Annotated in this window: 45 protein-coding genes (1 of these 45 running past the window's edge); 15 read left to right on the top strand and 30 right to left on the bottom strand. The window is 52.7% G+C overall.

Annotated elements, in window-relative coordinates; genetic code table 11:
* The 3 genes from OGV80_RS02140 to OGV80_RS02130 all read right to left on the bottom strand — a co-directional run.
* On the bottom strand, positions 1–554 hold a 554-nt coding region (locus OGV80_RS02140), incomplete at its 3' end, for a T6SS immunity protein Tli3 family protein (RefSeq protein ID WP_286513467.1).
* Positions 555–563: 9 nt separating this feature from the next.
* Positions 564–2,660 (bottom strand): T6SS effector phospholipase Tle3 domain-containing protein, encoded by a 2,097-nt coding sequence (locus OGV80_RS02135; RefSeq protein WP_087052806.1) that lies wholly within the window; start codon positions 2,658–2,660, stop codon positions 564–566.
* Positions 2,653–5,193, bottom strand: coding sequence for a type VI secretion system Vgr family protein (locus OGV80_RS02130; RefSeq protein WP_193145846.1), 2,541 nt, complete (start codon positions 5,191–5,193; stop codon positions 2,653–2,655). The genes OGV80_RS02135 and OGV80_RS02130 overlap by 8 nt, the downstream gene beginning before the upstream one ends.
* 550 nt (positions 5,194–5,743) lie before the next feature.
* On the opposite strand from OGV80_RS02130, the gene OGV80_RS02125 reads away from it, so the two are divergent.
* The 3 genes from OGV80_RS02125 to OGV80_RS02115 are packed head-to-tail and all read left to right on the top strand — an operon-like array spanning position 5,744 to position 8,303.
* Complete coding sequence (locus tag OGV80_RS02125) at positions 5,744–6,427, top strand: D-lyxose/D-mannose isomerase (protein WP_087052808.1); 684 nt, start codon at positions 5,744–5,746, stop codon at positions 6,425–6,427.
* Between the two features lie 14 nt (positions 6,428–6,441).
* On the top strand, positions 6,442–7,302 hold the full coding sequence (locus tag OGV80_RS02120) for a ketose 1,6-bisphosphate aldolase (RefSeq protein WP_075145344.1): 861 nt from the start codon (positions 6,442–6,444) through the stop codon (positions 7,300–7,302).
* On the top strand, positions 7,299–8,303 hold the full coding sequence (locus OGV80_RS02115) for a carbohydrate kinase family protein (RefSeq protein WP_087051810.1): 1,005 nt from the start codon (positions 7,299–7,301) through the stop codon (positions 8,301–8,303). The genes OGV80_RS02120 and OGV80_RS02115 overlap by 4 nt, the downstream gene beginning before the upstream one ends.
* 59 nt (positions 8,304–8,362) lie before the next feature.
* Here OGV80_RS02115 and OGV80_RS02110 read toward each other — a convergent pair whose 3' ends face one another.
* The gene (locus tag OGV80_RS02110) at positions 8,363–9,094 is read right to left on the bottom strand and encodes a response regulator (RefSeq protein WP_043018102.1); all 732 of its coding nucleotides are present in this window, start codon (positions 9,092–9,094) and stop codon (positions 8,363–8,365) included.
* Positions 9,095–9,382: 288 nt separating this feature from the next.
* On the opposite strand from OGV80_RS02110, the gene fdhF reads away from it, so the two are divergent.
* Positions 9,383–11,530, top strand: a complete 2,148-nt coding sequence (gene fdhF / locus OGV80_RS02105; protein ID WP_080625853.1) for a formate dehydrogenase subunit alpha — start codon at positions 9,383–9,385, stop codon at positions 11,528–11,530.
* A gap of 103 nt (positions 11,531–11,633) precedes the next feature.
* Entirely contained in the window at positions 11,634–12,323 is a 690-nt protein-coding gene (gene yjcO / locus OGV80_RS02100) for a Sel1 family TPR-like repeat protein YjcO (RefSeq protein WP_043018100.1), read from the top strand.
* Positions 12,324–12,427: 104 nt separating this feature from the next.
* On the opposite strand, the gene gltP is transcribed toward yjcO, so the two are convergent.
* From gltP to nrfA, 7 genes are all read right to left on the bottom strand, one after another.
* On the bottom strand, positions 12,428–13,738 hold the full coding sequence (gltP, locus tag OGV80_RS02095) for a glutamate/aspartate:proton symporter GltP (RefSeq protein ID WP_043018099.1): 1,311 nt from the start codon (positions 13,736–13,738) through the stop codon (positions 12,428–12,430).
* Between the two features lie 344 nt (positions 13,739–14,082).
* Positions 14,083–14,703: a heme lyase NrfEFG subunit NrfG gene (gene nrfG / locus OGV80_RS02090; RefSeq protein WP_087052809.1), complete on the bottom strand. Its 621-nt coding sequence runs from the start codon at positions 14,701–14,703 to the stop codon at positions 14,083–14,085.
* Complete coding sequence (gene nrfF / locus OGV80_RS02085; RefSeq protein ID WP_087052810.1) at positions 14,700–16,913, bottom strand: heme lyase NrfEFG subunit NrfF; 2,214 nt, start codon at positions 16,911–16,913, stop codon at positions 14,700–14,702. The genes nrfG and nrfF overlap by 4 nt, the downstream gene beginning before the upstream one ends.
* Positions 16,914–16,921: 8 nt before the next feature.
* Positions 16,922–17,878, bottom strand: coding sequence for a cytochrome c nitrite reductase subunit NrfD (gene nrfD / locus OGV80_RS02080; protein WP_047406963.1), 957 nt, complete (start codon positions 17,876–17,878; stop codon positions 16,922–16,924).
* Positions 17,875–18,546, bottom strand: coding sequence for a cytochrome c nitrite reductase Fe-S protein (gene nrfC, locus OGV80_RS02075; RefSeq protein WP_043018096.1), 672 nt, complete (start codon positions 18,544–18,546; stop codon positions 17,875–17,877). Before nrfC ends, nrfD begins: the two co-directional genes overlap by 4 nt.
* Complete coding sequence (gene nrfB / locus OGV80_RS02070; protein WP_043018095.1) at positions 18,543–19,109, bottom strand: cytochrome c nitrite reductase pentaheme subunit; 567 nt, start codon at positions 19,107–19,109, stop codon at positions 18,543–18,545. Before nrfB ends, nrfC begins: the two co-directional genes overlap by 4 nt.
* A gap of 44 nt (positions 19,110–19,153) precedes the next feature.
* Entirely contained in the window at positions 19,154–20,590 is a 1,437-nt protein-coding gene (gene nrfA, locus OGV80_RS02065) for an ammonia-forming nitrite reductase cytochrome c552 subunit (RefSeq protein ID WP_043018094.1), read from the bottom strand.
* 433 nt (positions 20,591–21,023) lie between these two features.
* Here nrfA and acs point away from each other — a divergent pair, with 433 nt between their 5' ends.
* From acs to actP, 3 genes are all read left to right on the top strand, one after another.
* Complete coding sequence (gene acs, locus OGV80_RS02060) at positions 21,024–22,982, top strand: acetate--CoA ligase (RefSeq protein WP_043018093.1); 1,959 nt, start codon at positions 21,024–21,026, stop codon at positions 22,980–22,982.
* A gap of 186 nt (positions 22,983–23,168) precedes the next feature.
* Positions 23,169–23,483 carry a DUF485 domain-containing protein gene (locus OGV80_RS02055; RefSeq protein WP_006688274.1) on the top strand — a complete coding sequence of 105 codons (315 nt, stop codon included), beginning with the start codon at positions 23,169–23,171 and terminating at the stop codon, positions 23,481–23,483.
* Positions 23,480–25,129, top strand: a complete 1,650-nt coding sequence (actP, locus tag OGV80_RS02050; protein WP_043018092.1) for a cation/acetate symporter ActP — start codon at positions 23,480–23,482, stop codon at positions 25,127–25,129. Before OGV80_RS02055 ends, actP begins: the two co-directional genes overlap by 4 nt.
* A gap of 212 nt (positions 25,130–25,341) precedes the next feature.
* Here actP and OGV80_RS02045 read toward each other — a convergent pair whose 3' ends face one another.
* Positions 25,342–26,289, bottom strand: a complete 948-nt coding sequence (locus tag OGV80_RS02045) for a DUF4431 domain-containing protein (RefSeq protein WP_051642778.1) — start codon at positions 26,287–26,289, stop codon at positions 25,342–25,344.
* Between the two features lie 242 nt (positions 26,290–26,531).
* Here OGV80_RS02045 and OGV80_RS02040 point away from each other — a divergent pair, with 242 nt between their 5' ends.
* Complete coding sequence (locus tag OGV80_RS02040; RefSeq protein WP_087052811.1) at positions 26,532–27,821, top strand: Gfo/Idh/MocA family protein; 1,290 nt, start codon at positions 26,532–26,534, stop codon at positions 27,819–27,821.
* A gap of 14 nt (positions 27,822–27,835) precedes the next feature.
* Here the strand turns inward: OGV80_RS02040 and OGV80_RS02035 are convergent, their stop codons facing one another.
* Both OGV80_RS02035 and OGV80_RS02030 read right to left on the bottom strand, forming a co-directional pair.
* A complete protein-coding gene (locus OGV80_RS02035) occupies positions 27,836–28,525 on the bottom strand; it encodes an LrgB family protein (RefSeq protein ID WP_003031745.1) in 690 nt (229 codons plus the stop codon).
* Positions 28,518–28,928, bottom strand: coding sequence for a CidA/LrgA family protein (locus OGV80_RS02030; protein WP_075145347.1), 411 nt, complete (start codon positions 28,926–28,928; stop codon positions 28,518–28,520). The genes OGV80_RS02035 and OGV80_RS02030 overlap by 8 nt, the downstream gene beginning before the upstream one ends.
* A 101-nt stretch (positions 28,929–29,029) precedes the next feature.
* Here OGV80_RS02030 and OGV80_RS02025 point away from each other — a divergent pair, with 101 nt between their 5' ends.
* Positions 29,030–29,920, top strand: coding sequence for a LysR family transcriptional regulator (locus OGV80_RS02025; protein WP_043018089.1), 891 nt, complete (start codon positions 29,030–29,032; stop codon positions 29,918–29,920).
* A gap of 76 nt (positions 29,921–29,996) precedes the next feature.
* Here OGV80_RS02025 and OGV80_RS02020 read toward each other — a convergent pair whose 3' ends face one another.
* The 4 genes from OGV80_RS02020 to soxR form a co-directional block, all read right to left on the bottom strand.
* Complete coding sequence (locus OGV80_RS02020) at positions 29,997–30,488, bottom strand: REP-associated tyrosine transposase (protein ID WP_043018088.1); 492 nt, start codon at positions 30,486–30,488, stop codon at positions 29,997–29,999.
* A gap of 222 nt (positions 30,489–30,710) precedes the next feature.
* Positions 30,711–32,357, bottom strand: a complete 1,647-nt coding sequence (locus OGV80_RS02015; RefSeq protein WP_043018087.1) for a Na+/H+ antiporter — start codon at positions 32,355–32,357, stop codon at positions 30,711–30,713.
* 156 nt (positions 32,358–32,513) lie between these two features.
* Positions 32,514–33,863: a guanine/hypoxanthine transporter GhxP gene (gene ghxP / locus OGV80_RS02010; RefSeq protein ID WP_043018086.1), complete on the bottom strand. Its 1,350-nt coding sequence runs from the start codon at positions 33,861–33,863 to the stop codon at positions 32,514–32,516.
* 599 nt (positions 33,864–34,462) lie between these two features.
* Positions 34,463–34,921, bottom strand: a complete 459-nt coding sequence (gene soxR, locus OGV80_RS02005; protein WP_043018085.1) for a redox-sensitive transcriptional activator SoxR — start codon at positions 34,919–34,921, stop codon at positions 34,463–34,465.
* A gap of 86 nt (positions 34,922–35,007) precedes the next feature.
* On the opposite strand from soxR, the gene soxS reads away from it, so the two are divergent.
* Positions 35,008–35,331, top strand: a complete 324-nt coding sequence (soxS, locus tag OGV80_RS02000) for a superoxide response transcriptional regulator SoxS (RefSeq protein ID WP_016155362.1) — start codon at positions 35,008–35,010, stop codon at positions 35,329–35,331.
* A 2-nt stretch (positions 35,332–35,333) separates the two neighbouring features.
* On the opposite strand, the gene pdeC is transcribed toward soxS, so the two are convergent.
* Positions 35,334–36,920 carry a cyclic di-3',5'-guanosine monophosphate phosphodiesterase PdeC gene (gene pdeC / locus OGV80_RS01995; RefSeq protein ID WP_087051805.1) on the bottom strand — a complete coding sequence of 529 codons (1,587 nt, stop codon included), beginning with the start codon at positions 36,918–36,920 and terminating at the stop codon, positions 35,334–35,336.
* 551 nt (positions 36,921–37,471) lie between these two features.
* Between pdeC and OGV80_RS01990 the strand changes: the two genes are divergently transcribed.
* The gene (locus OGV80_RS01990) at positions 37,472–37,753 is read left to right on the top strand and encodes a YjcB family protein (RefSeq protein ID WP_016155360.1); all 282 of its coding nucleotides are present in this window, start codon (positions 37,472–37,474) and stop codon (positions 37,751–37,753) included.
* A 66-nt stretch (positions 37,754–37,819) separates the two neighbouring features.
* Here the strand turns inward: OGV80_RS01990 and ssb1 are convergent, their stop codons facing one another.
* Positions 37,820–38,344, bottom strand: coding sequence for a single-stranded DNA-binding protein SSB1 (ssb1, locus tag OGV80_RS01985; RefSeq protein ID WP_003826621.1), 525 nt, complete (start codon positions 38,342–38,344; stop codon positions 37,820–37,822).
* Between the two features lie 251 nt (positions 38,345–38,595).
* Between ssb1 and uvrA the strand changes: the two genes are divergently transcribed.
* Positions 38,596–41,418, top strand: coding sequence for an excinuclease ABC subunit UvrA (gene uvrA, locus OGV80_RS01980; protein WP_016155358.1), 2,823 nt, complete (start codon positions 38,596–38,598; stop codon positions 41,416–41,418).
* Between the two features lie 85 nt (positions 41,419–41,503).
* Here the strand turns inward: uvrA and OGV80_RS01975 are convergent, their stop codons facing one another.
* From OGV80_RS01975 to dnaB, 5 genes are all read right to left on the bottom strand, one after another.
* Positions 41,504–41,860 carry an MmcQ/YjbR family DNA-binding protein gene (locus OGV80_RS01975; protein ID WP_006688292.1) on the bottom strand — a complete coding sequence of 119 codons (357 nt, stop codon included), beginning with the start codon at positions 41,858–41,860 and terminating at the stop codon, positions 41,504–41,506.
* A 120-nt stretch (positions 41,861–41,980) separates the two neighbouring features.
* Positions 41,981–42,694 carry an acid phosphatase AphA gene (gene aphA, locus OGV80_RS01970; protein WP_043018082.1) on the bottom strand — a complete coding sequence of 238 codons (714 nt, stop codon included), beginning with the start codon at positions 42,692–42,694 and terminating at the stop codon, positions 41,981–41,983.
* 247 nt (positions 42,695–42,941) lie between these two features.
* Positions 42,942–44,135 carry an aromatic amino acid transaminase gene (gene tyrB / locus OGV80_RS01965; RefSeq protein WP_075145349.1) on the bottom strand — a complete coding sequence of 398 codons (1,194 nt, stop codon included), beginning with the start codon at positions 44,133–44,135 and terminating at the stop codon, positions 42,942–42,944.
* A gap of 128 nt (positions 44,136–44,263) precedes the next feature.
* The gene (gene alr, locus OGV80_RS01960; protein WP_286513453.1) at positions 44,264–45,343 is read right to left on the bottom strand and encodes an alanine racemase; all 1,080 of its coding nucleotides are present in this window, start codon (positions 45,341–45,343) and stop codon (positions 44,264–44,266) included.
* Between the two features lie 145 nt (positions 45,344–45,488).
* Positions 45,489–46,904 carry a replicative DNA helicase gene (gene dnaB / locus OGV80_RS01955; RefSeq protein WP_003826610.1) on the bottom strand — a complete coding sequence of 472 codons (1,416 nt, stop codon included), beginning with the start codon at positions 46,902–46,904 and terminating at the stop codon, positions 45,489–45,491.
* 64 nt (positions 46,905–46,968) lie between these two features.
* Here dnaB and OGV80_RS01950 point away from each other — a divergent pair, with 64 nt between their 5' ends.
* Complete coding sequence (locus tag OGV80_RS01950; RefSeq protein ID WP_043018510.1) at positions 46,969–47,952, top strand: quinone oxidoreductase; 984 nt, start codon at positions 46,969–46,971, stop codon at positions 47,950–47,952.
* A gap of 302 nt (positions 47,953–48,254) precedes the next feature.
* Here OGV80_RS01950 and pspG read toward each other — a convergent pair whose 3' ends face one another.
* From pspG to OGV80_RS01935, 3 genes are all read right to left on the bottom strand, one after another.
* Entirely contained in the window at positions 48,255–48,497 is a 243-nt protein-coding gene (gene pspG / locus OGV80_RS01945; RefSeq protein WP_003031713.1) for an envelope stress response protein PspG, read from the bottom strand.
* Positions 48,498–48,630: 133 nt separating this feature from the next.
* The gene (dusA, locus tag OGV80_RS01940; RefSeq protein ID WP_286513450.1) at positions 48,631–49,629 is read right to left on the bottom strand and encodes a tRNA dihydrouridine(20/20a) synthase DusA; all 999 of its coding nucleotides are present in this window, start codon (positions 49,627–49,629) and stop codon (positions 48,631–48,633) included.
* 106 nt (positions 49,630–49,735) lie between these two features.
* Positions 49,736–50,224: a cupin domain-containing protein gene (locus OGV80_RS01935; RefSeq protein WP_043018078.1), complete on the bottom strand. Its 489-nt coding sequence runs from the start codon at positions 50,222–50,224 to the stop codon at positions 49,736–49,738.
* 115 nt (positions 50,225–50,339) lie between these two features.
* Here OGV80_RS01935 and zur point away from each other — a divergent pair, with 115 nt between their 5' ends.
* Entirely contained in the window at positions 50,340–50,858 is a 519-nt protein-coding gene (gene zur, locus OGV80_RS01930) for a zinc uptake transcriptional repressor Zur (protein ID WP_003031709.1), read from the top strand.
* 48 nt (positions 50,859–50,906) lie between these two features.
* On the opposite strand, the gene OGV80_RS01925 is transcribed toward zur, so the two are convergent.
* Positions 50,907–51,116: a CsbD family protein gene (locus OGV80_RS01925; protein ID WP_003031706.1), complete on the bottom strand. Its 210-nt coding sequence runs from the start codon at positions 51,114–51,116 to the stop codon at positions 50,907–50,909.
* 136 nt (positions 51,117–51,252) lie between these two features.
* Positions 51,253–52,294: the 3' portion of an MATE family efflux transporter DinF gene (gene dinF, locus OGV80_RS01920; RefSeq protein WP_087051802.1), read on the bottom strand. The gene runs 278 nt beyond the window's last position; only the last 1,042 of its 1,320 coding nucleotides appear in the window; its start codon lies beyond the right edge, outside the window — the gene reads right to left on this strand; its stop codon occupies positions 51,253–51,255.

Raw genomic sequence — 52,294 nt, 5'->3', positions numbered from 1 at the left:
AGATAATACGTGTCATCAAAGTATTGATAATCTATACCCGGTCCACCCGGCGCCAGACGCGGGTCGTCAAAAGGGTATGAACTCAGATATAAATGCCCCTTCGCCGTGGTAATAAATGCCTGATTATTAACCACCACCACTCTTTTTATTTCTTTTCCTTCAGGTCTGTCGACCATATTCCCATCAGAATTTTTCTCTTGCCCCTGAGATGGGGACATATACGTTGCGACCTGCCACGTTTGTCCATAGTCTTTAGATATTGTATATGCACCGGGTTCCCATTCAGGAATAAAGATGTATTTATCCGATGGATGGATATATATCCCAGAGAATATCCTGAAGGAAGCAAATACTCCATCATATATCTCTTTATGAATATCTTTTCTAATGTCATGATACCAAAGCGCTCCCTCACAATAATAGCCTTTTAACTCCAGATAACGATTATCGTCATAACGATAAATAACCTGTGAGGGTGTTTTTTTTGTACAGCCAGAGATAACACATAGTGAAATTGCTACGACGATTACGCTTACCACATTTCCCATTATCATAACTCATCCTTAAACGTTAAGTATTTTGGGCATATCCCATTGCAGATTGGGTGTCTCGGTATTATATATTTCATTATGTCTGGCAGGTTTAACCGTTGTTGAATGGCAATATTCGTTAACCACGCCAAACGTTCCTGTCGGTAAAATATCATCTGGTTTATTCATATATATTTTTGTTTTCCTGTCGTTTAGCTCTCCTGATTTATAATATTCAACTGCTTCCTGAAGACCATTACGCTTCATACGCCAGTCCCCGCGCAGGAGTAGCTCGGTCCAGAATTCTCCGCAGCGGTGATCAAATGCTCTGCATATTCCCACCGCCAGATCGAAAGGCATCGCTTTCGCGGGGGCATCTTTCGACATAACAATAGAGGAATGCTGGCTGTAACCAACCTGCTCTGATTGCATCCATTCTTTTTGCAGCTCATCCGGCGTTTTTTCATAAATCAACTGAACGGTCTTATTGTATCCCCCGCCCAGAACAACGCCTTTGGTATAAGGCTTGCCATATTTTTTGGAGAATATCGCAAGTTCAGTGGGCGTTAATTCCTGGCCCGGCTGTAAATAATCGAAACCTGCGCTGCTGAGATTTTTGAAATCTGTCTCAGTGCGCGCAATAACCGTGGCTTTTGCAGAAAATGAGATGTCCTGATCGGGTGAACCTGGCGCTATCGAATATTTATACTGACTTCCCGCACCCTGTAACTGGTGTCTGAAGGTGACGGGGAGCTGCTCACCATTCACAACAACATCCGCAAACGTATATTGTCTGGTCGCGCCCGTATCCTGATTAAAGCTATTCTTTTCTAACGCCGGCATTTCAAAAGGCACGCTCAGCGGGCTGCCGCCTATTTCCGGACCATTTTCACAGAAAACCCGCTGGCGCAGATTTTCTATGCCGCTGGCAATGTTATGGGGGACTCCCCGCCAGCCCAAACCCTGGACGTTAAGTAATGAAACCACGCTGTCATTGGGGCAAAAATAGTTATATACCTTGCCAAAGTTATTACGCGTATAAAGTTTATTCTTGCGCCACTGTGAATTGGTTTTACTCAGGCACAGCGCGCCTTCTAATTCATCAATCTCGGCCTGCGTGTGATATTGCCCCTTACCGTATCTGGCGTTGGTCGCCATCAAATGACAGAAATTGCGGAACGTCTGCTGCCGGGCGCGATCCGTTTGATGATGTCCGGGCGTCATGCTTTCAGCAGCCGTTTTTTCCAGTGCGTAGGGAGAATGGTTAAGTATCACGCAGTCAGCGGGTTTCTCATTAGCCTGCATGACCAGCATATTGGCGAGCATAGTGATAATAGTCCCCTGTGAATGTGCAACAATATTAATTGGGTCCAGTTTTGTTGCTGGTTCTCTTCGAATCATCAGCATTAAATCAGCCAGCCGCTGCGCGGCAAAAAACTGATAAATACGGTGCGGATTATCATAAATAGGGTGCGTAAAATCCCCGGCATTCATATACAGTGATGCAAATCCTGCCGCACCGTTCGCCAGGCCGCCGGAGCCCGGCCCTAACATATCCGGAATAGTGGTTGTCGCATTGGCAAAGGTACCCCCGCCTTTGGCGTACACATCATCGAGAACATTACCGAAATTATCATTCTGATATTTCAAGGTGGTTTGGGGAATATGGCCCAGTTTTTCCAGCTTTGTGTTGTCATCTTCCTGATAGGCGTTGTAAGGCAGTTTTGCGGCGTCTCCTGATTTAGCCCGTTCTTCGCGATAACGCCGCTGGTCTTCTATATACGTCGCATGATCGACGGGTTTATACCCCCAATAAAATGGAATGACCGGGCTGCGTCCGGGCATTTTTATATTCTGCTGCTCGCCATCGCCCATATCCATTTTGTACTGCTGCCATTCATGCGGATACATATCCGTGCGACCCATACGTTCATTCAGGCCAGCGATAATACCCTCCTCCTGATTCTGATAGGCCTCGCCCACATCGTTGACGCCGTGCACAAGGATCACAATGCAGGGCATGGAATACTTAACGGGCACGTCGCAGACCGCCATTTTTCCGCCCGTAGATTTAGGCACGCCCTGTACACCTGTCGCCACCACCTGCGGATTAAAGGGATTGTTACTCATTTGGCAAAATCTCCATTTTCATTTCGTCCATTTCAGTCATATCCAATAACGGCGTCATTCCTTCATCGTCTGTGACGCCTTCAATGGTTTCGCCTGATGCCTTAGTCAGTCTGAATTTTGTATTTTTCAGAACATCGTCTGGGTTGCCAGAGCCATGTAATTTAATGCGGCGATGAAACTGTTCTTCCTGAAAGACAGGGGTTTTGTCTTTTGCCGACTCCGGTCCGCTCCAGTCAAGAGTGGTGCCTTTCAACTGCACTTTTGCGGGAGAGAATATTTTTACTGAGCCGTCTTCATTTATTCTGATACCGCCACCACCGCACAAAAGCTGGATATTCTTCCTGGCGCTGATGGTCACGTTGCCGTTCATACTCTGAATATGAAAATGCTTATCAGAAAGCAGGCCCATTTCCCCGCGCTGCGCCTGGACGGAAATATCATCTTTTGCGGCGATGATTTTGATTCCGATAGCTCTGCTGAAAAGTGACAGGCCCTGCCCAACGGCCATTGAGAGTTTTTTAAAGACGTTAAAACTGCCGTTGCTGGCGGCGTTTAGCGACAAATCTTTGTCTGCTGATAATGCCATCGTTTGCGGTGTCAGCAGGGCCATACCGTGATCGGCGTAGGCCACCAGCCCCGAGCGGGTAAGCTGTTCAAGCGCGGCGTTAAGCTGCTGCTGCGGTCCCAGTTCGACATTTAACGCCTGTGCCGTCAGCGCGCTCTGCTGAAGCGACGTTGCCAGCGTAAGCGCGGCCTGAAGCTGCTGAACCACTGCGCTCATATCGAGCTGCTTACCCTGGGCTTTTGGCTGCGCCTCAGTCGTGAGTAGTATCCCCTTTGCCGCCCTCAGGACCGCGCGGTCATCGGTGCGCAGTTCTGCGCCTTCGCCGCGAGGTTTACCGCCAGCATCTACAAGATGGCCCATGTTCAACTGCGTTTTGCCGTACTCGGTACTCAGTTTGACGTGTTCCTGCCCGCGCCGGTCCTCCATCCGCAGCTTATTAAGACCCGCAGTGCGGATGACGTTACGAGTATTGTTGCGGCTGGTAACGGGATCAGGCTTTGGAGCATGATGCAGAGCGTGCGCAATAAAAGGTCTTTCCGGATCGCCGCCTTCAAACGCAATGGCGACCTCTGTGCCCTGGATTAACGGAAAGTGATGACCATAAGTATCACCGGCATAAACCCGCGCCAGACGAACGGGCATGCTTTCATAACCTTGCCTGTGCTGGTCGAGGTCAAAATCAAACTTCACCCAATAGCGACCCTGCACATCGATATGAGCATATTGGTCATTGTCTATTGGTGATGAAACGATCGCGGGAACAGTACCTGCAATACGTGGCCGGGGTAGCGGCTGCGGTCGAAAACAAACGTTCTGGCTGTAGGGAATACCGATAAGCCGGGACTGGAGCGCTGCATCGCGCCTCCCCGTCACCTGCATTGCCGTTACCACAAATCCAGAGGCGAAGGCATGTGGAATGGCGCCGTCAATTTCCAGCACCATCCCCGGCACGATCGACGGACTGGTGGTCACACCGGTTAAAATGGATTGATTATTAAGAATAATTTCGTGATGCAGTTTGGCGTAAAACCAGCTGGACTCGCCTGGCTGCGCCTCGGCAAATTGCGATCCTGGCTGATGATGGATATCCGCATAGCGATACTCTGTGCCATATGCCGTAGCCCTTTCCGCAGACACATCGGCGTCAGCGTTTAGCATCTGCGAGTTTGCCAGCCTGTAATCAAAGTTCTTCACTTTAACGCCAGCGGAGACAACGTTGTGCTTTGATACCAGCTGATCGATCGAATACTCATTTGATGTCAGCCCGGCATGGGATGAGTGCATAATCTTTTGATCAAAGAGGTATTGGCATTGTGAATCACTGAAGATAACCACCATAATGTGCGAAACAGCATGATGATTTGCGATCCTGAACCAGATCCCAACTTCTGACAGGATGCGGCTGATAAACGCTAAATCTGACTCCTCCCACTGAACAATCATTTCCCGGTTGGGATAGATACAAACAAGATTATCAAAGTCGATTTCATAATCGGCAAAAGCATGTTCTTTGAGGATCTGCGTGACCAGTTTCGGCACATTTATGTTCAGGTAAATAGCCGAACGCTTGCATCGTGAGAGTAATGCCAGCTTATGCTCTAACCTGATTTCGTACAGTGACTCATCCGCTGATGTGCTAATAAGCGAAAATGACGTAATGACGCCTTCAATTTGCCGTTCATATAGCCACTTCTCAGAACCTTGAATATATTTATTCCAGTTATGATTAGGTGCTCTGATTTTCAGCGAGCCTTCAATGTTAAGAAGTGAGTCAGGAGGGATGTTTTTTTGTTTTGATGTGAATGTAATTTTATAACTGTATGGTTTACTTAAATTTTCATGACCTTCAATTGTTTCAACATCCAGCAACCCTAACTTACCCTCGTCCCTAACAGAGAATAAATACTTATTTATACTCTCCTCTGAAACTATACCTTCCAGATTATAGAACCCTGATCCTTTTTTCATTATCGCATCCCTTACCAAAAGAAAGTAATACATAAGAAATAAAGTCCAGTCAGCATATCAACAATAATAAAAAAAGGGTTATTTTTTTACTGGAAACAAATCTGGAAAGTGAATTAATTATTATTAGTTAAACGTGTAATATAATCCTGACATATAAATAAACGATTAACTGGCGCGAATTTAGATTCAATGACATCATTTTCTAACAAAACGGTTTATATAGCCCAGCATTCGTTTTTTCATCGTAAGGCAACAATCCAATAATCACATCCAAATGGTTCCAAAAACTGAGGCGCGACTAAAAAAACAAGTATTAAGACAATGATTTTTAATAACATTTATAAAAACAGCCTTTTTATTTATTATTTTATTGAATAAATCACATCCTTCCATAAAAAAACACAATAAAATATAACTATTCCCTATTCTGCTGTGAGGGGAGAGGTAACTGGATTATGCCCATGTGTTCACCAGGAAAGATTTTGGTTTTCTCCCTCTCCCCTTGAGAGAGGGCCGCATAAAGGTCATCTTATCAGCCACAGGAGAATCAATGAAACGCTCCGCAATAAACGAGATCCTTGGCCACACGCGCCAGTTTTTCTCTCAGCACGACGTGCATCTCCCCCCTTTTGCCAGTTTCCCGCCGACCCAATGGCGCAAGCTTGATGCCTCTGCCTGGGGCGAAGTGTTCGACCTTAAGCTCGGTTGGGATGTCACCGCGTTTGGCGGCAACAATTTCGCCGCGCAAGGGTTAACGCTGTTCACTCTGCGTAACGGCTCGCCGAAAGGTATGCCTTATGAGAAATGCTACGCCGAGAAAATCATGCATGTTCGCGATGCACAGGTCACGCCGATGCATTTTCACTGGCGCAAGCGCGAAGACATTATCAATCGCGGCGGCGGCAATTTAATAGTGGAACTGTGGAATGCGGGGATCCGGGAGCAAACGGAGCAGACCGACGTAAGCGTGGTGATTGACGGCTGTCGGCAAACCCATGCGGCAGGCAGTCAGTTGCGCCTGACGCCGGGTGAAAGCATCTGCCTGCCACCGGGCCTGTATCACAGCTTCTGGGCGGAAAAAGGTTTTGGCGACGTGCTGGTCGGCGAGGTTTCGTCTGTTAATGACGACGACCACGATAACCACTTTCTGCAACCGATCGCCCGCTATAACGACATTGAAGAAGACGAACCTGCGCAGCTGGTGCTGTGTAACGAATATCGCCTGTTCCGCTAACCAAGGAGCGCATTATGCCGTTGATATCTCTCGCTGATGGCCTTGCCCATGCCCGTGAGCATCGCTATGCCTTAGGGGCGTTTAACGTTCTGGACTCCCACTTCCTGCGCGCGCTGTTTGCCGCGGCAAAGCAGGAACGTTCGCCGTTTATCATCAACATAGCCGAGGTGCACTTTAAATATATCTCCCTGGATTCTCTGGTCGAAGCGGTCAAATTCGAAGCCGCGCGGCATGACATTCCGGTGGTATTGAACCTTGACCACGGCCTGCACTTTGAGTCGGTGGTTCGGGCACTACGCTTAGGGTTCAGTTCAGTGATGTTCGATGGCTCCACGCTGGAGTATGAAGAAAATGTCCGCCAGACCCGCGAAGTGGTAAAGATGTGCCATGCCGTCGGCGTGTCGGTGGAAGCCGAACTGGGCGCGGTGGGCGGTGATGAAGGCGGCGCGCTGTATGGTCATGCCGACGAGTCGTTATTTACCGACCCGATGATGGCGCGTGATTTCGTCGACAGAACCGGGATTGACGCACTGGCGGTCGCCATTGGCAATGCGCACGGAAAATATAAAGGCGAACCGGTGCTCGACTTCCCGCGTCTGGACGCTATTCGCCAGCAGGCGGCAATCCCGCTGGTACTGCACGGCGGTTCCGGCATCAGCGACGACGATTTCAAGCGCGCGATTGAACTCGGCATTCATAAAATCAACTTCTATACCGGCATGTCGCAGGCGGCGCTGTCGGCAGTAGAGACGCGGATGGCGAATCGTCAGCCGCTGTACGACGAATTCGCCGAACTGCTGCTCGGTATTGAAGAAGCCATTACCGATACCGTTTCAGAACAGATGCGCATTTTTGGCAGCGCGGGACGGGTCTGATGGAACGCAAAGGCGTTATCGCTGCAGGCAACATGCTGGTCGATCATGTACATCAAATTGTGCAGTGGCCGGAACGCGGCTGGCTGGCGGAAATCACCCGTAGCGAACGCGCCACGGGCGGTGCGCCGCTCAACGTGCTGCTGACGCTGGCGAAAATGCACGCCGGACTGCCGCTACAGGCGGTGGGGTTAATCGGTCAGGACAGCGACGGCGACTACATCATGGCGATGCTGGAGCAGTATCACGTTAATCGCCAACACGTGCAGCGCACAACATTCGCCCCCACGTCGATGTCGCAGGTAATGACCGATCCCAGCGGTCAGCGCACCTTTTTCCACTCGCCTGGTGCCAACCGACTGCTGGATCTGCCCGCTTTTGAGCAACTGGATACCTCGATGAAAATCTTCCATCTTGGGTATCTGCTGCTGCTCGACAGTCTGGACATGCCGGATGAGGAGTACGGGACGCGTAGCGCCCGGCTGCTGGCACAAATGCGCGACAATGGCTTTGAAACGTCGCTGGATCTGGTCTCACGCAAGGGTGACCCGCGTTACCAGCCTCTGGTGATGCCGGCCCTGCGCCATCTCGACTATCTGGTGATTAACGAGCTGGAAGCCGGGGAGTTCAGCGGGCTGGAGATCCGCCAGCCCAACGGCGAACTGCATATTGCACACATCGCCACCGCTGCGCGCGAGCTGTTGAATGCAGGCGTACGCCAGCGGGTGGTTATTCACTGTCCGGAAGGTGCCTGGGGTGAAGCGCCGGACCTGCCGGGCGTCTGGATCCCGTCACACTATCTGGCGCAGGAGGAGATCGTTGGCAGCGTTGGGGCGGGAGATGCGTTTTGCGCCGGATTTTTGTATGGCTGCCATGAGCGCTGGTCGCTGACGGACAGCGTCAGACTGGCGCACGCCTGTGCGCGGGCCAGTTTGCTGTGCGCCAACGCGATAGACGGCGCGAAAACGCTGGCAGAGTTAGAAGCCGGGATGGCTGATGCCTGATGCGCTGCGCTTATCAGGCCTACGGGGTCGTTATCACTTTTGTAGGCCGGATAAGGCGTTTACGCCGCCTTATCGTGATGCTGCACGTCGGCGGCAAACACATAACCCAGCCCGCGCAGGGTTTTGATCAACATTGGCTGGTGCGGGTTGATCTCTATTTTTCGCCGCAGCCGCATGATTAACACATCAATGGTGCGGTCAAACACCTCGACGCTGTCGCTGCGCGTCAGTTCCAGCAGTTGTTCCCGACTCAGCACCCGGCGGGCGTTTTGGGCCAGCGCCAGCAGCAGGCTGTATTCCCCCTGCGTCAACTCCACCTTCAATTGCTGGGGATTATGTAGCTGGCAACCGGCAGTATCGAGATGCCAGCCGTTAAAAGAAAGCCCCGAAGTTTGAGGGCCGCCGCTCTCTGCCATTAACACGCCGACGCGTCTGAGCACCGCCTTTACCCGTGCCACCAGCACCCGCGCATTGAACGGTTTACCGATGTAGTCGTCAGCGCCCATCTCCAGCCCGACAACCACATCCGACTCGCTGCCAAGCCCCGTCAGCATCACCACCGGTAATCCGGGTCTCATCTTTTGCACCTGCTGCAGCACCATCAGACCGTTAATATCAGGCAACATCATGTCCAGCAATACCAGAGCGATTTCCGGCTGAGTCTCAATGCAGCGCAGCGCCTCCTGCCCGGTGTGACAAGCGGTCACCGCAAAGACGTGTTCGCTTAGCACATCCTGTAAAAGTGTGCAGACAGCGATGTCATCATCCACAACCAGTATGGCTGGCTTCATTGTTTTTCCCCATTTCTGGCCAACTTAAATGAGTGTGATTGATTCTGCACAGAGTGACAGCGATAAGGCACAAGGATGTGTGGGAAACATAACCTCGGTCACACTGCCGGGCCGTCACGTATTGGAGATTCGTCACGTCAAATATGACGACAGCCTGTTTTTCGTCAGGGTTTTGCGCAAAATTCGCCCGTAATATCAACTAATGCCCCTGATAAAAACATGGCATAAAAGATGCATAGCTAAAGCGACAAGCGCGTATGCGCGATTTGATTAACTGGAGCGAGACCGATGAAAAAAGTCGTCACGGTTTGCCCATATTGCGCATCAGGTTGCAAAATCAACCTGGTGGTCGATAACGGCAAAATCGTCCGGGCTGAAGCGGCGCAGGGGAAAACCAATCAGGGTACCCTGTGTCTGAAGGGCTACTATGGCTGGGATTTTATCAACGATACCCAGATCCTGACCCCTCGTCTGAAAACCCCAATGATCCGTCGCCAGCGTGGCGGCAAACTGGAATCTGTTTCCTGGGATGAAGCGCTTGATTACGTCGCCACTCGTCTGAGCGCCATCAAAGCGAAGTATGGCCCGGACGCTATTCAGACGACCGGTTCATCTCGCGGTACGGGTAACGAAACCAACTATGTAATGCAAAAATTCGCGCGCGCCGTTATTGGTACCAATAACGTTGACTGCTGCGCTCGCGTCTGACACGGCCCATCGGTTGCAGGTCTGCACCAATCGGTCGGTAACGGCGCAATGAGTAATGCTATCAATGAAATTGATAATACAGATTTAGTGTTCATCTTCGGGTATAACCCGGCGGATTCCCACCCGATCGTGGCGAATCACGTGATTAATGCTAAACGTAACGGGGCGAAAATCATCGTCTGCGATCCGCGCAAAATTGAAACCGCGCGTATTGCCGACATGCACATCGCGTTGAAAAACGGCTCGAACATCGCGCTGCTTAACGCCATGGGTCATGTCATCATCGAAGAAAAACTGTACGACCAGGCGTTCGTCGCCTCCCGTACAGAAGGATTCGAAGAGTACAGCAAGATTGTCGAAGGCTACACGCCGGAGTCCGTCGAAGATATCACTGGCGTTAGCGCGCAGGATATTCGTCAGGCTGCACGTATGTATGCCACGGCAAAAAGCGCGGCTATCCTGTGGGGCATGGGTGTTACCCAGTTCTATCAGGGCGTGGAAACCGTGCGTTCACTGACCAGCCTCGCAATGCTGACCGGTAACCTCGGTAAGCCAAGCGTGGGCGTTAACCCGGTTCGTGGCCAGAACAACGTTCAGGGCGCATGCGACATGGGCGCGCTGCCGGATACCTATCCGGGCTATCAGTACGTTAAGTTCCCGGAAAACCGCGAGAAATTCGCTAAAGCCTGGGGCGTGGAAAGTCTGCCTGCGCATACCGGTTATCGCATCAGCGAACTGCCGCACCGTGCGGCGCATGGCGAAGTACGCGCGGCGTACATTATGGGTGAAGATCCATTACAGACCGATGCTGAACTCTCCGCAGTGCGCAAAGGCTTTGAGGATCTGGAACTGGTCATCGTGCAGGATATCTTCATGACCAAAACTGCCGCTGCCGCAGACGTTATTTTACCGTCTACGTCATGGGGCGAGCATGAAGGTGTCTTCTCTGCGGCTGACCGTGGCTTCCAGCGCTTCTTTAAAGCCGTTGAGCCGAAGTGGGATCTGAAAACGGACTGGCAGATTATCAGTGAAATCGCCACCCGTATGGGCTACCCGATGCACTACAACAACACCCAGGAAATCTGGGATGAGTTGCGTCATCTGTGCCCGGATTTCTACGGTGCAACTTACGAGAAAATGGGCGAACTGGGTTATATCCAGTGGCCTTGTCGCGATACCTCAGAAGCCGATCAGGGTACGTCTTACCTCTTCAAAGAGAAGTTCGACACCCCGAACGGACTGGCGCAGTTCTTCACCTGCGACTGGGTAGCACCAATCGACAAACTCACTGAGGAGTACCCGATGGTGCTGTCTACAGTGCGTGAAGTCGGCCACTACTCTTGCCGTTCGATGACCGGTAACTGTGCGGCGCTGGCCGCGCTGGCGGATGAACCGGGCTATGCCCAGATCAACACCGCCGACGCAGAACGCCTGGGCATCCAGGATGAAGAACTGGTATGGGTTAATTCGCGTAAAGGCCGGGTCATCACCCGTGCGGCAGTCAGCGATCGTCCAAACAAAGGTGCGATTTACATGACCTACCAGTGGTGGATTGGCGCATGTAATGAGCTGGTAACCGAGAACTTAAGCCCGATTACCAAAACGCCGGAGTATAAGTACTGTGCCGTTAACGTTGAACGCATTGCCGATCAGCGCGCTGCCGAGCAGTATGTCATTGATGAGTACACTAAGCTGAAAGCCAGCCTGCGCGAAAGCGCGATGGGTTAGTCCGTTTACGTACCTGTTCTGCAACAGCCTCCGCCCGGAGGCTGTTTTTTTATCCATACGATCTCTTTATACTGTTCATTCCGTACCCTAAATAAAACTCAAAATGAAACAACTCATTGCATTGATGTTCTTTATGACATTCTTTGCCCATGCCAGTGATACTGAACCAGGAAGCCAGTACTTACAGGCCGCTGAGGCAGGGGACCGTCGCGCACAGTACTTTCTTGCCGATAGCTGGTTCAGTTCAGGCGATTTGAGCAAAGCCGAGTATTGGGCGCAAAAAGCCGCCGACAACGGCGATGCCGACGCCTGCGCGCTACTGGCGCAAATCAAAATTACGAATCCGGTCAGTCTGGATTACCCCCAGGCCAAAACGCTGGCGGAAAAGGCAGCCAAAGCGGGCAGTAAAGCGGGAGAACTGACCCTGGCGCGGATTCTGGTCAACACCCAGGCAGGACACACAGATTATCCTAAAGCTATTACCTTGCTGCAAAACGCCTCCGAAGACCTGGAAAATGATTCCGCCGTCGACGCGCAAATGCTGCTCGGACTGATTTACGCCAACGGCGTGGGTATTCCCGCAGATGATGAGAAAGCGACATGGTATTTCAAGCGTAGCTCAGCCATTTCCCGCACCGGTTATTCCGAGTACTGGGCCGGAATGATGTTCTTAAACGGTGAACAGGGTTTTATCGTGAAGAATAAACAGAAAGCGTTGCACTGGCTGAATCTGAGCTGTATAGAAGGGTTCGATACCGGCTGCGAAGAGTTTGATAAGTTAACAAACGGGTAATGGTTTGCATTGCCGGATGAACGTAGTCGCTGTAGGCCTGATAAGCATAGCGCCATCAGGCAACCCGGAGCAGGTTGCCGGATGGCGGCGTTGCCTTATCCGGCCTACAAGGCAGTCTTATCAAATTTACCCAGCATCTCGCGCTCGTAGGCCAGCGCTTTTTTGCGGTCAAATTTGTGTTCCCACTTGGCGATAACCAGCACCGCCAGCGCGTTACCCACTACGTTCAGCGCGGTACGCGCCATATCGAGGATACGGTCAACACCGGCGATAAACGCCAGTCCTTCCAGCGGGATCCCCACGCTGCCAAGCGTAGCCAGCAGCACCACGAATGATACGCCCGGCACGCCCGCAATCCCTTTTGAGGTCACCATCAGCGTCAGCACCAGCACGATTTCCTGCCACAGCGACAGGTCGATACCGTACAACTGCGCGATAAAGATAGCAGCGATGCTCTGGTACAACGTTGAACCATCAAGGTTGAATGAGTAGCCGGTCGGCACCACAAAGCTGGTGATTGAAGCTGGCGCGCCATAGGCTTCCATCTTCTCGATAATACGCGGCAGTACGCTCTCGGAGCTGGCGGTAGAGTAAGCCAGAATCAGCTCATCTTTCAGAATGCGGATCAGGATCCAGATGCTCAAACCGCAGATACGCGCGACAATCCCCAGCACCACCAGCGCGAAGAACAGGATGGCGAAATGCACCAACAGCACCAGCTTCGCCAGCGGCCACAGGGAGGCAAAACCGAAGTTCGCGACGGTAACGGCAATCAGCGCAAAAACGCCGACTGGCGCGTAGCGCATCACCATGTGAGTCACTTTAAACATGGTTTCGGAAATAGAGCGGAACACGGTAACCAGCGGCTCGCGGTGAGTTGCCGGCAGGGACGACAGACCTAAACCGAACAGCACTGAGAAGAAGATAATCGGCAGCATATCGCCTTTTGCCATCGATGCGACGATATTGGTCGGCACCAGTGACAAAATTGTCCCCATCAGGCCATGCGCGTGGCTCTGTACTTCTGCGGTCGTGCTTTGATATTTCGAAATATCCACGGTCGCCAGTTGCGACATATCAATCCCGGAACCCGGCTGGAACACATTGGCCAGCGTGATCCCAAGGATAATCGCCACGGTGGTGATCACTTCGAAATAGAGAATTGTTTTGGCGCCAATGCGGCCCAGCTGTTTGGCATCACCGACCCCGGCAATACCGACAATCAGCGTAGAGATGACAATGGGCACAACGATCATTTTGATCAGATGGATAAAGATATCGCCCGCCGGTGACAGCAGGTTTACAACCAGCCATTCACGGCTGTCGCTATGGTAATGCAGGTAACTCCCTAGCAGAATGCCCAGCACCATGGCGATTAGAATCTGCCATGCCAGGCTGACTTTCAAATTTTTCATAACAACGGACTTCCTCGATGGAGCGCTATTCCACATGCGGTGTGTGGGAATAGTACATACTGAAAGGGTATGAATTGTGTTGCGTTCGTTTATGGAGTTTTTTAACGCTTATTATCATTATCATCTGCATGGCATTCCGCGCAACCCTCTAAGAACAGGGCCTTTGGCTGAATTTATGCATAAAAATGCGATTTTATCGCGGTAACAATGAATAACTTTTTGTTATAAAAGAATTTTAATATGTTCAAAAATGAAGAAGTCATGGCATGATTTTTTTTTGCTCAATTGTTCGTTTGCCTATTTTTTAAACAGACAAAATGATACAAATCACAAAAAAAACAAATTTATTTTTGCCGATTCTGCAACAACTTCGCCATATTAATAGAGTCAATGAGCTGCGCCCGGTTCACCCTCGGCGAGTTTAAATCCATAACTTTTTGCCACACTGATATAGCCTGGGCGTATTCTGCCTGCATAAACGCATCTGAAGCTAACAGCATCAAGGCGGTGACCTCTGCCGGGTCCAACGCCAGGGCCTTATCAATCATCTCGCGAGTGGTCGGCGTCATATGTTGTCCGGCCTGGTAGTACAATACCGTTGCCATCGCTGAATAGATCTCAGCATTTTCACCACCTACACGCAGCGCCTGCTCATAGGCCAGCAGTGCATTATGGTACGCGTTTTGCCAAAGATAGTACTCCCCAAGTTGCGCCCATTTCACACCGTCCTGTGGATTGGCGCGAATTTGCGTTTGCAGCAAAAGCAGCTGTTTTTCCTGAAGGTTCTCATCGGAGAACGCATGTAAAGGGTCCGCCAGCCGCGCCTGCTCCTGACGAACCGCCTGCCATTTTGGCGTCGACAGGTAACCTCCTATGCAGACCGCAACCATCAGCACCGCTACAGCAGTCAGCCGCTTCACAGGCATTGGGCGTAACGGCGCAGTGGAGTGTTCGCCCTGATTCATTGCTCACCCTCCTCTACGCGCTGACGACTTCTCACCCGCCAGACCACCACGCCCACCAGTAATAACAGCAGGCACGGCAGCGCCCACAGCAGCAGCGTTTGCTCATTCAACGGCGGGTTGTAGCGCACGAAATCACCGTAACGGTCGGTCATCCACGTCGTTATCTCGGCTTCACTTTTCCCTTCCGCCACCATGCTATAAACCTGATGGCGCATACTGACCGCTACCGGCGCATTGGATTCCAGCAAGTTTTGGTTTTGACACTGTGGACAGCGCAGTTGGCTGGCAATAGACAGCGCTTTTTCCTGCTGTTGCGGGTTGGCAAACGTCCATGTGTCCACCACCTGGGCATGGGTGGCAAAAGGCAGAAAAATCAGTAAAGCCACAAGTAACATCGTTTTGCCGGATGGCGGCGTGAACGCCTTATCCGGCCTACCCTGCTTTTCACTCGTAGGCCTGATAAGCGCAGCGCCATCAGGCAATAACTCAGGATGCTTCCTCCCTCGCCATGCGCTCAGCAACGCGCCAAACACCATCAACAATCCCCCTCCCCAGATCCAGCGCACGCCAGTCTGCACGTATAAGCGCATGGCGTAACGGTCCGCTCCGGTTTTTTCGCCTATTACCGCGTACCAGTCATGCATCAGGTTCCAGCTGATCCCCGGCTCCATCATCTGTTGACGGCGCGCGGCATAGAAGCGTCTTTCTGGCTGCAGGGTGCCAATGCGTTTCTCATCCTGCCACAGCGTGATCTGCGCTTTTTCACTGGTGTAGTTACCTTTTGCTTCCAGGTCGAGACGCTCAAAACGAAAAGTGTATCCCGCCAGTTCCACCTGCTGCCCCGGGCTCAGATTCAGGCTTATCTCCTGACGACTGCCGCTGGAGAAAACGATCCCCGCAGCAAACACCAGCACCCCGGCATGCGCCAGCAGCGCCGGAAGTTGACAACGCACAGACACTTTGCGGCTTCTGATCGTTGCCAGCACGATAACCAGCAGCATCAGCAGGCCAAAAGGCAGCGTGGCGCGGTTAAAGTACGGCGAGCCCACGGAGAGCCGCCCCCAGCCAAACAACCCGTAAATCATCGGATAGAGGGTACCAATCAGCACAATCAGCAGCACCGCGCAAAAAAGTAATAACGCGACCAGAATCAGCATCTCGCGCGACCAGCCGCCAAAACGCCCACTCTGGCGGACTTGCTGGCCTCGCCAGGCGTACAGCCCAAGCGACGCCAGGCTCAATACGGTAAACAGCGCAAACAGCGGCGCGGCGCGAACGTTATCCAGCGCGAAAGCATGCACCGAAACGAGAATGCCGGAGCGCACAATCAGCGTCCCGAGCAGCGATAAAATCAGCGTGACGATCGCCAGCAACAGCGACCAATGGCGGAAGATCCCCCGCTGGCGCGTGATGTACAGGCTATGCAGCAGCGCGCTGGCGGAAAGCCAGGGTAATAAGGAGGCATTTTCTACCGGGTCCCAGAACCACCAGCCGCCCCAGCCCAGCTCGCAGTAGGCCCACCAGGAGCCGAGGATAATCCCCAGCGTTAGCGCGCACCAGCCGGGCAGCGCCCAGCGCCAGCACACCCAGGCGCTCTGCGCATTAAAGTCACCACGTAGCAGCGAGGCTAGCGCCACGCCTGCCGCCACCATTAAACCACCGTAACCCAGGTACAGCAGCGGCGGATGGAGGATTAACCCGAGATGTTGCAGCATCGGATTAAGGTCGCGCCCTTCGATGGCCGGCGGGAAGATGCGCACAAACGGATCGGACCATACCACCACAAACAGCAGCAGCAAGGCCGTAATCATTGAGAGGACGCTGAGCGTCAGCGGAAACAGCGCGTCGGAATCACGCCGATAGCGAAAAGCAAACAGCGCGCTCCAGCCGGAAAGAAACAGCACCCACAGCAGCAGCGATCCTTCATGACCGCCCCACACCGCCGCCAGTTTTAATCCCCACGGCAGCAGGCTGTAGCTGTGCTGAGCAACGTAGACCACCGAAAAGTCGCTGGTCAAAAAGCAGAATACCAGAATGGCAAAAGCCAGCAGCAGCAGCGCAAATTGCGCCCATACTCCCACGCTTGCCAGACGCATCACCCCTTGCCAGCGCTGGCGGACACCCACCAACACGGCAAGCGGGGTCAACACATTGACCCCGAGGCTTAATAACAACGCCAGAAAACCGGCTTCAGGAAGGAGAACGTCCAGATATCACCTTACGCAACGGTTAGCTGACCCGCATAGAGTATAAAAAAGCGCAGCAGCAGTACGCCGGTCAGGCTGGCGCCGCACACTGCCAGCACGCCATGAAACGTCGAACTGCGGTTGGCCCAGGGTTTTAGCAGCATCGGCAGTATCAGCCCAAGCCCAGCTACGCCAAGCCAGAACCACCAGGTCCAGAATCCGCCGCCCAATGCCGCGGCCAGCGCGCGCATTTTACCGTCATCGCCCAGCGCCAGACCAACAAAGAACGCCGCCAGCAGGAAGATCTCCAGCCATACCACCGGAACCTCCATGCGATGCACAAAGTGCGCTTCAGTGCTGTGGGGATTGCTACGATGTCGTAACGCCATGGCGATCAGCGCCACCGCCGCGCCGGAGGAGATCCCGGAGAACAGGAACAGCACCGGCAGGATCGGGTTATTCAGGAACGGGTAGGATTTCAGTGCCGACAGCAGGAACCCGGTATACGCCCCGAGCAGGACCGCCAGCACCAGCATTAACGTCTCCAGCGCGCGATGAAATGGCGTTATCAACGTCAACACTTTCTGCACGATTCCTAACCGCGGCAGCCAGCGCTGTTGCAGGGCAATCACCTCTTTTTCAAAGATTTTTGCCAACCACAATACTAATACCACCATGTACAACTGGAACAGCATAACCCCCATCGACATCACCGAGGTGAAGCTGTAATGGAACATCAGTTTCCAGAAGGTCCATGGACGCGTCAGGTGGAACACCAGAATTAACAGACCGAAGATTATCGCCCCCGGCCCTAACACCAGCGTAGTGCGCAGCAGCGTGCTGTCCGAACCGCCCGCCTCCGGATGGAAACGACGTAGCAGAATCGCCAGCGTGACCAGTCCGGCAGAGATGCCAATCAGGAACAGATAGATGGCAATGGGCCAGTCCCACACCAGTGATTCAAAATGAAATGCAGAAGCGGATGTCATTGGCTCACCTCCCCAAATTTAAAGGGAACGCGGTAGACCTTCGGTTTTGTACCCAACGCCAGCTTGTAACGGTAGGTGGTTTTCTGCTGCAACAAACGGGAGATATCGCTGTTGGGATCGTCCAGATTACCAAACGTCAGCGCCTTCGTCGGACATGACTCAACGCAGGCGGGCTGTTTGCCCGCTTTCAGGTTGGTTTTCCGGCAGAAATCGCATTTATCCGCCGTTTTGCTCACCGGATGGATAAAGCGCACGCGATAAGGACACGCGGCGATGCAGTACTGACAGCCAACACAAAGGTCCGGGTTCACATCCACAATACCGTTGGCTGCATCGCGATACGATGCCCCCGTCGGGCAGACGTCAACGCAGGGAGCGTGGTCGCAATGCTGGCATGAGTGGCGAAAGAAGCGATACTTCACATCAGGAAACGTTCCCTGCGGCTCGCTGCGAATAATCGTCAGACGCGATACGCCTTCGGGCACGTTGTTGACTTCCCGACAGGCATCCATGCAGGCCGTACAACCGATGCATAATGACTCATCATGTACCATACCGTAACGCACGCCGTTGATGTTCAGCGTCTGCGCCACAACGCGTCCCGCCGTCCCGCTCACTGCCACCAGCGCGCCGACGCCGGTGATAAACTGGCGACGAGAGCAACTCATGGATGCTCCTTAAGCAACGGAACCGACGCCGGGTTAAAGTTCGGATTGTTACGCTGATCGCTGTGGCAATCGACGCAAATTTTGATCCGTCCTTTATCACTTAGCGTCTGCATCGTGTCTTGCTTCGGATGCAGTGAGTGACAGCTGGCGCACGCCACTTTGGTTACGTGGACATCGTGCGGCCAGAACGCTTTTTGCAACTGCTCAGGCAGGTGACAAGACATACAGACGCTGTTCTGCTGTTCCACGTTGTACATCGGCTCATTAAAGCGCATCACATCCTTCACCCCCTCACGGTGGTTCGGTGACGGCTGGCCGTGACAGTTGGTGCAGGTGACCGGCAGTTTGTTATTCGGGTTGATGACTTCCGCATGCTTACCATGCATGCCCTCGGTATCCGGCTTGTGACAGTCCAGACAAGCGGCATCCGGATTACGCTGTTGGGTAACCGTCCAGCGTTGATCCGACTCCTGCGGCGTTGGCGTGGCAGTGATTCCACTCAGGCTCCATAACAAGCCTGACGCCAGCACCCCAGCAGTTAATAACGAACGTAATACGCTCATATTCACTCCGTTGAGTTATCCGCCCCTTGCGGGGCGAAATGGGGTTATTGGCTTAACAGACCGTTTTTACGCGCCTGATCTTCCCACTGCGGAATCACCGTCTTGATGAACTCCTGCTTCTCAGCATTGATTTGCTGCATGTTCAGACCAATCGCTGCCTGAGCTTTCTCTTTAGTAGAGATATCCGGTAACGGGATTTCATGCGTGATGCCTTTGGTCGCCAGCAGACGGACCAGTTTGGTACGCGCATCGGCGGCTTTATCCATTGCGCTACCCAGCATCCGCAGACCTTCTTCCGGGGCGTGCATGTGAATACCATGTGAGGCGATAGACAGGTCCCAGCGCCATTGCGCGTGGCGGATATCTTCCAGAATCGGTTTCATTTCCGCTTCGGTTGCGCCCGCATCCCATGCGGCTTTCGCTTCGAAGTGCGCATGTACCAGTTGATCTTCAACCTTGATTTTCAGGTCATGAATGGCCTGTTTACGCTCGGCGACCACTTTTTGCAGGGACGCTTTGTCCTGGGTATGGCAGTTCGCGCAGGTCTGAGGGAAGTTATCGAACGGGTTACCAATCTTATGGTCGGTGTAGATCTTGCCTTCCGCGTTTTGCACTTTTGGCATGTGGCAGTCGATACAGGTCACGTTGTTCTTGCCATGAATACCTGCGCTCCAGGTTTCATACTCCGGGTGCTGCGCTTTCAGCATGGGTGTTTTAGACAGGGAGTTGGTCCAGTCAGAGAAAGCAATGTTGTCGTAGTATTTCTCCATGTTCTCGACTTTCATGCCGTCGTCCCACGGAAACTTAACGGCTTTGTTTTTACCGTCGAAGTAGTATTCCACGTGACACTGGCCGCAGACCATGGATTGCTGGTCAAAGCGACCGGCTTTCTCGAACGGTTTGCCGATCGCTTCCATCGCGCGTTCTGCATAAGGACGCGACAGGGTCAGCTCTGGCTTGCCTTTGGCGAAGTCGGGTGACGCGGTGTTATGGCAATCTGCACAACCGAGGTTGTTAACAATTTCCGGACCGCCGCGCGCCCATTTACCGTGGAAGTAGCCATCTTCACCGTCTTTCTGGATAAGACGCGCTACGTCCGGGCTTTTACAGCTCCAGCAAGCCATCGGCAGCGGGCCGTCTTCTGCCGTTTTTGGTGCGCCGGTACGTAAGGTTTCACGGACATCGGTCACGGCATACGCATGTCCACGCGGTTTGTTGTAATCGCGCGAGAATGGATATCCCGCCCACAGGATCACCAGACGCGGATCTTCTGCCAGCGCATCTTCACGGGCTGATTGCTCAGACGTGGCTTTCCAGGAGAGATATTGATCGGGATGCTGAGGAGCGAAGGTTTCATTTTTCGCTTCAACGGTGACGGTTTTTGCGGGTACAGAAGTTTGTTCAGCGTGAACAGCAGAAATAAATAATAAAGGTAATAACAGGCTGAAGAAACGGCGTACGCGTGATTTTATCCTTGCCATAGGGGTCTCATCCAGATGACGCCATTATCTGCAATGGCGGTTCTTTTATTGTTTTCCACAACAGCAACCACACGATACTGTCATGACATTGCTCCACCCTATTTGTAACAAGAAACCACACTGAAAATGTTGTCTTTAATCAATTGTAAGTGTATGTAAAATACCACTTTAGAGTTATAACACCCCTCAAACCTCTCACTCTTTGGTCTAATTCAGAGACAGATCACCTTTTCAACAATCCTTTAGATAACTACATGTTATCGCGAGATTTAATCAATTTTTGCTAGTTCCCTTCAAAATTCAGTTTGTCGCTAATTTGCACAATTCGTTTATTGCGTGATCTGCCGCGCAAATACTAAACAAAACTCTCAATGCCCCTACATTTAACGTTTATGAGACATATTATTAACATCCTACAAGGAGAACAAAAGCCATGAGCCAAATACATAAACACGCTATTCCCGCAAACATTGCGGATCGTTGCCTGATAAATCCGGAGCAGTACGAAGCGAAGTACCAGCAATCTGTTAACGAACCCGACACATTTTGGGGCGAGCAGGGAAAGATTCTTGATTGGATCAAACCGTACAGCCAGGTGAAGAACACCTCGTTTGCGCCAGGCAACGTGTCTATTAAATGGTACGAAGACGGCACGCTAAACCTGGCAGCGAACTGCCTCGACCGTCATCTGCAGGCAAATGGCGATCGTACCGCCATCATCTGGGAAGGCGACGACGCCACCCAAAGCAAACATATTACCTACCGCGAGCTGCATCGCGATGTCTGTCGTTTTGCCAATACATTACTGGATTTAGGCATTAAAAAAGGTGATGTGGTGGCAATTTATATGCCGATGGTGCCGGAAGCTGCGGTCGCCATGCTGGCCTGCGCCCGCATTGGCGCGGTGCATTCGGTCATCTTCGGTGGTTTCTCACCGGAGGCCGTCGCCGGACGTATTATCGACTCTAATTCACGCCTGGTTATCACAGCCGACGAAGGCGTGCGCGCCGGACGCGCTATCCCGTTGAAAAAGAACGTCGATGATGCGCTGAAAAACCCGAACGTGAAAACCGTTGAACATGTAGTCGTCCTCAAACGTACTGGCGGTAAAACGGAATGGCAAGAAGGCCGTGACCTGTGGTGGTCCGATCTTATCGAGAAAGCCAGCCCGGAACATCAGCCAGAAGAAATGAACGCGGAAGATCCGCTGTTTATCCTGTATACCTCCGGTTCAACTGGCAAACCGAAAGGCGTGCTGCACACCACCGGCGGGTATCTGGTCTACGCCGCAACCACCTTTAAGTACGTGTTTGACTACCATCAGGGCGATATTTATTGGTGTACCGCTGACGTAGGTTGGGTAACCGGACACAGCTACCTGCTGTACGGTCCGCTGGCCTGCGGCGCAACCACGCTGATGTTCGAAGGCGTGCCAAACTGGCCTACTCCGGCACGAATGTCGCAGGTTGTGGACAAGCACCAGGTCAATATTCTGTATACCGCACCGACCGCCATCCGCGCCCTGATGGCAGAAGGCGATAAAGCGATTGAAGGTACTGACCGTTCGTCGCTGCGTATCCTGGGTTCCGTTGGCGAGCCGATCAACCCGGAAGCATGGGAGTGGTACTGGAAGAAGATCGGCAACGAAAAATGTCCGGTCGTCGATACCTGGTGGCAGACTGAAACCGGGGGATTCATGATCACCCCGCTGCCGGGCGCCACCGAGCTGAAAGCCGGTTCCGCAACCCGTCCGTTCTTTGGCGTACAGCCTGCGATTGTCGATAACGAAGGTAATCCACTGGAAGGCGCGACCGAAGGCAACCTGGTAATTACCGACTCGTGGCCGGGCCAGGCGAGAACGCTGTTTGGCGATCACGAACGCTTTGAGCAAACCTATTTCTCCACCTTCAAGAATATGTACTTCAGCGGCGACGGCGCACGCCGTGATGAAGATGGTTATTACTGGATCACCGGCCGTGTGGACGATGTGCTGAACGTCTCTGGTCACCGTCTGGGAACGGCAGAAATCGAATCGGCGTTGGTGTCGCATCCGAAGATTGCCGAAGCCGCGGTAGTCGGTATTCCGCATAATATTAAAGGCCAGGCGATCTACGCCTACGTCACGCTGAATCACGGCGAAGAGCCGTCACCTGAGTTGTACGCCGAGGTTCGCAACTGGGTGCGTAAAGAAATTGGTCCGTTGGCAACGCCAGACGTGCTGCACTGGACCGACTCACTGCCGAAAACCCGCTCCGGCAAAATCATGCGCCGTATCCTGCGTAAAATCGCGGCGGGCGATACCAGCAATCTGGGCGATACCTCGACCCTCGCCGATCCGGGCGTGGTAGAGAAACTGCTCGAAGAGAAGCAGGCCATCGCGATGCCATCATAACCATAACCGTGAAATGCCCGATGGCGCGCTGCTTATCGGGCCTACAAATCCTATCCCTACCCCTCCCCTGAGCGGGAGGGAAATATAAAAACCCTCCCCCAAAGGATTTCGCGTTGCAGGGCTGCGACAGCAGTCAGGTCATGCCTGCTGCGCGAAAGACGAAGGGGACCTCTGGAGAGCTCTGTGATGAATGACAATATTTATCAGCGGATAGAAGACAGTGCGCGTTTCAGGGAGTTAGTTGAAAAACGGCAACGGTTTGCCACCATTCTGTCCATCATCATGCTGGCAGTTTATATCAGCTTTATATTATTGATTGCCTTTGCGCCGGGCTGGCTGGGTACTCCGCTACACGCGGGAACCAGCGTCACCCGCGGTATTCCGATTGGGGTCGGTGTGATCCTCATCTCTTTCATCCTGACCGGGATCTACATCTGGCGGGCAAATGGTGAATTCGATCGCCTGAACAATGCGGTTCTGCACGAGGTTAAAGCATCATGAAGAGAGTCCTGACGGCGCTTGCCGCCACGCTGCCCTTCGCCGCAAACGCGGCGGATGCTATTAGTGGTGCAGTCCAACGCCAGCCAACCAACTGGCAGGCGATTGTTATGTTCCTGATTTTCGTCATCTTTACGCTCGGCATTACCTACTGGGCGTCTAAGCGCGTACGTTCGCGGAATGACTACTACACCGCTGGCGGTAACATCACTGGTTTCCAGAACGGGCTGGCGATTGCGGGCGACTATATGTCGGCGGCATCGTTCCTCGGGATTTCCGCGCTGGTGTTTACCTCGGGTTATGACGGGCTGATCTATTCCCTCGGCTTCCTGGTTGGCTGGCCAATTATCCTGTTCCTGATTGCTGAGCGTTTGCGTAACCTGGGTCGTTACACCTTTGCAGACGTTGCTTCCTACCGTCTGAAACAAGGCCCAATCCGTATTCTGTCGGCCTGTGGTTCCCTTGTGGTGGTCGCGCTGTACCTGATCGCCCAGATGGTCGGCGCAGGTAAGCTGATTGAGCTGCTATTTGGTCTGAACTATCACATCGCCGTCGTGCTGGTTGGCGTGCTGATGATGATGTACGTTCTGTTTGGCGGCATGCTGGCGACCACCTGGGTACAGATCATCAAAGCCGTTCTGTTGCTGTTCGGCGCCAGCTTTATGGCCTTTATGGTGATGAAGCACGTCGGCTTTAGCTTCAACAACCTGTTCACCGAAGCGATGGCGGTACACCCGAAAGGTTCAGCCATTATGAGCCCGGGAGGACTGGTTAAAGATCCGATCTCCGCGCTGTCGTTAGGTCTCGGCCTGATGTTTGGTACGGCAGGCTTGCCGCACATCCTGATGCGTTTCTTCACGGTCAGCGATGCCCGCGAAGCGCGTAAGAGCGTGTTCTACGCCACCGGTTTTATGGGTTATTTCTACATCCTGACCTTTATCATCGGCTTTGGCGCAATCATGCTGGTAGGGGCTAATCCGGCGTACAAAGACGCTGCAGGTGCGTTGATTGGCGGTAACAACATGGCAGCGGTTCACCTGGCGAACGCGGTGGGCGGTAACCTGTTCCTCGGCTTTATCTCAGCCGTGGCATTTGCCACCATCCTGGCGGTGGTTGCCGGCCTGACGCTGGCGGGTGCATCGGCAGTCTCTCATGACCTGTACGCCAACGTGTTCCGCAAAGGCGCAACCGAACGTGAAGAGCTGAGAGTCTCGAAAATCACCGTACTGGTGTTGGGCGTGATTGCTATTCTGCTCGGCGTGCTGTTTGAGAACCAGAACATCGCCTTCATGGTAGGCCTGGCGTTTGCTATCGCGGCCAGCTGCAACTTCCCCATCATTCTGCTCTCCATGTACTGGTCAAGACTGACCACGCGTGGCGCGATGCTGGGCGGCTGGTTAGGTCTGCTGACGGCGGTGGTGCTGATGATTCTTGGCCCGACGATTTGGGTCCAGATCCTCGGTCACGAAAAAGCCATTTTCCCGTATGAGTATCCGGCGCTGTTCTCCATTAGCGTAGCATTCCTCGGGATTTGGTTCTTCTCTGCTACCGACAACTCAGAAGAAGGCAATCGCGAACGCGAGCAGTTCCGTGCTCAGTTCATCCGTTCCCAGACCGGGTACGGCGTAGAACAAGGTCGCGCACACTAACTCCTCCTCTTCCCCGGTCATTTTGGCCGGGGAAGACATTCAGCAAATCATCCAGGATTCTCATCCGTTATAAAGCGACGAGCAGGTACAGCGATAAGCAACAGGAAAACAATCGCACACACAAGATTTAGCCACTGCCAGCCCATAAATAAATCATTAAGCATTTTTAACATCCTTTTCTATTTTTATTCCATTCCATCTGTAATACGTCATTAGTCTGCAGTAAAACTCCCCGTCAGTCGCAGTTTGCCATCAACCAGCTTGAACATATATGACGTCGCGCCGTCACAATTTTCTGAAAGACCGGGGAGTTGCTCATTTGCACTTGTCCCCTGCGAAGTAAAAAGAATACCGTCTGTAAGTTCCCCTTGAGCGATGGTATCGCATGTTCCTGTAACGGTATGACGTTTACCGTTTTCTTCATAATAAAACATGCCATCTTCATCCGCTGGAAAATAGCGACGTTGCTGCTCACGTTCCGAAAGTGTGTTAATTCTGTACTCGTTTATCATCAGGGATTCAGCATCAACGCCGATATTGGTCAGCATCTGCAGATGCGCCATAATCTGCTGCGAATTTTGATCAAATACAGCCTCGGTAAGTACTTCTTCCTGACGATTTTCGTCATAAGCAATAAAGTCAAATAGCGTCCCCTGCAAAGGAAAGACAAAATATGTTTTCAACGCGACAACATTTTTCTCCCGCAACGCCTGTTGGAACTGTTGAAACTGAATTAGCGCGCTTTTCTTTTGTTCTGGCGTGGTGATGGGAGTAACGTTTTTGGCGCTATCAAGAATAAGCAGCACAGAAGTAAAGTGACGCCCCGTCTGGGCATACATCGTTTTCCCGGTCAGGATGACATCTTTTCCCAGAGAAGGAGCAAGATCGGCGTAACCAGGCTTATTTTTGCCCATCAAAATAAGCTGTACTAGCGGAACACTTTCACGCTCACCAGTAACATCGCACTCAAACGGTTGATCCAATTTAAGATAATCATAAGTTACCGCCTCATCGCCATCTTTAATGCTTTCGTAATTTGGCGGACCGGGTAACGTCTGTTGTATTAATGTTCCCTGCAATGTCACCCGTTGGTCTTCATCAGGACACCAGGCCAAAACGGCATGACTGAACAAGAGAGCAGATAACCACAAATATTTCACGCTGCGCGTCCTTACAATGGCGAGTAACATTTATCACTATTCTAAGGCGTGAACATAAATTTAAACATAGCCTCTAAGAAAATAAGAATCTCGCCCCCTCCGCCGATCATTTTGGTCGGGATCACATTTTTCCCTCTACGTTGTATCCATCTTCCGCATTAGCGCTATTGTACAAAAATCAAATTGAAACACTGTTTTTATTACATCGATACTGCAATTCATTTTTGAAGGATGAGGATGTTATGAAGAAATATGCCCTGGTAGGAACCGGCGGGCGCGCGGGACTTTACATCAGCGCGATTGGCGGGCAATGGAAGGAAAATGCTCGTTTGGTTGCCTTTTGCGACACCAATCAAACGCGTATGAATTACGCTAACCAGCTTCTGAAGAACGAAGGCGCAGCCCCTGTCTCCACATGGAAAGCGCAGCAGTTTGAAGAGATGATCCGAGAAACTCGCCCGGATATCATCATTGTAACCACCATGGACCGGACTCACGACGACTACATCGTGCGTGCGCTACGCGCGGGCTGCGATGTAATCACCGAAAAACCGATGACCATCGATGAGCAACGCGCCCTGCGGATTCTGGACGCCATTGAAGAGACCGGACGTCAGGTACGCGTCGCCTTTAACTATCGCTATGCGCCGCACCACAGCAAAGTTCGCGAACTGCTGATGAACGGTACGATTGGCGAAGTTTATTCGGTTCACTTTGAATGGTTGCTCAATACCGAGCACGGTGCCGATTATTTCCGCCGCTGGCATCGCGAAAAACGGAATAGCGGCGGCTTATTAGTGCATAAATCCACTCACCATTTTGATCTGATGAACTTCTGGCTGGGCAGTTATCCGGAGCGGGTGTATGCCGAAGGTAGCCTGCGTTTCTACGGAAAAGAGAACGCCGAACGCCGGGGCGTGACGCAATTTTACCCGCGCACTCACGGCTATGCGCAGGCCAAAGACGATCCGTTTGCGCTGCATATGGCCGAGAATCCTCAGCTTAAAGCGCTCTATCTGGATGCCGAACACGAAGATAACTATTTCCGCGACCAGAGCGTGTTCAGCGACGGTATCACCATTGAAGACACCATGTCGGTGCTGGTGAAATATCAGAATCAGGTGCAGCTTACCTATTCACTGAACACCTGGCTGCCATGGGAAGGCTTGAACGTGGTGTTTAACGGTAGCGAAGGCCGCCTGGAGATGAAAATCGTTGAGAAATCCTACGTCAACGCCGGAGGGGAGCGGGACAACGAAGGCAGCCTTGAAGCCTGTGACATCACTGTTTTCCCGATGTTTGCCGCGCCGTGGCAGGCTGATTTTACCCTCGGCGAAGGCGGTCACGGTGGCGGTGATAACGCCATGCTGGCGGATCTGTTTGGCGAGCCGCGGCACGATCCGTTGCAGCGTGCCGCCGGCCATCGCGCCGGCGCCATGTCGATTTTGACCGGTATCGCCGGGAATATTTCCATGCAGCAACAGCGGCCGGTGAATTTTAAAGAATTCTCGCTGATTTCACGCTTGAAATAGCACACCGCCGCTGGTCAGAACATCAGCCTTGCGACCAGCGGCGCTACCAGCACCATCACCACGCCAGAAAGCATCATCACCAGGCTGGCAACCACGCCCTCCTGCTGGCCGAGCTCATATGAGCGTGCCGTGCCTGCGCCATGCGATGCGGCGCCAAATCCTGCGCCTTTCGCCATCCCTTCGCGAATGGAAAGTCGTAAAAACAGCACATCGCCGACCGCCATACCGAATACACCGGTCACCACCACGAACAATGCCACCAGGTCCGGCTGCCCGCCCAACGGCTCTGCCGCCGCCAGCGCAAACGGCGTAGTGACGGAGCGCACCGCCAGACTGCGCTGGATTTCATCAGGCAGCATAAACAGACGCGCCAACCAAACGGAACTGGTGACAGCCACCAGCGTAGCCGTCACTACGCCCGCCGTCAGCGACATCCAATGGCGCTTAATCACCGCAAGGTTGTCATAAACCGGCACGGCAAAGGCGATGGTTGCAGGTCCCAGCAGCCACAGCAGCCAGTGCGATTCACCAATATAGTTTTGCCAGGAGATGTGCCCAAAGACCAGCATCAGCACCAGCAGCGCCGGAGTGAGCACCAATGGCATCAGCGGTAATTTACGAAAACGGCGATACAGACGCTTGTTGGCAAAATAGATGCCCAGCGTAATCACCAGACACAGCACGCTTAGCTGGAAATTACTCACGGTTTAGCCTGCTCATTTCATAGCGATACACTTTATCCACCACCCACGCCGTTGCGCCAAGCACCATCACCGTACTTAGCGCAATGACGGAAAATATGCGCCAGCCATCGACCAACAACAGCTGCGTGTAGTTGACGACGGCCACCACCGCTGGGACAAAAAATAGCAGCATTTCAGCCAGTAACCAGCGAGCCCCAGCGCGGATCCACTTCAGCGGGATAACCCGACAGACAATCAACGCCAACATCAGCACCATCCCCACCAGGTTGGCAGGAAGCGGCAAATGCAGCCAGGAGACAAGATATTGAGCAAATACAAATAGACCTGCGTACAACAGAACCTGAACGGGTATCTGAAGTCGATGAATAACGGCAGGCGTCACGCGGCTTATCGCCACAGCCATGAGGGTATGTCCTTAAAAAATAGAGAGCGCCAGTATAGAGCCCCCCCATCCAGGACTGAAATGAATTAAACTCATTGCAGGCATAGTCTTAAGGAATAATCATGGATATCAGAACGCTGCGCTATTTTGTTGAGGTGGTTCGTCAGCAGAGCTTTACCCGCGCAGCGGAGAAGCTTTTTGTCACCCAACCCACCATCAGCAAGATGTTGAAGAACCTTGAAGACGAGCTTAACTGCACGCTGTTAATCCGCGACGGTCGGCGGCTGCTGTTAACCGACACCGGGCAGGTCGTTTTCGAACGTGGCCTGGCGATCCTTGCCGAGTTTCGCCAGCTCGAAGCCGAACTTAGCGACATTAATCATCTCAACAAGGGCGTGCTGCGCCTCGGTATCCCGCCCATGGTGGGTATGTTGATGGCCGGGCCGATCGGCCTGTTTCGCCAGCGCTATCCCGGCGTTGAGCTGAAGATATCTGAATTTGGCGGCTTAACCGTTCAGCAGGCGGTGATAAACGGCGATCTGGATGTCGCGATGACTGCGTTGCCAGTTGAGGAAGAGAGCGGTCTGGCGACCTTACCGCTTTTTAGTCATCCGCTCTGCGTGCTGGTCCCCCGCTCCGGTCAGTGGACAACGTGCGAATCTATTTCCCCCGAGGCATTAGCGGAGCATCCGCTGCTTATCTATAACGAAGATTTCGCATTGAGCCGCCAATTGCTTAAGCTGTTTAGCCAACACAACGTCAAGCCCCGCATCGCGGTTCGCAGCGGGCAGTGGGATTTTCTGGCGGCGATGGTGCAAGCCGGTGTCGGGATTGCTATTTTACCGGAGCCGATTTGCCAGCGCCTGGATAAGCAGACGCTGCGCTGGATCCCCCTGGAGAGCGATTTACGCTGGCAGTTGGGTATGATTTGGCGCGACGGCGTATATTTGTCGCACAGCGCCAAGGCGTGGCTCAAATGCTGTGAAGGGTTTTGGCTAACCCAAGAGGTGTAAAATGCCGGATGCGGCTTAACGCCTTATCCGGCCTACATCGGTATGCCAGTGTTGTAGACCTGATAAGCGTAGCGCATCAGGCACGTTCACCCGCATTAAAATCCATGATTTCACCTGCCCAATCTTGCGGGTACAAACCATGCATCACATCACGATGAAATGTTGAAAAAGGCCAGTCCTGTACCTGTTTTACCCAGCCGTGCTTCACCGGGTTAATGTAAATATAATCAACATGCTGGCGATAATCATGTTCATCACGGATGGTGTGCTCCCAAAAGCGAGATTGCCAGATATGTCGGGAAGACAATGAGTGGGTGAAATGCTTCTTAATTTCCCGCCAGCGAGAGGAATAATCCGCATCATTGTCAGGTAACGTCCATATGCAATGCATATGCTCGGGTAAAACGACCCACGCATTAATGCGAAAAGGCCTAACCTTTTTGACCGCAGCGATTGCACACCGAAGCGCGTGAATGTTGGCAGTCAGAAGATGGCTTCGACGGTCCTGCAGATTTACCGTAAAAAACCAGGTTCCCCCATTAATGTAATTTCGTCGATAGTTGGACATGTTTCCCCCTTTCCTCAACCGTATGGAGAAAAGAGGGAATCGACAAGAGGGATGGATTCGTTCAGGAAAGCCGCTCGCAAATTACACGATGAATAATTTCTTGCAGCCAGTTGCGCGCCATTTGGCACACCCTTCGCCGGATGCGGCTAGCGCCTTATCCGGCCTACATCGCTGTTGCCGGTTTTGTAGGCCTGATAAGCGTAGCGCATCAGGCACGCTCGTTTACTGGTTCTCGATCAACAGCGCTTCCAGCAAATCCAGATCGTGCAGCAGTTTTTGCAGCGTTTCATTGCTGATTTCCCGCGTGGCGCGCAGATGATAAAGTTCCGCGCGCTCTGAGCGCAGCGCTGCCAGGCGGAAACGCCGTTCGAGATTTTCTTCCTGCATCGAGCTTTCCACGTCATTGCGTCCGTCGGCACGTCGACGCAGGTTACCGATGACGCGTGAACTCACCTCGGTGAGCAACTGGTTGTCGATGTTCTCTTCGCTGTCCGCAGCCAGACGTTCCTCCATTTTCTGGATGGCGACAATCGCCACTTCCGCCGTAGCTGCGCGGGCAATACGTTCCTCTTTCTGCTGCTGCGAGTGGTCTGCCACTTCCAGATGCTGTAGCAGAATCGGCAGCATCACCACGCCAACAAACAGCGAGAACAGAATCACGCCCGCAGCCAGGAAGATCAGCTCATAGCGCGCCGGGAAGCCGCTACCATCCGGTAGCAGCAGCGGAATGGAGAGCACACCGGCAAGGGTAATAGCCCCACGCACCCCCGCAAAGGAGGCTATCAGGATTTCACGCGTCGTCCAGGATCCAAACTCCATCGGTTTTTTCTTCAGGAAGCGCAGGCTGAACTTCTTCATGGTCCACAGCCAGCCAAAACGTACCAGCATCAGCGCCACGTAAATCAGCACGATATCGGTAAACAGCATCCAGATTTCAACGTTCGGGTCGACTTCTGCCGCCGCCAAAGATGACTCCAGAATTCCCGGCAACTGCAGTCCTAACAGCAAGAACACCATGCCGTTAAACACAAATTCCAGCATCGCCCAGGTGCTGTTAGCGCGCAAACGCATCGCCAGCGGCGCACGGCGCATTACTCCAGAACGGGTAATCGTCATCCCGGCAGCGACCGCCGCGAGGATGCCTGAAACACCAATGTGTTCCGCAATCAGATAAGACGCAAACGGCAGCAGAAACAGCAGAACGATTTGCGTTGCGGGCTCATCACCGCCCCAGCGGCTAAGAAAACGCAGGGAGCGCCCGTACAGCCAACTGACGACAAAACCGGCCAGGATGCCGCCAATCGCCACTTTGAAGAACTCAACCGTCGCGCCGCCGACGGTAAATACCATCGTGCCCATCGCCACGGCTACGGCAAATTTCAGCGAGACCAGGCCGGACGCATCGTTCATCAACGCTTCGCCCTGCAGGATGCCCATGATTTTCTTCGGTATGCGTCCCTCCCCCACAATGCCGGATAACGCCACGGCATCGGTTGGCGACAGAACGGCGGCCAGCGCAAAGGCCGGGATGAGAGGGATCCCCGGCACCAGCCAGTAAATCATAAAGCCAATCCCGACCACCGTAACCAGAACCAGCGCCAGCGCAAGGCCGAAGATCTCTCGCCCGTGCTCGAGAAACTCACGCGTTGGCGTCTTCCAGCCATCAGCAAAGAGCAACGGCGGGATGAACAGAACCAAAAACAGCTCAGGATCGAATTCCACATGCAAACCAAACGTCGGCCACGCCAGCAAGGCGCCGATGGCGATCTGCATAAGGGGTAAAGGGAGTTGGAAGGGCAATACGCGAGTAAATACCCCCGACAGCGAGACCACAAGGGTCATGATGAGTATGGTGAAAAAGATTTCCATGCGTTCCCTGTTTGCGATGTTTCTTATGATTGGTGATAAAGGCGTCGTGCCTTAATTCTATCTACTTGAGAGTAACGCAAAAGACAACGAGTGTGTTCTGAAAATAAAAACGGGCGGCCAAAGCCACCCGTTTTAAGGATCTTCAACGGATGAGGATCAGATAGCCCAACCACCTGCGTAGAAGGCCACCAGCGCGATGGCGATAACCACAGTGCCGATGTTCAGTTTGCGCCATTCGCCAGAGACGATACGGCCAATCACCAGGGTAGCAAAGCCAATCATAATGCCGGTAACGATGTTACAGGTCAGCACGATAAATACGGCTGTTACCAGTCCAGCCATAGCGTCAACAAAGTCAGCAAAGTCGATTTTCGCGACGTTGCTCAGCATCAACAGACCCACATACATCAGCGCAGGCGCCGTTGCGTACACAGGTACAAGATAAGAGAGCGGAGAAAGGAACAGGATCAGCAGGAACAGTACGCCAACGGTGATCGCCGTCAGGCCGGTTTTACCGCCTGCCGCCGTACCCGCTGCGGATTCAATATAAACCGCAGCCGGTGCAGCGCCCACCAGACCAGAGAACACGCTGCTCAGTGAGTCGGTGGTCAGCGCTTTGCCGCCATCAATAATCTGTCCGTCTTTATCCAGCAGGTTCGCCTGTCCAGCCACCGCGCGGATGGTTCCAGTCGCATCGAAGACAGCGGTCATGACCAGCGCCAGCACGCTCGGCAGTACGATCGGGTTCAGTGCGCCCATAATATCCAGGCTGCCAATCAGCGAGTTGCCGTTCTCGTCGCTCAGCGACGGCATGGCAAAAATACCGGAGAAATGCACGGCTGGGTCAAAAATCAGGCCGACGATGGAAATACCGATAATGGTCAGCAGAATGCCGCCCGGCACTTTCAATTTTTCGAGACCAATAATCACCGCCAGACCAATCAGCGACATAATCACCGGGAAGGTATCGAAGTCGCCCAGCGCAACCGGCAGGCCGTCCAGCGGGTTCTTAATCACCAGACCAACACCGTTTGCCGCAATCAGCAGCAGGAACAGGCCGATACCAATCCCCGTACCGTGCGCAACACCTTGCGGCAGATTGCGCAGGATCCAGCTACGAATACCGGTCGCGGAAATAATGGTAAACAGGACACCCATCAGGAACACTGCGCCCAGCGCAACGGGCACGCTGATATGCTGCCCCAGCACCAGGCTGAATGCGGTAAACGCCGTCAGAGAAATGGCGCAGCCAATTGCCAGCGGCAGGTTTGCCCACAGGCCCATCACAATAGAACCGACGCCCGCGACCAGACAGGTCGCCACAAATACGGCGGCAGGCGGGAATCCGGCTTTACCCAGCATCCCCGGAACCACGATAACGGAGTAAACCATGGCCAGGAACGTCGTTAATCCGGCAACGACTTCCTGACGAACGGTACTGCCGCGAAGCGAAATTTTAAACCAGGCGTCGAGTGAACCGCCGGTACGCGCTGAAGGCGTAGACATAGAAAACATCCCCTGAGAGTTTATTTTTTCGTCATTATGCGTGCTGGACAATCCACTGCCTGCTAAACGTTTTCTCCATGTGCCAGGTTTGCGTCAATAGGGGTGTCGCAAAAAAGCAAACGTTTAGCTCCGCGCATAAAAAACGGGTGGTAAAAAAAAGCAAACGATTATCCAGCGATCATACGCTGGTTTTCAACTGAACTTTGCCGCTTTTTACTCATTTCTTCTTATAACGCGCAATAAATAATCAGTCGATGCGCAAACGTTATCGTCAATGCGCAATCTGGCAACAAATTTCGCGGAGTTATTACAACATCGGAGTTCCTTTTTCGCGCAAACTTGCGCAAGAAAATCGGTGAAGATGCGGAAAATTTTTTGGCTAAAAAAACAGCATTTCACTGGCAAATGGAGAGAGGTGGCTTACACTTACATTATCAACACAGGCCGGAACCTCCCCTAATGTGCTCGACCGAGGGGTGTTGATGTCGGGGGAAACCCTCCCGTGAACCAGCGGGATAGAGTGAAAGACAAAGACCGGAACCAAACTAAAGCGCCCTCTGTGGCGCTTTAGTTTTATACCCGGCACATTTTTGAACCAATCAATCATCTTCCAGCAGGCGCGCCCCGGTCCCCTGCTCGCCAAGCTGATCGCCTGGGTTACGCAACGGGCAATCACTGCGTGACAAACAACCGCAACCAATACACCCATCCAGCTCATCGCGTAGTGCCACCAAAGTATGAATACGTCGGTCCAACTCTTCACGCCATTGCGAAGAGAGTTGTTTCCACTCTTTGGCACTGAGTGAATGTCCTTCAGGTAATACGCCGAGCGCGTCACCGATCGTGGCCAGAGGGATCCCGATGCGTTGAGCAATCTTGATAATCGCCACATAACGCAACACATCACGTTTATATCGGCGCTGATTGCCGCTGTTGCGCATACTGCTGATTAACCCTTTGCTTTCATAGAAATGCAGGGTTGATACCGCCACGCCGCTACGCCTGGCGACTTCACCTGGCGTGAGGAGCGCTTTTATCCGGGGTAATTTCTTTTCCATAAATCGCTTTACCTCAAGTTAACTTGAGGAATTATACTCGCCCGCAGACAAAACGACGAATCGAATACTGAGAAAGAGGCAGCCCTATGTCCCATCAGCAGATTATTCAGACCCTTATTGAATGGATTGACGACCATATCGATCAGCCGCTGAACATTGAGGCGGTGGCGAAAAAATCAGGTTACTCGAAGTGGTATTTACAGAGAATGTTCCGCACGGTGATGCGCCAGACGTTGGGTGACTACATCCGTCAGCGTCGACTTTTACTGGCCGCTGTTGAACTGCGAACGACTGAGCGACCTATTTTCGATATCGCGATGGATCTTGGTTATGTATCGCAACAAACCTTCTCGCGCGTGTTTCGCCGCGAGTTTGATCGTACCCCCAGCGATTACCGCCATCGCCTGTAAGATTATTGCCCGCTCTGCGTCAGTATAGCGGGCGACCGTTGTATCCACTGCATGAACTCCTGCGACGGCAGTGCTTTCGCGAAATACCAGCCCTGACAATACTGTACGCCGTGTTCGCGCAGCCACTCGATTTGCTCACTCGTCTCTACCCCTTCCGCAATCATCTTCAGATGTAAGCTTTGCGCCATTTCGATGATATGTTCGGCAATCAGGTGACTGGTGCTGTTAGTGGACAGTGTGCTAATAAACGATTTGTCGATCTTCAGGATATCGATATTCAACGCGGATAAATTATGTAGATTGGAATATCCCGTGCCAAAATCATCAAACGCCACTTCATAACCGGCCTGGCGAAACGCCTGGATTACCGGGGTCATTTTATCTATATCAATAAATCCGCGCTCCGTTACCTCGACTTTAATTTGCCGGGGCGCCACAGAGTACTCACGGTTTTTGTCGGTAATCAGGGCAATGAGTCGGGATGAATGAAAGTCAGAAGCCGAGAGATTTATCGAGATATAAAGTTGAGGATGCGCGGCAAGAAAGTATCCTAAATCGTTGAACACCTCTTCAACTACATAATCCGTGATCCGCTCAATCATTCCCTCTTGTTCAGCCAGCGGAATAAACTCGGTCGGGCTCATCACTTCACCATTACCGCCAGGCCAGCGCAGCAGAGCCTCAGCCCCAACGCACTGACCGTTTTTGATATCAATGATCGGCTGGTAGTGCAGACGCAGTTGACGTTTTTTGATTGCGCGTTTTAACAAGCGGCGAGGAGATAAGTATTCCTGGCGCGTGCGCCACCATATTAACAGCATCAGGATGCTGCAGATGACCCCGAAAGGAATCGTTACTGCAGCCTCGTGATAGAAAATCGAATTTATGCGTTTATCTGAGGTCGAGGCAATAATCGCAATCGGACGTTTTTCTGAATGCACGATGGTATAGAAGCGATCGTCCAGTTGGAAGGTAGAGGCTTCACCGCGCACCAATGGCAGTAATTGCGCAATATGCGCCCCTTCGCTGGCAGAGAAAAAGGTGTCCGTTACCGTGTCGTACACGCCCCAGGACAGATCCGGATCCTCTGACATGACTTCGCTGTATGATAATGGGTTGATGACGACAACGTAGTTTCCACGTTGCATATACGTCATTCGGTAGCCAGCGAAAAAGGGGGTATCGCGATAGTAATAGATGGAGACGTCCGGCGTACGTTTATAGTCGGCGGTCGGCATAATATAGGTGACAGGCGGCACCATCGACGTAGAGCACAAAAAATGATCGCCCTGCGCATAAATTAGCTCGCTGATATATAAACGGCCACGAATAATATTTAGCATATTTTTCTGATGTGCCGGGGTACACATCTTACCCTGATACAACTGGGCCATATCACGTGCTAAATCGGCTTGTTGGATCACCAGTTCAGTTTTATTTAACACCAGTTGAGCAAAAGAACGAAGTTGATTACGGGTTTCGGACATTGCCCTGATTTGAGCAAACCATAACGCCAGTACCACGGGGAGCAATACCACCATGAATGTTCCCAGGAACTTCAGCATCTTGCGACGCGCACTGTGATTCATGTCAGCCCAATTTCCCTGTTTCGTATATGCCAGAACCCATTAAGGCAAGATGCTATAAACACCGACTGATTAAGTTGCATGAATCTATCAGTATTAGCAACAGACTTCTCTATGTAAAAGTCTGATAATAGTTGATGATGATATTATTTTTCCGTAAGGCAAACTTAAAGTTATGCTTATTTCATAACGTTATTATCTCCAAGGAGTAATTTTTTATGAGCATTATCCTGGTAAGATTTAAGAAATTCATTAAATTTTTTTAACGATTAATTTAGGATAAATTAAACAGGTAATGTAAATGCACCTTTAAGATTAGTTATTTAGTATCATTACCTGGTTGAATATAACCACACAGTAAACAGGGTTTTCATCCTGCAAAAATCACGTCCAGTACTGGTGAACAAACGAGCATATGTGATATAGTTCACAAAAATTATGTAACAGAAACGATGTTTCATTCATGTTATTGCCCGTCGATAGCCAGAGTACTCCACCCTCGGTGAACACCCCCGCGCTGTCCTGGGCATCCAGACTTTCTGAGGACGTTTTTCATGGCAACGATAACAACTGGCGTGGTTCTACTGCGATGGCAATTACTCAGCGCGGTGCTGATGTTTTTAGCCAGTACGCTCAATATCCGTTTTCGTAAATCAGATTATATTGGCCTGGCCGTCATTAGCAGCGGTTTAGGGCTGGTTTTTGCCTGCTGGTTTGCAACCGGATTACTCGGCATAACCCTGGTGGATATGTCCGCAATCTGGAAGAACATTGAAACCGTGATGGTTGAAGTGATGAGCCATACACCGCCAGACTGGCCGATGGTGTTGAACTAATAACGGAATTGCATATGGCTACCCCAATCCTGAGGTAGCCATAATTGTCAGCGAAATGCAGAGGGATTAGAACGGAATATCGTCGTCGAAATCCATCGGTGGCTCGTTAGAAGGCGCCGCCGGAGCTGACTGCTGCGGACGAGACTGCGCGCCGCCGCTGAACTGATTGCCGCCCTGAGGCTGCTGAGGCTGACCCCAACCACCCTGCTGCTGGCCGCCACCTGCCGGAGCACCACCACCCTGACGACCGCCCAGCATTTGCATGGTGCCGCCAACGTTCACCACAACTTCAGTGGTGTACTTTTCTACGCCGGATTGGTCGGTCCATTTGCGGGTACGCAGCTGGCCTTCGATATAGACCTGGGAACCTTTACGCAGATATTCGCTGGCCACTTCAGCCAGTTTGCCAAACAGCACAACACGGTGCCATTCAGTCTGCTCTTTCATTTCGCCGGTCGCTTTATCACGCCAGGATTCGGAAGTAGCCAGCGTAATGTTGGCGACTGCGCCACCATTCGGCATATAGCGTACTTCCGGGTCCTGGCCCAGATTACCGACGAGAATCACCTTGTTTACGCCTCTGCTGGCCATGATCGTGTCTCCTGAAAAACGTTACTGAATAAGTGTAAGCGCGGGATTGTAGCATTTCCAATAGCGCTTTTACTACGTTGCGAGATCGATTCCAGTAAACAACCCCGGACGGACATTGTTGCACAGGCATCTGCGTTTTGCATTCCAATACTGTATATCCATTCAGGTCAGGTTGTGTCATAATTAACCGTTTGTGATCGCCGGTAGCACCATGCAGCCAGGCAAAAAAGCGTTTAATCCGGGAAAGATGAATGGATAAGATCGAAGTTCGGGGCGCCCGCACCCATAATCTCAAAAACATCAACCTCGTCATCCCGCGCGACAAGCTGATTGTCGTCACCGGGCTTTCGGGCTCAGGCAAATCTTCGCTCGCTTTCGACACCTTGTATGCCGAAGGGCAGCGTCGTTACGTTGAATCCCTTTCCGCGTACGCGCGTCAGTTTCTGTCGCTGATGGAAAAGCCGGATGTCGACCACATTGAGGGGCTGTCTCCCGCCATCTCAATTGAACAAAAATCGACGTCCCACAACCCGCGATCCACGGTAGGTACCATTACCGAAATTCACGACTATCTGCGCCTGCTGTTTGCCCGCGTTGGCGAGCCGCGCTGCCCGGATCACGACGTCCCCCTGGCGGCGCAAACCGTTAGCCAGATGGTGGACAACGTCCTGTCGCAGCCGGAAGGCAAGCGTCTGATGCTACTGGCGCCGGTAATTAAAGAGCGTAAAGGGGAGCACACCAAAACGCTGGAAAACCTGGCAGGCCAGGGCTATATCCGCGCCCGTATCGATGGTGAAGTGTGCGACCTTTCCGATCCGCCCAAGCTTGAGTTGCAAAAGAAACACACGATTGAAGTGGTGATTGACCGCTTTAAAGTACGCGACGATCTCACCCAGCGCCTGGCGGAATCCTTTGAAACCGCGCTGGAACTGTCCGGAGGTACGGCGGTGGTCGCCGATATGGACGATCCAAAAGCGGAAGAACTGCTGTTCTCCGCCAACTTCGCCTGCCCGATCTGCGGCTACAGCATGCGCGAACTGGAACCTCGTCTGTTCTCGTTTAATAACCCGGCTGGCGCATGCCCGACCTGTGACGGTCTCGGCGTGCAGCAGTATTTCGATCCTGACCGGGTGATCCAAAATCCGGAACTGTCGCTGGCCGGCGGTGCTATCCGCGGCTGGGATCGTCGTAACTTCTATTACTTCCAGATGCTTAAGTCACTGGCAGAACACTATAAGTTCGACGTCGAAGCCCCATGGGCCAGCCTCAACCCTGCCGTGCATAAAGTGGTGCTGTACGGTTCCGGTAAAGAAAATATCGAATTTAAATATATGAACGATCGCGGCGATACATCCGTACGTCGCCATCCGTTTGAAGGCGTATTGCACAACATGGAGCGTCGTTATAAAGAGACGGAGTCCAGCGCGGTACGTGAAGAACTCGCCAAATTCATCAGCAACCGACCATGCGCCAGCTGTGAAGGGACGCGTTTACGCCGGGAAGCCCGCCACGTATTTGTTGAAAATACGCCGCTGCCCGCGATTTCCGACATGAGCATCGGTCATGCGATGGATTTCTTCAACAATCTGAAGCTTGCGGGTCAGCGGGCGAAAATTGCAGAAAAAATTCTTAAAGAGATTGGCGATCGTCTGAAATTCCTGGTCAACGTCGGCCTCAACTACCTGACGCTGTCGCGTTCAGCGGAAACGCTCTCCGGCGGCGAAGCCCAGCGAATTCGTCTGGCAAGCCAGATCGGCGCAGGTCTGGTCGGCGTAATGTACGTACTGGATGAGCCGTCTATTGGTCTGCATCAGCGCGATAACGAACGTCTGCTGGGTACGCTTATCCACCTGCGTAATCTGGGTAATACGGTTATTGTGGTCGAGCACGATGAAGACGCGATTCGCGCCGCTGACCACGTTATCGATATCGGCCCCGGTGCTGGCGTTCACGGCGGCCAGGTGGTTGCCGAAGGTACGCTGAAAGATATCATGGCGGTGCCTGAGTCGCTGACCGGCCAGTACATGAGCGGTAAGCGCAAAATTGAAGTGCCGAAACAGCGCGTGGCAGCCGATCCGGAAAAAGTGCTGAAGCTCACCGGCGCGCGCGGCAACAACCTGAAAGATGTCACCCTGACGCTGCCGGTTGGTTTATTTACCTGCATTACCGGGGTTTCCGGTTCGGGTAAATCGACGCTGATTAACGACACACTGTTCCCGATTGCGCAGACAGCGCTGAACGGCGCTACGCTGGCTGAACCTGCGCCATATCGCGACGTTCAGGGTCTGGAACATTTCGACAAAGTGATCGACATTGACCAAAGCCCGATTGGCCGTACGCCGCGCTCTAACCCGGCGACCTACACCGGCGTGTTTACGCCAGTGCGCGAACTGTTTGCCGGTGTCCCGGAGTCGCGTGCGCGCGGTTATACGCCGGGTCGTTTCAGCTTTAACGTTCGCGGCGGACGCTGTGAAGCCTGTCAGGGCGACGGGGTGATCAAAGTCGAAATGCACTTTCTGCCGGATATCTATGTGCCGTGCGATCAGTGCAAAGGCAAGCGCTATAACCGCGAAACGCTGGAGATTAAGTACAAGGGCAAGACCATCCACGAAGTGCTGGATATGACGATTGAAGAAGCGCGTGAGTTCTTCGATGCCGTTCCGGCGCTGGCGCGTAAGCTGCAAACGCTGATGGACGTTGGCCTGACGTACATTCGACTGGGTCAGTCCGCTACCACGCTCTCAGGCGGTGAGGCGCAGCGCGTGAAGCTGGCGCGCGAGCTCTCCAAACGCGGTACCGGGCAAACGCTGTATATTCTCGACGAACCGACCACCGGTCTGCATTTTGCGGATATTCAGCAACTGCTGGACGTGCTGCACCAGCTCCGGGATCAGGGCAACACCATCGTGGTGATTGAGCACAATCTGGACGTGATTAAAACCGCTGACTGGATTGTCGATCTTGGTCCGGAAGGCGGAAGCGGCGGTGGAGAAATTCTCGTCTCCGGTACGCCAGAAACGGTCGCGGAATGTGAAGCCTCACACACGGCACGCTTCCTCAAACCGTTGTTGTAATTGCGCAACACTTGTCTGGCCTACAGAATATGCATAATTGCTTGTAGGCCGGATAAGGCGCTTGCGCCGCATCCGGCGAAACGGATCAGGGCTGCGCCAGTATCCGGCGTTTATCTTCCGGCAGCGTGTTGACGGCCTGCTGATAGGAGGCGTCTACCAGATAGTAGATTTGCGAATCCGGCAGCGAGCCATCCAGATACACCGTACTCCAGTGCGCTTTATTGAGATGTCGGCTTGGTCGTACATCGCTATGCTGCTGACGTAACAACTCTGCCAGCTCCGGGCTGGTTTTCAGAGACACCGCAGGGCGTTCTTCCACCTCTTTTACCATGGCAAAGAGCACATCTTCGACTTTGATCTGGGTGGCCTTCCAGTCACTGTGAACGCTCTGCTCCGCGCCCGTTTTTGCCATGCAGTATTGCAGCAACTCCGAATTCGTCATCTTTATTCCCCTTACCAGCATATTGCCTAATGAGAACATCTTTTATTCAGTGTGCAGCAAGTCCGCAAAAGGTAAAAGCCGTGAACGTAAATTTGTTTAAAAAACCAGCAATCGATGATCTCAGTACTCCGAGTTGACGATCACCTCTTCACCAAACGCACCGGCCTGCGGCAGCGGTTTATACGTGGAATTAGAGGCGCGCAAAATACGAATACCGCGAATACCTACGTCGCGAGCGGCGGTGATGTCATTATCAGAGTCACCGTAGAACATGCGGACATTTTTATCCTGCAGCCACTGCGTTTTGGTGTTCTGACCCGGCTTATCACCGGCGAAAATGACTGGATTCATATTACCAGCCGGGATGTGAAAGTTATCGGACAGCGTTTTCGACACGGTTTCCGTTTTCGTCTGGCTACGCCCGGTTACGAAAAAAATGCTGTCGCCGCGACGCACGTGCATATCAATCAGCTGACGAGCGACCTCTTTTGGAATGCTGAATTCGTCCCAGCCATTGTTCATTTTTTCCCAGAAAGCCGGATTCTTCAGGTAATCCTCACTATCCGGGGAATACGTTTTTTTACCGCGCCAGAAGCCAGGGCTGGAAAAGAGGACGGTGTCATCAATATCAAACCCGACGGCCATCGGCGGGCGTCCGGTCAGACTGTTTTCAATTTGTGCCACGGAGACCCAGTGAATGGGTGCCTGCTCAGCGAGTTTTGCAACGTTGGTGCCAGGATTAAGCTGAGAGGGAGAGGAAACTAACGCCTGGGCTGGCTGATTTAGCGTGAACAATAAACAAACGGCACTCAGTGCCAACGTAAACTTGCGCATATTTTTCCCTAAGTAGTCAGTTAGTTATCATTTTTTTATTAACAACTGGTCAAAAAACTATCTGACCTTACCCCTTAGGGGAAGGGAAAGGAAGGATTTTCTCTGGTTTTGTCCTGGAAAAGGAGCACGATCACACAGGAAAGTGCGCCTGATGGCACTACACTTATCGGCCTACAAACGAAAATCCATATCCATTTGTAGGCCGGATAAGGCGTTCACGCCGCCATCCGGCAACACACAAAGCCAATTACATGACGGCGGCAAATGCCTTCGCCACGCGCTGCACGTTACCGTGATTCAGCCCGGCCACGCACATACGACCGCTGGCTATCAGGTACACACCGAACTCATCGCGCAGGCGATCGACCTGAGCGGCGCTAAGCCCGGTATAGCTGAACATTCCGCGTTGTTGCAGCAGGTAATCAAAGTTGCGACCAGGGATCTCCGCATTTAATACCTTAACCAGCTCCTGGCGCATCGCCAGAATGCGGGTACGCATCTCTTCGACTTCCGCCAGCCAGTTAGCTTTCAGCGCGTCATCCCCCAACACCGCGGCAACCACCTGCGCACCAAAGTTTGGCGGGCTGGAGTAGTTACGGCGCACCGTCGCTTTTAGCTGCCCTAAAACGCGGCTGGCGGCATCAGCGTCTTCACATACTACTGACAGTCCGCCGACACGCTCGCCGTACAAAGAGAAAATCTTCGAGAATGAGTTGCTGACCAGAGCAGGCAATCCGGCACTGGCAATGGCGCGGATCGCATAGGCATCGTCTTCCATTCCACCGCCGAAACCCTGGTAAGCAATATCCAGGAATGGGATCAGATCGCGTGCTTTCAGGATCTCTATGACGCCATCCCACTGCGCGGGAGTTAAATCCGCCCCCGTCGGGTTATGGCAGCACGGATGCAGCAGTACGATGCTGCGCGCCGGTAAGGTATTCAGCGTGGTCAGCAGGTCGTTGAAACGCACACCGTTGGTCGTGTCGTCATACCAGGGGTAAGTACCTACTTCGAACCCTGCGCCTTCAAAAATCGCGATGTGGTTTTCCCAGGTCGGGTCGCTGACCCACACGCCAGAATCAGGGAAATAGCGTTTCAGGAAGTCTGCGCCAACTTTTAGCGCGCCGGAGCCGCCCAGCGTCTGAATCGTTGCGACGCGCTGCTGCTGGAGAACCGGATGATCTGCGCCAAACAGCAGCGGCGCAATAGTATGGCGATACGTGTTCAGACCTTCCATCGGCAGATACAGCGAAGCGCCATGCGGTTTGGCATTAAGTCGGGCTTCGGCTTCCGCCACCGCTTTAAGCTGAGGAATAATGCCGTCTTCGTTGTAATACAGGCCGATACTGAGGTTCACTTTGTCGCTACGTGAATCTTCTTTGAAACGCTCCATGAGCGATAAAATCGGGTCGCCGGCGTAGGCGTCAACTTTTTGAAACACGTGTGGTTCTCCAGGTTTACAGGCAGGGGTTAAGAACACAATAAACCGGAAGCGGGAGAAGATCGAGAGGATGTTGAGAGGAATATTGCCGGAAGGCGGCGTCACCGCCAATCCGGCACTTCATGCTGTTAATCGATATACTTCATCGCCACCCTTGAGGTCAGGCGCGTAATAAGTTCGTAAGCACTTACTTTCGTCATTTCAGCAATGCGTTCAACGGGCAGGCCCTCGCCCCACAGAATCACCGAATCACCCGCTTTGTCCTGCGCCTCGGGGCCTAAATCGACGCAGATCATATCCATCGCGACGCGACCGACGATCGGTACCTCACGGCCATTAACCAGGACTGGCGTCCCGGACGGCGCTGCGCGCGGATAACCATCGCCATAGCCCATCGCCACCACGCCCAGACGCGTGTCGCGCTCGCTCAGCCAGGTTCCACCGTATCCAACCGGTTCGCCCGCTTTGTGCTCACGCACCGCAATCAGGCTGGAGGTCAGCGACATCACCGGCTGGCAGCCAAAATCGGCGCCGATAGAGTGGTTTTCCAACGGCGATACGCCATACAAAATCAGCCCCGGACGCGCCCAGTCGAAGTGAGACTGCGGCCACAGCAAAATCCCCCCCGACGCGGCAATCGAACGCTGCCCCGGTTTGCCTGCGCAAAAACTATTGAAGATATCGAGCTGTTTTTCGGTCGCGCCACATTCAGGCTCGTCCGCACGTGCAAAGTGGCTGACGATATTGACCGGCTGGCGCACGTTTTCACATTGCGTTAAGCGCTGATAAAACGCCTCGGCCTGCTCAGGACGCACGCCCAGGCGGTGCATTCCCGTGTCGAGCTTCATCCAGACGGTGACAGGTTCAGCCAGTTCAGCGGCTTCCAGAGCGTCAAGTTGCTCCTGGTTATGGACAGCAGTATGCAGACGCTGCGCGGAAATAGTCGGTAGATCGGTGGCATCAAAAAATCCCTCCAGCAGCAGGATGGGCTGCGTGATCCCTCCCGCTCGCAAGCGCAGGGCTTCTTCAAGACGAGCGACACCAAAAGCGTCCGCATCGGGGAGCGTTCGCGCGGTCTCTAACAGACCATGGCCGTAGGCGTTCGCTTTCACGACCGCAACCAGTTTGCTGGCGGGAGCCAGTTCACGCAGACGTTGCAGGTTGTGTCGCAGAGCGCGGCGGTTAATGACTACAGTTGCCGCTTGCATTTGTATTCCTTTATAAAAGAATCTTCTAAATCATTCGTGTTGCTGGAGGGCGACAAGCCTGAGAATCCCCGGAAGCTCAGTAAACTAAGTGACCGGGATGAACGGGCGTAGTCAACGCATCTGCAGCATGAAGGATGACGGAGATTTATTCGTCGTCGTATTGTGGGCCCGCATAGTTATCGAAGCGCGACCACTGACCGTTAAACGTCAGGCGCACTGTGCCGATCGGGCCGTTACGTTGCTTACCAATAATGATTTCCGCGATCCCTTTCAGGTCGCTGTTTTCGTGATAAACCTCATCACGATAAATAAACATGATTAAGTCGGCATCCTGCTCGATGGAGCCGGACTCACGCAGATCCGAGTTAACCGGGCGCTTGTCGGCGCGCTGTTCCAGAGAGCGGTTAAGCTGCGACAGCGCCACCACCGGCACATGCAGTTCTTTCGCTAACGCTTTCAGCGAGCGGGAGATTTCTGCAATTTCCAGCGTACGGTTGTCGGAGAGCGACGGCACACGCATCAGCTGCAGGTAGTCGATCATGATAAGTCCGATGCCGCCGTGTTCACGGGCGATACGACGAGCACGCGAGCGCACTTCCGTTGGCGTCAGGCCGGAGGAGTCATCAATATAGATGTTTCGTTTCTCCAGCAAAATACCCATTGTTCCGGAAATTCGCGCCCAGTCCTCATCATCCAGTTGACCAGTACGAATTTTGGTTTGGTCTACGCGTGAGAGCGAGGCCAGGGAACGCATCATGATCTGTTCTGAGGGCATTTCAAGACTGAAGATAAGAACCGGCTTATCCTGCAACATCGCCGCATTTTCGACGAGGTTCATTGCAAATGTCGTTTTACCCATCGACGGACGCGCAGCGACAATAATTAAGTCTGACGGCTGCAAACCAGCCGTCTTTTTATTGAGGTCGTCATAACCGGTGTTTACTCCGGTGACGCCGTCGTGCGGCTGCTGGAATAACTGCTCGATACGCGCGACGGTTGCGTCGAGCACATCGGTGATATTTTTCGGCCCTTCGTCTTTGTTGGCGCGGCTTTCTGCAATTTTAAAGACGCGGGATTCCGCAAGGTCCAGCAGATCTTCACTGGAACGGCCTTGTGGATCAAACCCAGCTTCCGCGATTTCATTCGCGACCGAAATCATGTCACGAACAACTGCACGTTCTCGGACAATATCAGCATAAGCGCTAATATTCGCCGCACTTGGCGTATTTTTAGATAACTCAGCCAGATAAGCAAAACCGCCGACGCTGTCCAGTTGCCCCTGAACCTCCAGCGATTCAGCGAGCGTGATCAGATCGATGGGTTTTCCCATCTCCTGCAGGCGATGCATTTCCGTGAAGATATGCCGGTGCGGTCGGGTATAAAAATCCTCCGCCACCACACGCTCGGCGACATCGTCCCAGCGTTCGTTATCCAGCATTAAACCGCCCAACACCGACTGTTCCGCTTCAATCGAGTGCGGCGGTACTTTCAGCCCGGCGACCTGGGGATCGCGCTCACGAGCATCAGTCTGTTGTTTGTTGAAGGGTTTATTTCCTGCCATAGTGAATGGAGTTACCGAGATAATGATTGGGTCGAAAGATTACCACATTTCTTTTGGAGGAAGCATGGCAACACGTATTGAATTTCACAAGCATGGTGGCCCTGATGTACTCAAGGCTGTGGAGTTTACGCCCGTAGACCCGGCGGAAAACGAAATCCAGGTCGAGAACAAAGCGATTGGGATCAACTATATCGACACCTACATCCGCAGTGGTCTTTATCCACCGCCTTCTCTGCCCAGCGGTCTGGGAACCGAAGCCGCAGGCGTGGTCAGCAAAGTCGGTAGCAACGTGACGCACATTAAAGCCGGCGATCGCGTGGTTTACGCTCAGTCCCCCCTGGGCGCCTACAGCTCAGTGCATAACGTTCCGGCTGATAAAGCCGCCATCCTGCCTAACGCTATCTCGTTTGAACAAGCCGCCGCCTCATTTCTTAAAGGGCTTACCGTATTTTATCTGTTACGTAAAACCTATGAAATTCAGCCTGATGAACCGTTTTTGTTCCATGCTGCTGCGGGCGGCGTCGGTATGATTGCCTGCCAGTGGGCAAAAGCATTAGGTGCGAAGCTGATTGGAACCGTCGGCAGTGCGCAAAAAGCGCAAATTGCGCTGCAGGCCGGCGCATGGCAGGTCATTAACTATCGTGAAGAAAGCATTGCTGAACGAGTGAAAGAGATAACTGGCGGAAAAAAAGTGCGGGTGGTGTATGACTCGGTGGGGAAAGATACCTGGGAAGCCTCGTTGGATTGTCTGCAGCGCCGCGGACTGATGGTCAGTTTTGGCAACGCGTCCGGACCAGTGACCGGTGTAAATTTAGGGATTCTGAATCAGAAAGGTTCGCTATACGTGACCCGTCCCTCTCTGCAGGGTTACATCACCAACCACAACGAATTAACCGAAGCCAGTAATGAGCTTTTCTCATTGATTGCCAGTGGGGTAATAAAAGTGGATGTCGCACCTGGTCAGACATTTGCGCTGCACGACGCACAGCGTGCCCATGAAGTGCTGGAAAGTCGCGCCACGCAGGGATCGAGTTTACTCATTCCGTAACGCCATCACTTTCCCCTAAATAATTTAAGCTCCAGGACGGCGGCAATTGAGTGAATCCCCAGGAGCTTACTGGAGTAAGTGACTGGGGTGAATGAAAGCAGCCAACACACCTTGAGTTTGAATTATGACGAGGAAAGAAAGAATTAGGGCTTCCCGCAGGAAGCCCTTTCTTTTTTTAGTTCGGCTGTATGTAGGGTACAGCTCGATGAATTCGTTAACCTGGCAATAGTGACAGATTTGATAATCAATTCCTATTTGGTTCTAAAGGCAATGTTGCAGGTTGTGACGCACCGCTCAATACCTTAGTAAAATCGGCGGTTATTGCGCTGATACTGTGGGACTTTTGGCGCTTTTATCGCCTTGATAACCCACACCACGGCAACGGCCAGCAGCAGCCAGGGAAGCAGTTTAATCATCAAGGCAAATAGTCCGCCTAAAAACATCACTGCCGTAGCTACCACCAATGCGGCCAACACCCCCAGCAAAGATACGCCGGTGACCATCAGCATGATAAAAAATCCAATCACAAAAAGTAGTTCCAGCATGGCTCTCTCCCGAAATGAAGTACTCTCCATAGCTTTACAAGAAACATGCCAAAATTAATATATTGATTTATAAAGAAAACGCCCCGCGACAAAGTGCAGGGCGTGGTGAAATTAACTAACTTTTGGCGAAAACTTAACGCTTGTCAGCGACCAGCTTCAGCGCATGTTCCAGAACGTTAATATCTGCCCCAGCTTTATGCGCATTTTCGCTCAGATAGCGACGCCACTGACGGGCCCCTGGAATCCCCTGAAACAGCCCCAGCATATGGCGCGTCACATGTCCCAAATAGGTTCCCTTACTCAGTTCACGCTCAATGTACGGGTACATGGCGCGCACCACGGCAACCGGATCGGCATCTTCGGTGGCAGCAGCAAAAATCTCACGGTCAACGGACGCCAGAATACCTGGGTTTTGGTAAGCTTCACGCCCCACCATCACGCCATCCATATGTTGCAGATGAATTTTTGCTTCTTCCAGCGATTTAATGCCGCCGTTGATCGACATCGTCAGATGCGGGAAATCACGCTTTAGCTGATAAACGCGGTCATAATCCAGCGGTGGGATCTCGCGGTTTTCTTTCGCGCTTAACCCGGATAGCCAGGCCTTGCGGGCGTGAATAATAAACATCTCACATTCGCCGTTGCCAGATACCGTGTTGATGAAATCGCACAGGAATTCGTAGCTGTCCTGATCATCAATACCAATACGCGTTTTCACCGTAACCGGTATCGACACCACGTCGCGCATTGCTTTGACGCAATCGGCGACCAGTTGTGCATTCCCCATCAGACAGGCGCCAAACATGCCATTCTGTACGCGGTCGGAAGGACAACCCACGTTGAGGTTAATTTCGTCATAGCCCCGCTGTTCAGCGAGCTTCGCACACTGCGCCAGCGCTGCCGGATCGCTCCCACCCAATTGTAATGCTACTGGGTGCTCTTCTTCGCTATACGCCAGATAATCGCCTTTACCATGAATGATCGCGCCGGTGGTTACCATCTCCGTATAGAGCAGCGTCTGGCTGGACAGTAAACGCAAAAAGTAGCGACAGTGTCTGTCCGTCCAGTCGAGCATCGGCGCGATAGAAAAACGATGAGCGGGAAAAGCGGTAGACTGAGATTCAGGCAGCATGGCGAATATTCAAGCATCCGGTTAAAAAAGGGGCGCTACTATAGCATAGACCGTTACGATAGTGAGCCACATCCTCGCGGTTATCCCTCCGTAGCCCCCACGCGCGCTATTTACGCCCGGGTTTTCCGTCATGAGAGCCAAAAAACTGCGGCGGATGGTCGACCCAGCGATCCTCGCGCGTAGCCGCATAGACAGGGTTAAGCGGGTAATATATGCGGTTATGTTTTTTATTCGCTTCACCTACGACCAGCAGACGCACCTCTTCACTGGTGTTATTGATAAAGGTGTGACACACGCCGGTGCCCGCCGGGAAACCAACGCTGTCGCCCGGTTCCAGCTTCCATAAATAACCGTTAATCCAGGCCTCAGGATATCCTTCCAGCACATAGATAAACTCTTCCTCATCGCTTTCAGCGTGCGGGTACGACGTGCGCCGCCCCGGCGGCAGGCGTTCATGATGAATACCGAGCCGCCCTAACCCGAGCTTGCGGGCAAGCGGCGCGCCAATCGAAAACAACTCATTGCTGTCGGGATAAGTGGCGTCATCAGCCCCCTCAACTTCTCGCCAGTGGCGAATACAATCGGGTCTTTTCATGTTTATTTTCCAGTATTGCGATGCGTCAGGTATAGCACACCACGGTGGATCTCGGCGTTTTAAGCAGAACATGTTAAAGTAAGGGATTAACCTTCCACGCAAATCGAGGCGCCAAATGGACAAAACCACTACGCAGGAGTTATTGGCTCAAGCTGAAAAACTCTGTGCGCAACGCAACGTGCGACTTACGCCACAACGCCTCGAAGTGCTGCGCCTGATGAGCCTGCAGGAAGGCGCAATTAGCGCCTATGACCTGCTTGACCTGCTGCGGGAAACCGAGCCACAGGCGAAACCGCCGACCGTGTATCGTGCGCTCGACTTTCTGCTGGAACAAGGGTTTGTGCATAAGGTGGAATCCACCAACAGCTATGTGCTTTGCCACCTGTTCGATCAGCCAACCCACAGTTCCGCAATGTTCATTTGCGATCGCTGTGGCGTGGTAAAAGAAGAGTGTGCGGAAGGCGTGGAAGACATCATGCATACGCTGGCGGCAAAAATGGGCTTTGCCCTGCGGCATAACGTTATTGAAGCCCACGGGCTGTGCCCGGCCTGTGTGGAGGTTGAGTCATGCCGTCATCCTGGCGAATGCCAGCATGACCATACGATTCAGGTGAAGAAGAAAGTTGGGCGCTAGATAAGGAGGAGAGCGTACATCCTTGTACTCTCAGGAGGGAGGGGTTAATTACCAGCGGTAATCATTACGTTTTTCCCAATCATTAACTTCTTTTTCCGCCTGATCTTTCGCGTAACCGTAACGCTCCTGGACTTTACCGACCAGTTGGTCACGTTTACCTTCAATGACCGTCATATCATCATCGGTCAGTTTGCCCCATTGCTCTTTCACTTTACCTTTAAACTGCTTCCAGTTGCCGCCGACTTCGTCTTTATTCATCATCAAGTCCTCATCGTTAGGTTGTGAATAGCGAGAGTGCCATGTCCAGACACATGCTGTTTTTGCTGGACGTGAGAATAAGTGTAGTCAGGGATTCTGGGTTTTATTTACTATTCGGAATTTTTAACCATCCTGCTCAGGCGAACCAGGTTCCATTACGCCAGTGGCGTCGCCAGATAATGGCCAGTGAAAGCCCACGCAACGTGAGGAAAACGCTTAATGCCAGCCACAAACCATGATTTCCAAGCCACGGTAAAGCGAGCAGCGTTAATGCGAATCCCACTGCGGCAACGGCCATACTGTTACGCATTTCTGCAGCCCGCGTCGCGCCAATAAACATCCCGTCGAGCAGATAACACCACACCCCCACCAGCGGCAAAACCACCTGCCAGAAGAGATAGCGATCGGCCAGCAGTTGGATCTGCGGCAGCGAGGTCAGCAGCGCCACAATCTGCTCGCCAAACAGGGCATAAACCAGCGAAAACAAAATAGCCACAATACCGGACTGTCGACAGGCCGCCCGCCAGACGTCCAGCAACTGGCTACCATCTCGCGCCCCATAGGCCTGACCCGAATGCGCTTCCACGGCATAGGCAAATCCGTCCAGCGCGTAGGCGGTAAAAGTCAGCAAGGTCATCAGAACGGCATTAACCGCAATGATATCGCCTCCCAGACGCGCACCCAGCACCGTGATAGCGCCAAAACAGAGTTGTAGCAGCAGCGAGCGCAGCATGATGTCGCGGTTGAGCGCCAACAAACGACGGAAGTTGCCACGCCACGCCTGCTTCAGCATTGCCAGTGAAATGCCACGTATATGCAGGACTTTACGTACCATCATCAGGCCAATCAGCAGGGTGGCATATTCGGCAATCACCGTCGCCAGCGCCGCTCCCTGCACGTTCATATGCAGGCCCATCACCAGCCATAAATCGAGTACGATGTTGAGAATATTACCGACAATCAACAGGATAACCGGCGCACGCGCATACTGAACGCCAAGCAGCCAGCCGAGCAGCACCAGATTCGCCAGAGACGCGGGTGCGCTTAACCAGCGAATTTCCAGGAAACGTCGGGCCTGCTCCAGTACCGCTTCACTTCCCCCGACAATATGCAGAGCCAGATCGATAATCGGTGTACGAAACAGTGCGATAAGCAGCCCCGCTCCCAGCGCCAGCATT

The sequence above is a fragment of the Citrobacter sp. Ce119 genome (assembly GCF_030334525.1).
GTDB lineage: Bacteria > Pseudomonadota > Gammaproteobacteria > Enterobacterales > Enterobacteriaceae > Citrobacter > Citrobacter europaeus.
This window is presented reverse-complemented; position numbering and strand designations above follow the sequence as displayed.

Bases quoted from the DNA above. Each gene is read 5' to 3' on its own strand.
- nrfG (WP_087052809.1), bottom strand. From the start codon at position 14,703: ATGAATCAGGGCGAACACTCCACTGCGCCGTTACGCCCAATGCCTGTG.
- pdeC (WP_087051805.1), bottom strand. From the start codon at position 36,920: ATGAATCACAGTGCGCGTCGCAAGATGCTGAAGTTCCTGGGAACATTC.
- nrfA (WP_043018094.1), bottom strand. From the start codon at position 20,590: ATGGCAAGGATAAAATCACGCGTACGCCGTTTCTTCAGCCTGTTATTA.
- OGV80_RS02025 (WP_043018089.1), top strand. From the start codon at position 29,030: ATGGATATCAGAACGCTGCGCTATTTTGTTGAGGTGGTTCGTCAGCAG.
- nrfB (WP_043018095.1), bottom strand. From the start codon at position 19,109: ATGAGCGTATTACGTTCGTTATTAACTGCTGGGGTGCTGGCGTCAGGC.
- OGV80_RS02030 (WP_075145347.1), bottom strand. From the start codon at position 28,928: ATGGCTGTGGCGATAAGCCGCGTGACGCCTGCCGTTATTCATCGACTT.
- OGV80_RS01975 (WP_006688292.1), bottom strand. From the start codon at position 41,860: ATGACGAATTCGGAGTTGCTGCAATACTGCATGGCAAAAACGGGCGCG.
- nrfC (WP_043018096.1), bottom strand. From the start codon at position 18,546: ATGAGTTGCTCTCGTCGCCAGTTTATCACCGGCGTCGGCGCGCTGGTG.
- OGV80_RS01925 (WP_003031706.1), bottom strand. From the start codon at position 51,116: ATGAATAAAGACGAAGTCGGCGGCAACTGGAAGCAGTTTAAAGGTAAA.
- uvrA (WP_016155358.1), top strand. From the start codon at position 38,596: ATGGATAAGATCGAAGTTCGGGGCGCCCGCACCCATAATCTCAAAAAC.
- dnaB (WP_003826610.1), bottom strand. From the start codon at position 46,904: ATGGCAGGAAATAAACCCTTCAACAAACAACAGACTGATGCTCGTGAG.
- gltP (WP_043018099.1), bottom strand. From the start codon at position 13,738: ATGAAAAATTTGAAAGTCAGCCTGGCATGGCAGATTCTAATCGCCATG.
- OGV80_RS02135 (WP_087052806.1), bottom strand. From the start codon at position 2,660: ATGAGTAACAATCCCTTTAATCCGCAGGTGGTGGCGACAGGTGTACAG.
- OGV80_RS01950 (WP_043018510.1), top strand. From the start codon at position 46,969: ATGGCAACACGTATTGAATTTCACAAGCATGGTGGCCCTGATGTACTC.
- OGV80_RS02015 (WP_043018087.1), bottom strand. From the start codon at position 32,357: ATGGAAATCTTTTTCACCATACTCATCATGACCCTTGTGGTCTCGCTG.
- OGV80_RS01935 (WP_043018078.1), bottom strand. From the start codon at position 50,224: ATGAAAAGACCCGATTGTATTCGCCACTGGCGAGAAGTTGAGGGGGCT.
- soxR (WP_043018085.1), bottom strand. From the start codon at position 34,921: ATGGAAAAGAAATTACCCCGGATAAAAGCGCTCCTCACGCCAGGTGAA.
- ssb1 (WP_003826621.1), bottom strand. From the start codon at position 38,344: ATGGCCAGCAGAGGCGTAAACAAGGTGATTCTCGTCGGTAATCTGGGC.
- OGV80_RS02120 (WP_075145344.1), top strand. From the start codon at position 6,442: ATGCCGTTGATATCTCTCGCTGATGGCCTTGCCCATGCCCGTGAGCAT.
- aphA (WP_043018082.1), bottom strand. From the start codon at position 42,694: ATGCGCAAGTTTACGTTGGCACTGAGTGCCGTTTGTTTATTGTTCACG.
- OGV80_RS02020 (WP_043018088.1), bottom strand. From the start codon at position 30,488: ATGTCCAACTATCGACGAAATTACATTAATGGGGGAACCTGGTTTTTT.
- dusA (WP_286513450.1), bottom strand. From the start codon at position 49,629: ATGCTGCCTGAATCTCAGTCTACCGCTTTTCCCGCTCATCGTTTTTCT.
- nrfD (WP_047406963.1), bottom strand. From the start codon at position 17,878: ATGACATCCGCTTCTGCATTTCATTTTGAATCACTGGTGTGGGACTGG.
- actP (WP_043018092.1), top strand. From the start codon at position 23,480: ATGAAGAGAGTCCTGACGGCGCTTGCCGCCACGCTGCCCTTCGCCGCA.
- zur (WP_003031709.1), top strand. From the start codon at position 50,340: ATGGACAAAACCACTACGCAGGAGTTATTGGCTCAAGCTGAAAAACTC.
- OGV80_RS02130 (WP_193145846.1), bottom strand. From the start codon at position 5,193: ATGAAAAAAGGATCAGGGTTCTATAATCTGGAAGGTATAGTTTCAGAG.
- alr (WP_286513453.1), bottom strand. From the start codon at position 45,343: ATGCAAGCGGCAACTGTAGTCATTAACCGCCGCGCTCTGCGACACAAC.
- yjcO (WP_043018100.1), top strand. From the start codon at position 11,634: ATGAAACAACTCATTGCATTGATGTTCTTTATGACATTCTTTGCCCAT.
- OGV80_RS02125 (WP_087052808.1), top strand. From the start codon at position 5,744: ATGAAACGCTCCGCAATAAACGAGATCCTTGGCCACACGCGCCAGTTT.
- OGV80_RS01990 (WP_016155360.1), top strand. From the start codon at position 37,472: ATGGCAACGATAACAACTGGCGTGGTTCTACTGCGATGGCAATTACTC.
- OGV80_RS02110 (WP_043018102.1), bottom strand. From the start codon at position 9,094: ATGAAGCCAGCCATACTGGTTGTGGATGATGACATCGCTGTCTGCACA.
- OGV80_RS02055 (WP_006688274.1), top strand. From the start codon at position 23,169: ATGAATGACAATATTTATCAGCGGATAGAAGACAGTGCGCGTTTCAGG.
- pspG (WP_003031713.1), bottom strand. From the start codon at position 48,497: ATGCTGGAACTACTTTTTGTGATTGGATTTTTTATCATGCTGATGGTC.
- OGV80_RS02040 (WP_087052811.1), top strand. From the start codon at position 26,532: ATGAAGAAATATGCCCTGGTAGGAACCGGCGGGCGCGCGGGACTTTAC.
- acs (WP_043018093.1), top strand. From the start codon at position 21,024: ATGAGCCAAATACATAAACACGCTATTCCCGCAAACATTGCGGATCGT.
- soxS (WP_016155362.1), top strand. From the start codon at position 35,008: ATGTCCCATCAGCAGATTATTCAGACCCTTATTGAATGGATTGACGAC.
- ghxP (WP_043018086.1), bottom strand. From the start codon at position 33,863: ATGTCTACGCCTTCAGCGCGTACCGGCGGTTCACTCGACGCCTGGTTT.